Raw genomic sequence first — 55894 nt, forward strand, 5'->3', positions numbered from 1 at the left:
ACCTGACCCCATGCCGAACTCAGAAGTGAAACGCCGTAGCGCCGATGGTAGTGTGGGGTCTCCCCATGCGAGAGTAGGGAACTGCCAGGCATCAATTTTTATAATAAAGAACGTGTTCCTTTTCCCCTGACAAGGAAAATAACAGGAACAAACATGTATCAGACGCTTTCTGATGTATGTGAAAGAACCGGTGGAGCGGTAGTTCAGTTGGTTAGAATACCTGCCTGTCACGCAGGGGGTCGCGGGTTCGAGCCCCGTCCGTTCCGCCACTAATTGCATCGCCCCTGAATCGAAAGATTCAGGGGTTTTTTGCATGAATAAAACCCTAAAAAAGCCAAAATAGCTGTGATCATTATCCTTACGCGCTTTGTTTTATTTCCTCTCGATCATTTTATCCCTTCAAGTTCTCCCGAAAATAAATTCAATGTACTAAGTGATATAACACTTATTACCCGATCTTAAATATAATGATTATCACTTTTAATCCAACCATAAATAATGAATGCGTTATTTAAAAATATTCGTTATCAGGTTAATACTAAAATTCTTAGCTCAGTTCAATAAGTTGTCAGATTACAGATGCAACTTTTAAGAAAATATCATAAAGTCTTAATATGGATAAATCACAAAGATAATCACCATGAAATTCTCACTGGATATACATGACTGGCGGGCTTTAGCTCCGGGGATCCACAGTTGTGAGCACTGGATCCAGTGGGCTCAGCAGCCTGATAGCAATACGTTTTCAGGCGATATTGCCAAAAGCCAGCATATCCCTATGATGGCTGCCCGAAGAATGAGTATCGGAAGCCGTTTTGCGGTGGATACCGGGCTGGCATTACTCGAAAAGCATGATGTGGATGCCGCCATTTTTACCAGCCGGCATGGTGAACTGGAGAAAACGGGGCGTATTTTACATTCTCTTGCACAGCAAGAAGCCATTTCACCGACAGAGTTTTCGATGTCAGTCCACAACACTGCGGCGGGCTGGTTAACCATTATCAGTAAAAATCCATTAGCCGTGACTTCATTGGCCGCAGGAAACGACAGTTTTCAGCAGGGAATACTGGAAGCTCAGTCGATGCTGGTCACCGGCGCCACTCGTGTGATGTTGGTGGATTTCGAGGGTGAAATTCCCGATATATATCACGAATCGGTAAATTCTGAGTTTCTGCCTTACGCCGTAGCAATAATATTAACGGCTGGCGATACTTTGCATTGTCAGCGTATTTCATTGCCGGTTGAGGATATGAATTCGGCTCTTCCGCAGAGCCTGAAATTTTTACGCGGTTATCTCTCTTCTGCCCCTTTATTTAATGTCAGTGCTGACAACCGCCACGACTGGCAATGGGTTCGTGATTTGTGATGAGAGAAACAGCAGCACCCGAAGAAACGTCTTCCCTGACGAACCGTATCTGGCGGTGGCTGGCAACCGGATTCTTTTTCGCACTTTTCGGAATTGGCGGACTGTTGCTTTCGATTATCTGGTTTACTCTGTTGCGGCTCATCATCCGACAGCCGGAAAAACTGCACCGGATGACGCTGAACAGTATCCGCAACAGTTTTCGCTTCTTCCTGGCGGGATTACGTCTGGTGGGGGTAATGGATTACCGGTTTACAGGCGACGAAAAGTTTCAGCAGGATGCCGGATGCCTGATTGTGGCGAATCATCCCAGTCTTTTGGATTATGTGATCCTGGCGTCACGGATGCCGCGTTGTGATTGCATCGTCAAACAGGCTTTACTGCGTAACCCGTTCTTACGCGGTGTGATAAAAGCGGCGGGTTACCTGATTAATTCCGGATCTGACGCCCTGTTGCAGGCCTGCGATACCCGGCTGAAAGCAGGAGGGACGTTACTGGTTTTCCCTGAAGGAACGCGCACGTTGCCCGAAAAACCGATGACGCTGCAACGTGGCGCCGCTAACATTGCATTGAGAGCGGGTTGCGATATCAGGATTGTTCATATTTCATGTCAGCCACCGATGCTGACTAAAAAGGGGAAGTGGTACCAGATCCCCAAAGCAAAACCTCAGTTTGTGATAACCGTGGGCGAGAAGATAAAAGCGGATAACTTTTTAGCTGAAAGTGATCTTTCACCTGCTCTGGCCGCAAGACGACTGACACAGCATTTGCGTACTGAACTGATGCGCAGCAATACTCAAAATAACGAGAAATAAGTCATGGATTCATTAAGTAACGACATTAAAACACTGATCATCGCGACGCTTAATCTGGAAGGCATGACACCCGATGAGATTGATACGCAAGCCCCCCTTTTTGGTGACGGATTAGGGCTGGATTCTATCGACGCCCTGGAGTTAGGTCTGGCGTTGAAAAAGCAATACGGTGTGATCCTTTCGGCGGAAAGTCAGGAAATGCGTGAGCATTTTTATTCGGTTGAAAGTCTGGCCAGATTTATTTTAGTACAGCGTGGTTAAAGAGATTCCTATGCAGAAGCAAGAAATTTACCAGCAAATTAGCACCTTATTAATCAAGCTATTTGAAATTGATGAAGACGATATCAGCCCGGACGCCGAACTCTATGAGGATCTGGATTTAGACAGCATTGATGCTGTCGATCTGGTGGTCCATTTGCAGAAAATCACCGGCAGAAAGATCCGGCCAGACATGTTCAAATCCGTGCGTACCGTTCAGGACGTGGTTGATGCAATAGATGAATTGCTCAACACGCCTGCGGCCTGATTTCTGCGGATCCCGCTGTTGTGGATAAGCGCCGGAGCCTTTTACTTCTCAAGTTTAAGACAATTGTCCGCTGGGCAATGCCACTGGCGGTTATTGCTTACCCGATAGCCGTCTGGTGTGGCCTGAGAAACTGGGGAACCGGTATTCTGGCTCCCTTGTTAATCACTGTATTTCTTCTGCGTTTACTGACGTTTCGCGGGAAACTCTCCCGGTTAACATTCTTTGGAAAAGCCATTGCTGTTACGGGTATTGTGCTGGTCGCCGCCAGTGTTGTACTGCGTGAAACCTCGCTGCTGTTGTATTACCCGGTCGCGGTTAATGGGATATTACTGGGATTATTCTTCAGTTCCCTGTATGGCCGGCAATCGCTTGTTGAACGTCTTGCCCGGCTGAGTGAACCGGATTTACCTCCTGAAGGGGTGATTTATACCCGGCGGGTCACTCAGGTCTGGTGCGTTTTCTTTCTGTGTAATGGCGCGTTTGCTTTATACACCTGCCTGAAAGGTGATATGGCACTCTGGGCTTTATACAACGGTGGCATCAGTTATCTGCTGATTGGCTTATTAATGGGTATGGAATGGATAGTCAGAAAGCGCCTGCGACACTTATGACGCTGCCAATGAGTCAATGGCTCAGCGCGGAAAGAGCAGATGACCATCTGGTGGCCTGGAATGAAAGCCGGGAATGGCGACAACGCGAATTCCGCCAGGATGTTTTGTCTTTGCTGGCTGCCCTCCGTGCTGCCCCTCATTCACGCTGGGCGTTATGTCTTGAAGACCATTACTCTTTTGCTGTGGCGCTGCTGGCGGTACTTTATAGTGGCAAAACGCCGGTATTGCCTGGCCATTTCCGCCCGGCCGTACTGGCTGAGCAACGCGATGAGTTTGATGCGCTGATCACCGATCTTCCTTTGCTGGCAGCGTGCCCGGTAATCCGTTTTCCCATTGTTGCGGATGAATCGCTCTCCGTTTTACCGGAGTGGCCAGACAACGCGTCGCTGACCTTGTTTACCTCCGGTTCGACCGGCAGACCACAGAAAATCATCAAACCGGTATCTTGTCTGGAAAAAGAGAGTCAGTGGCTTTTGGCCCGCTGGGGCACTGAGTTTACCGCAGTACGCTTTGCCGCCACTGTGGCTCCGCATCATATGTATGGACTGAGTTTTGCCTTCATGCTGCCATTATCACTGGGTTTGCCTTTCGCGACGAAAAGCGTTGAATACCATGAGCAGCTTTCCCCCCTGACGAACGGACATAACGTCGTGTTCATCAGCAGCCCGGCCTTTCTTAAAAGGCTGGATCCGGGATTGAAAACCGCCACACTCCGGCAGGTGTTTTCTGCGGGCGGTCTGCTGGACAATGATACTGCGTCACTGGTGCAGCAAGTTTGTGGTTGCTCACCCACAGAAATTTACGGCACGACAGAAACCGGGGTGATTGCCTTTCGCCAGCCGTCACGGTCCAAAGACGCGTGGACACTTTTTGATGGCGTTGAACTCCGGTCTCATACTGACGGATCGGTTTCGCTGATGTCTCCGCTGATCCCGCAACTGGAAGGTATAACGCTCAGTGACGAGATCCGACTATTGCCGCCCGGGCAGCGCCATTTTACCCTGCTGGGACGCAAGGATCGGATCGTCAAAATCGCCGAGCAACGCATCTCGCTGACTGAAATCGAGCAGCGATTAGAGGCGCTGGATCTTTTAAGCGATGCCTGCGTTCTGACTCTCGAGAAAAACGGACGGATCTACATCGCTGCGGTGCTGGTGCTGAACCCGCAGGGCGAGCAGCAATTACACACGCAAGGTCAGAGAGTTTTCCTCGCCCAAATCCGCCATGCGCTGCGTGAGTGGTTATCGCCGGTGTCCGTACCGCGTTACTGGCGTTTCGCTCCCGCGATCCCGCTCAACCCGCAAGGCAAACGTGCAACGGCACAATTACAGGAAATGTTTTTATGATCTTGCCTGAAGTGCTCAGTCAGCAATTTACCGGCGATACGAGTGTGCAGCTCGGGCTCCGACTGTCGGCGGATCTCTTCTGGTTCAAAGGCCATTTCCCGACGTCTCCCATCCTGCCCGGTGTCACGCAGGTTAACTGGGTCATGATTTACGCGGACGAACTTCTCGGGCTGAATCAGGCTTTTTCGGGGATGGAAGTGGTGAAGTTTCAGCGCCCGCTGCTGCCGGATGAAGTCGTGAGTTTGCAGATCGACTGGCTGAAAGAGAAACACCGGTTAGTCTTCCGCTACAGTGTGGGTGGATCCGTCGCCAGCAGTGGAAAAATCACATTATGTCCATGACATCTTCTGCCCCTTTTTCTGCCTGCCTGATTATCCCGTGCTACAACCACGGCGCGATGATGGCGAACGTGCTGGAAAATCTCCGGCCATTCGGTCTGCCGTGCATTGTGGTGGATGATGGCAGTGATGCGCCGACGGCCGAGGCGTTGCAGCAGCTGGCCAGCGTCACGCCGTGGATGCACCTGACGCGTCTGCCCTCCAACCTGGGCAAAGGCGGCGCAGTGATGGCCGCGTTGCGTCTGGCGGCAGAGCAGGGCTTCACCCATGCTGTACAGGTGGATGCCGACGGCCAGCATCAGCTTTCTGACGTTCCCGCCATGCTGGCCGAGGCCAGGAAACACCCCGATTGCCTGATCTCCGGCCAGCCGGTATACGATGAAAGCGTTCCGAAATCGCGTCTTTATGGCCGCTACATCACGCATTTCTGGGTGTGGATCGAAACACTGTCCTTTTCGGTGAAAGACAGCATGTGTGGTTTTCGCGTATATCCTCTCAAACCCTGCCTGCAACTGATGGCGCAGAAGACACTGGGTTTGCGGATGGATTTTGATACGGAAATCATGGTGCGTCTTTACTGGCAGGGTACGCGCAGCCGATTCCTGCCTACACGGGTCATTTACCCCGACGATGGCCTCTCGCATTTTGATGCGGTAAAAGACAACCTGCAGATCTCATGGATGCATACCCGGCTGTTTTTTGGCATGTTGCCGCGTATTCCTTTTCTATTGCGCCAGAGGCAAAAAACGCAGGAGCAGGCGCACTGGTCAACGACGCAGGAGCGTAAAGGATTATGGGGGATCCGCCTGATGCTGGCGGTTTACCGCACGCTGGGCTACCAGGCTTTTCGTGTGCTGCTTTATCCGGTGATCGGCTGGTTCTGGCTGACCGGGGGCAAACAGCGTGCGGCTTCTGCTGACTGGCTTGAACGCGTCAGGGCCACCGCGGCCCGGCGCGGGATGTCTTTGCCGTATCCGCTGAGTACATTCCGGCATTTCATGCGCTTCGGTGAGTCGCTGCTCACTAAACTGGCGAGCTGGCAGGGCGATAAAACCCTGACCGACGCGGTGCTGGTCAATCCTGAGGTCTGCGAGGCGCATATTGCCTCCGGTCGCGGCACGCTGATCCTCGCCTCCCACTTAGGAGATATCGAATCCTGCCGTGCGATTGGCACACTTGACTATCGGATCACCGTCAATGCACTGGTTTTCACCGACAATGCCGAGCGATTTAATCAGGTGATGAAAGAGATTAATCCGCAGGCGGTGGTCAATCTGATCCAGGTCAGCCAGATGGGGTCTGACACCGCCATCTTATTGCAGGAAAAACTGGATGCCGGCGAATGGGTGGCGATCGTGGGTGATCGCACCTCTGCCAGCCAGCATCAGCGCGGTGAGCATTCCCGTGTGATTTACAGCGAATTTCTGGGCAAGCCAGCCGCATTTCCGCAAGGCCCGTTTATTCTGGCGGCGGCGTTACGTGCGCCGGTCATGTTGATGTTTGGCATCAAGCAACAGCACCGGCTGCATATTTATTGCGAATCTTTTGCCGATCCGCTGATCCTCCCGCGTGCGAATCGCCTGCCCGCCTTGCAGGCAGCCATCGATCGCTACGCCGCACGTCTTGAGCATTACAGCCTGCTGGCCCCTCACGACTGGTTTAATTTTTATGATTTCTGGCAGCGTCCGGCGGATGCTGCCTCTGACAGGAAACCTGACTGATATGACCTCCAAACGTGATCCGCGCTTTAACGACCCGCGATTTTCTACCCGGGTGAATATCACCATTCCTTTTCACGATGCTGATGCGATGGGTGTGGTCTGGCATGGCAATTATTTTCGATATCTGGAAATCGCCCGCGAACAGTTACTTAAGCAATTTGATTACGGCTATCGCCAGATGCAAGCCTCCGGTTATGTCTGGCCGATTGTGGATACCCGCCTGAAATACATCGCGCCGGTGCTGTTTGAACAGCGTATTGCCGTGCACGCGCAGCTGGAAGAAATCGAAAACCGCCTGCGCATCGGTTATCAGATTTACGACATCGATACCGGGAAACGCACCACGACCGGTTACACATTGCAGGTCGCGGTGGATGCCACCACGCAGGAAATGTGTTTTGTCTCGCCGCAGGTGCTTTTCGATAAAACAGGAGTCAGCCTGTGAAAGCTTTTCTGCTCATCGTCATGACGTTTTTCAGTGTGGCGGCACATGCGGTGACGCTGGAAGAACTTCAGCAGCGTTTCAGTCAGGTGCCGGTGCTGCGCGCTGAGTTTGCCCAGCAACGTACCATCAGCGGCATGGCTCAACCGCTTAATTCCACAGGCAATTTGCTGATCGCTCAACAGCAGGGATTATGGTGGCAGCAGGAAAAACCCTTCAGTCTGACGTTATTACTGACTGAAAACCGCATGGTGCAAACTATGGCCGGTCAGGAGCCTCAGGGAGTGACGGCAGAAACCAATCCGCAAATGTTCCAGTTCAACTCCCTGCTCAGCGCGCTGTTTCATGCTGACCGCAAAGTGCTGGAAGAGAACTTCAGCCTTGATTTTACCGATCTCGGTAAAGGGGCGTGGACGCTGATCCTGACGCCGAAAGTCTCGCCGCTGAACCGCCTGTTCCGCCGCATCACGCTCAATGGCGACACCTTTCTGAACAATATCGACATTGATGACATGCAGGGCGACGCCACGCATATTCGCTTCTTCAACCAGAAAACCACGCCCGCCACGCTGACCGATGCCGAGAAACGCCATTTTGCGTCCTGACCTTCACCGCAGACTGGCACAATGCTGGTTGCTGATGATTGCACTGCTGGTGGCGGCGTTATTCTGGCTGCTGCCGCGCAGTCAGGTTAACAGCAGCGTACTGGCGCTGTTGCCGCAGCAACAGGAAAGCGACATACCGCAGGCAATTTCGGACGGTTTTACGCAGCGGCTGGATCGTCAGCTGATGTGGCTGGTCAGCCCGCCGCCGGGAGCCGGTACGAAACCGGTGAATGACTGGCTGAAACAGTTACAGGCGATGCCGGAACTCAGTCAGGTTCAGGGGCCGATGGATGCGCAACGCCAGCAGGAATGGGGAACCTTTTTCTTCCTGCACCGTAACGCCTTACTCGATGAGGCGACCCGACAGCGGCTGACGTCCGGTGCAGATCAGCAAAGCCAGTGGATCCTCGGTCAGGTGTATTCGGCGTTTGCGGGCGTCAGCGGCAAAGAGCTGGCGAACGATCCGTTATTGCTGGTTCGTGCCTCACAAATGGCGCAGCAGCAAAACAGCGGTGGCATGACGCTGGATCAGGGCTGGCTGATGGCGCGTGATAAACAGGGGCGCACCTGGTATTTACTGCATGGCGAACTGAAAGCCTCGTCGTACGACATCACCTCGGCAAAACACACGGTCGCGGCGCTTGATGCGGCGAAAAACGCATTTAAGGCGCGCTGGCCGGGGGCGCAGGTGCTTGAGCGCGGCACGATTTTCTACAGCAATTACGCCAGTCAGCAGGCGGAACACGATCTTTCGACCATAGGTGCCGCATCGGTTATTGGCGTCTTCGTGCTGATCTTGCTAGTGTTCCGCTCGGTTCTGCCGATGTTACTCAGCTTACTGTCGATTGCCATCGGCGCGCTGTCCGGCACGGTATTTACCCTGTGGGTGTTTGGCGGGATCCACGTGATGACACTGGTACTGAGCACCAGCATTGTCGGGATCTCTGCCGATTATACGTTGTACTTCCTCACCGAACGGCGCGTACATGGCGGCACCAGTACCCCGCTGGAAAGCCTGAAAAAGCTGTTCCCCGCGTTATCCATGGCGCTGCTGACCACGGTGGCTGCCTATCTGATGCTGCTGATTGCGCCTTTCCCCGGCCTGCAACAACTGGCTGTGTTTGCCGCCGCCGGGCTGAGTGCAGCCTGTATCACCGTGATGTGCTGGTATCCGTATTTGTCCCGTCATTTGCCGGTTGGCCCGACGCCGGGGCTGACGCTGATCCTGCGCTGGTTACTGGCCTGGCGCAGCCGCAAAGCGCTGCGGTTAGGTTTACCGTTAGTGATACTCGCGCTGGCGACAGTCGGCATATCGCAGCTGACCATCAATGATGACATTGCCGATTTACAGGCGCTGCCCGCCGGATTACAGCAGCAGGAACAGCAAATTGCCGCGCTGACCGGGCAAACCAACGATCAGAAATGGCTGGTGGTGTATGGCGATAATCCCGAACAGACCTTACAACGGCTTGAAGCCCTGCGGCCCAAACTGGTTCAGGTGAAAGAGAACGGCGTGATTGACGGTTTCCGCGCGGTTGGGTTGCCTTCGCAGGCACAGCAGCAACGCGATCTGTCCCTGCTGCGCCAGCGCGCGCCGCAGATCATTGCGCAGCTGCAGCAGGCCGGTATTGCCGTGGCCGCTCCCGATCTCAGTGCCCGGCCGGTTGACGTCCCTGACTGGCTGAACAGCGTGGTCAGCGAAGGCTGGCGCTTGCTGTGGTTGTCCCTGCCGGACGGGCGCAGCGCCACGCTGATCCCGGTGAACGGTGTTCATGACAGCGCCGCGATGGCCGCACTGGCAGCTTCCACGCCCGGTAGCGGATGGATCGATCGCAAAACGGAATTCAGCAGTCTGTTCTCCCAGTACCGGGTATATCTGACAGCCTTGCTGGCGCTGGCCGTGGCGGTGATTGCCATGATTTATCTGTGGCGGTTTGGGCTGCCGCACGGGCTTATCTGTCTGCTACCGACCTTACTTTCCCTGAGCATGGGCCTCGCTGCGCTGGGATTCAGCGGGCATCATCTCAACCTGTTCTCCCTGCTGGCGCTGATTCTGGTACTGGGGATTGGCATTAATTACACCCTGTTCTTCACCAATCCGCGCGGCACGCCGGCCACCTCGATGTTTGCCATTTTTATGGCAGTGGTCACGACGCTGCTGACCTTCGGCATGCTGGTGTTCAGCTCAACACAAGCCATCAGCAGTTTTGGCATTGTCCTGAGCTTTGGCATAGTGACGGCTTTCCTGTTGTCGCCGCTGACCTTGCCCGCAAAAAAACGAGGACGCAAACCATGATCCGATGTATGCCGCCGGTGCTGGCGCTGCTTATTGTCATGCTTGGCGGATGTGCCGCACACAAACCATCCGGCACTGAACCGCAGGCATGGCTCAAACGCGGCGTGCAGGTGAATTTACCCGCGCCGTCGCTGGAAAAACCCTTCACTCAGCAACAGTTGCTGACCGCCACGGTGAACGGTAAACAGCAGTCGTTACTGGTATTACTGAATGCTGACGGCAAATCATTGCAGCTTGCCGGGCTTTCCCCTCTGGGGATCCGTCTGTTCAAAGTGGTCTACGATCAAACAGGGATCCACACCGAACAGGCGATCAGGATCGAAGGGTTGCCGCCAGCCAGTCAGGTTCTGGCCGATATCATGTTGAGCTACTGGCCTGCGCAGCGCTGGCAGCCGTTGTTGCCGCCGGGCTGGACGCTGGAAGATCAGCCGCTGCGCCGGACGTTACGGGATACAGAAGGCAATACCATCACCCGCATCGACTACCTGCCGCGGGGCAGTGCGCGTCAGCCGGTGTCGATCACACAGATGGCGTTTCACTACCAGATAACCATCCAGAATGTCGGTGACTGATATGATTTATTTTTCCGCCGTGGGCATGGTGAACGCGCTGGGAGACAACAATGCGCGCATCGCTGCCAGCCTGAAGGCTGGCGTCGCGCCCGGCATGTCGTTGCAGGAAGGCTGGCTGACGGAAAACCGGCCAGTCTGGCTCGGCAGCGTGACCGGCGATCTGCCTGCCATCCCGTCCCGGTTTGCACCGCACCGCAGCCGGAATAATCAGTTATTGCTGGCGGCGCTGGCGCAAATCCGCACGCAGGTCGATGCCGCCATTGGCCGGTACGGTAAAGATCGCGTCGCGGTGATCATGGGCACCAGCACCTCCGGCATTGCCGAAGGGGAACAGGCGGTGCGCAGTTTGCAACAGCACGGGACATTCCCGCCGGGCTACGACTATCAGCAGCAGGAACTGGGCGATCCTTCGCAGTTTATGGCGGAATGGCTGGATCTCAGCGGTCCCGCTTACACCTTATCCACCGCGTGTTCTTCCAGCGCCAAAGCGATCATCAGCGGAAAGCGGCTGATCGACGCCGGACTGGCCGATGCCGCGCTGGTGGGCGGTGCGGACAGTCTGTGCCGCATGCCGGTGAATGGCTTTAACAGTCTGGAATCATTCTCACGCGGACGTTGTACGCCGTTCGGACAGGATCGTGACGGCATCAATATCGGCGAAGCGTCGGCACTGATCCTGCTGACCCGTGAACCCGCAGACGTTGCGCTGCTGGGCACCGGAGAATCTTCCGACGCCTGGCATATGTCCGCGCCGCATCCTGAAGGTCTGGGCGCGGAACGGGCAATCGCGATGGCGCTGCAACAGGCCGGACTTCAGGCCAGTGACGTGGGATACATTAATGCTCACGGCACCGCCACGCCGCTCAACGATCAGGTTGAAGCCGCCGTGATCCACAGAATGTTTGGCGGCGGGACGTCATGCAGCTCCACCAAACACCTCACCGGCCACACGCTGGGCGCGGCAGGGGCGACGGAAGCCGCACTGAGCTGGCTGATCCTGACCAGCGAATTACCGTTGCCGCCACAGGATTTCAGTGTCACGCCAAGGGATCCCGGCCTGCCTGCGATCCGGCTGGTGGAAGGGCATGAGCCGCTGACCCGGCCCGTGATCCTGTCGAACTCTTTTGCCTTTGGGGGCAATAACGCCAGCATTCTGATCGGGAGGCCGTCATGAATACCCTGTCTGCAGAGGCATTCCTGCCACATGCCGCCCCGATGGTGTTGCTGGATAGCGTCATTGAAGTCGCAAACGACACGGCATTGTGCAGCGTGGTGGTGTCGCCGGACAGCGTGCTGGCACCGTTTCTGAATGCCCGGGGCGCGTTGCCCGCGTGGTACGCCATCGAACTGATTGCGCAAACCGTGGGGGTGTGGAGTGGCTGGCATGGCGCGCAGCAAGGGGAAGCGCCTCAGGTTGGCATGCTTCTCGGCGCAAGAGCGGTGAAATGCAGCGTCGCGGAATTTGCCGCAGGCAGTGAATTGCTGATTCAGGTTTCGCTGGTTTTGCGTGACGAGAAAATCGCGAGTTTTGAAGGTGTTATCAGCATTAAACAGGAAAAAGACAACCTGCAGGTTGCCACGGGAAGGCTGAATACCTATCAGCCAGACAAGGAAGAACTCATTACGCTCACACAGGGGAAACCACAATGACACGTTCGGTATTAGTGACCGGTGCCAGCAAAGGCATCGGCCAGGCCATTGCCCGCCAGCTTGCCGGCGATGGTTTTCAGGTAGTGATCCACTACCACAGCGATAAAACCGGGGCAGAAAACACGTTACAGCAGATCACGGCTCACGGCGGTGAAGGGCGACTGGTGCAGTTTGATATCAGCAACCGCCAGCAGTGCCGCGAGGTGATTGACGCCGATATCGCCACGCACGGCGCGTATTATGGCGTGGTCAATAACGCCGGGATCACCCGTGACGCAGCCTTTCCGGCACTGACTGACGAAGACTGGGACGGCGTGATCCACACCAATCTGGACAGCTTTTACAACGTCTTACAGCCCTGCGTGATGCCGATGATCGGCCTGCGTCAGGGCGGGCGCATTATCGCGCTTTCCTCGGTTTCCGGCATGACGGGCAACCGCGGCCAGGTCAATTACAGCGCCGCAAAAGCGGGGATCATCGGTGCCTGCAAAGCGCTGTCGCTGGAACTGGCAAAGCGCAAAATCACCGTAAACTGTATCGCACCGGGGCTGATTGATACCGGTATGCTGGAGATGGAAAAACCGGCGCTCGACGCCGCCATGAGCATGATCCCGCTTAAACGCATGGGGCAGGCGGAAGAAGTCGCGGGGCTGGCCAGCTATCTGATGTCTGATATTGCCGGTTATGTTACCCGGCAGGTGATCTCCATCAACGGAGGAATGGTATGACGCATCGCGTTGTGATTACCGGCATGAAAGGGATTACCGCGTTTGGCCATCACTGGGATGAGATTTCGGCACGCCTGCAACAGGGCAAAAATGCCGTCCGCCATATGGATGAATGGCTGATTTATCAGGGGCTGAATACGCATCTTGCCGCGCCCGTTGATGATTTTGTGTTGCCCGCGCATTACACCCGAAAACGCATCCGCTCGATGGGACGGGTTTCCCTGCTGTCTACCCGCGCGGTGGAACTGGCGCTGGAACAGGCGGGTTTACTCGACGATCCGATCCTGACCGACGGTGAAACCGGCATTGCGTTTGGTTCATCCACCGGCAGTACCGGGCCGGTCAGCGAATTCGCCACCATGCTGACGGAAAAACACACCAATAATATTACCGGCACGACCTATGTGCAGATGATGGCGCACACCACGGCGGTCAACACCGGGCTGTTTTTTGGCCTGAAAGGCCGGGTGATCCCGACGTCCAGCGCCTGCACCTCTGGCAGTCAGGCCATCGGTTATGCCTATGAAGCCATTAAACACGGTTACCAGACCCTGATGGTGGCAGGGGGCGCGGAAGAGCTGTGCCCGTCCGAAGCGGCAGTGTTCGACACCCTGTTTGCCACCAGCCAGCAAAATGATCACCCGGATTTATCGCCGCGCCCGTTTGATGCACAGCGCGACGGGCTGGTGATTGGTGAAGGCGCGGGGGCGCTGATCCTCGAGTCGCTGGAACATGCTCAGGCGCGTGGTGCGAAGATATACGCCGAAGTCATCGGGTTTGCGACCAACTGCGACGCCGCGCATATCACCCAGCCACAGCAATCGACCATGCAGATTTGTATCGAAAAATCGCTGAAAAATGCCGGCATTCCGGCCTCTGAAATTGGCTATATCAGTGCGCATGGTACGGCGACGGATCGCGGTGACATTGCCGAAAGTCATGCCACCGCTGCCGTGTTTGGCAATCAGACGCCGATTTCCTCGCTGAAAAGTTACCTCGGCCATACGCTCGGTGCCTGCGGGGCGCTGGAAGCCTGGATGTCGCTGGAAATGATGCGTGAAGACAGGTTTGTGCCGACCATTAATCTGACCCATCCCGACCCGCTGTGTGGCGACCTCGATTATGTGATGGGGGAGTCGCGGCATATTCAGACGGAGTTTATTCAGTCCAACAACTTTGCATTCGGTGGCATCAATACGTCACTGGTTTTCCGCCGCTGGCCGTAAACGATGAATTCCGCGTACCTTGTGACTGCGCTGCTGGATGATGCTTTTTCGCTGTCACGCCTGCCCGCAGAATTGCGCGGAAAAAGTGACAGTCTGTCTGCTGCCCGTCGCCTGCAATGGCTGGCGGGCAGGGCGTTGCTGGCGGAAGCACTGGCGGCTTTGTACGGCGGCGACATGCTGCCCGCAATGCAGCTTTCCGCGCAGGGAAAACCCTCTTTTACCGATCCTTCCCTGCCGCATTTTTCCCTTAGTCACAGTAAAAATCATCTGCAACTGGTGCTGTGTGCGGCGGCAGAAACCGGCGGCGATGTGGAGCAGATCCGCCCGCGACCCCGCTATCTTGCGGTGGCGAAGGAAGCATTCACTTCGGCGGAATGTCAGTGGCTGGCAAAACAGCCCGATCCGGTTACGGCCTTCTGGCAACTGTGGTGCCTGCGTGAAGCCTGGCTGAAACAGCAGGGCGGCAGCGTGTGGCAGATGGACAGGATCCGTCCCGATCCGGTGGCAGGAAAATATACCTCTGAACCTTTTACCGACAGCCTGTTATGGGTTGCCGGTGACGACGCCGTGATGCGGGCGCTGGCGCTGCCTGCCCGCGTCACGGAGGTAAAAGAATGGGTGTTTAACGCCGCGTCCGGCAGGCTACAGCCGCAGGCGCCGCGCCAGTGGTTGCGCTTTTCACCCCGCTGATTATTGCGCTGTCATCAAAAGTCTTGTGGCAAAGCAGTCGTTTTTATCCATGAAGCACCGGTTCATACTCTCTTCCAACATTGACCTGATTACTATTAAGAGAGAGCACAATGAGCATTCCTGCATTCGGTCTGGGTACCTTCCGCCTGAAAGATGACGTGGTAAAAGCGTCGGTCGCCACCGCCGTAGAACTGGGCTATCGCGCCATTGATACCGCACAGATTTATGATAACGAAGCCGCCGTCGGCGAGGCGCTGGCAGACAGTGGCGTCGCCCGTGAAGAACTCTACATCACCACCAAAATCTGGATCGAAAACCTCGCTGCGGACAAGCTGGCCGACAGCCTGAAAGAAAGCCTGCGTAAGCTGAAAACGGATTATGTCGATCTGACCTTGATCCACTGGCCGTCGCCAAATCAGGCGGTCAGCGTGACAGAAACGATGCACGCGCTGGTGGAAGCGAAGAAAATGGGGCTGACCCGTGAAATCGGTATTTCCAACTTCACCGTTGCCCTGATGCAGGAAGCTATCGACGCGGTCGGTGCGGATCAGATCGCGACCAATCAGATTGAACTGTCGCCGTTCCTGCAAAACCAGACCGTGGTGGATTTTGCCCGTCAGAACGGCATCGCCATCACGTCTTACATGACGCTGGCTTACGGCGATGCGCTGAAAGACGCGACCATTATTGAGATCGCCGCACGCCATAACGCGACGCCTGCGCAGGTGGTGCTGGCCTGGGCGTTGCAGCTGGATTACGCGGTGATCCCGTCATCGACCAAACGCGAAAACCTGCAAAGCAATTTGCTGGCGCAGCAACTGACCCTGACCGAAGCGGATATGCAACAGATCGCTGCGCTGGAACGCAATGGCCGTCTGGTCAGCCCGGAAGGTCTGGCTCCAGACTGGGATTGATCGTTAAACGCCTCCCCTTCGCCGGGGAGGAATCAACCTTCACACCCCACGGGTTCCCAGCTTCTCACTGAGAAAATCAATAAAGCACCGGATCCGCGTGCTGACCGTCTGATCGCTGTAATACACCGCGTGGAACGGCATGGCGATGCGCAGGGTATCCGGCACCAGCAGTTTCACCAGATCGCCGCGCGCGACATCTTCATCCGTCATGAAATCCGACAGACAGGCAATCCCGTTGCCCTGTAAACACAGCCTGCGCAGCGTTTCACCACTTCCGGAACTGATAAACGGCGTGACCGTCAGTTGCTGACCGTCAGCGCACAGCAGCGGCCATTTATTCAGCGCAACCACTTCGTTAAAACCCAGACAGCGGTGCTTCAGCAGGTCATCGGCATTTTCCGGCGTTCCCCATTTTTTAAGGTAATCCGGCGAGGCCAGCACGCTGCGGTAGCTCAGCATCAGCTTGCGCGCCCGCAGGCTGGAATCTTCCAGCTCACCCACTCGGATCGCCACATCCACTTTATGCTCAATCAGATTGATATTGCTCTCGGACGAAAATAGCGCGAGCGACATCTTCGGGAAACGTTCGGTAAATTCCGCCACCAGCGGCGATATGAGATGCAAAATGACCGGCGTCGCGGCATCAACCCGCAACAGCCCCTGCGGGTCGTCGCGGTTCTCCAGCAAGTCATCTTCGGCGGCCGCCATGTCATGCAGGATTTTCTGCACACGAACAAAATACCGCTCGCCTTCGTGCGTCAGGCTGATTTGACGCGTGGTGCGGTTGAGCAGGGTGATCCCCAGTTTTTTCTCCAGACGTTTCAGGGTCCGGCTGACCACGGAATTATCCTGCCCCAGCTGTTCTGCTGCGCGACTGAAACTGCCGCTTTCCACCACCGTGACAAAGGTAATCAATTCTTCAGAACTGGCTCGCATTGTTGTTACTCCAGCATAAATCAATTGATACTTTGGTTATTTCTGTCATTTAAGCACAAGCCGATAATAGCCGCTATCAAATCGATATTCATGTGGAGTAAAGGTTATGCCGCTTGCACTATTAGCACTGACCATCAGTGCGTTCGCTATAGGAACAACAGAGTTTGTTATCGTCGGCCTTGTGCCGACCATCGCGCAGCAACTGGGGGTTTCCGTCCCGTCGGCCGGTTTGCTGGTTTCCATTTACGCGCTTGGCGTGGCGATTGGCGCACCGGTGCTGACCGCGCTGACCGGCCGTGTACCGCGTAAAGCCCTGCTCATCGGCCTGATGGTACTGTTCACGCTGGGCAATCTGCTGGCGTGGCAGTCACCCAATTACAATACGCTGGTGATGGCGCGTCTGCTGACCGGGCTGGCGCACGGTGTGTTCTTCTCGATTGGCTCGACCATCGCCACCAGCCTGGTGCCGAAGGAAAAAGCGGCGTCGGCCATTGCCTTGATGTTCGGCGGCCTGACGGTTGCACTGGTCACCGGGGTGCCGCTGGGGACATTTATCGGGCAGCATTTCGGCTGGCGCGAAACTTTCCTCGCCGTCTCGCTGATTGGCGTGATAGCGATTATCGCCAGCGCCATTCTGGTGCCCAATAACATTAAAAATAAACCGGCGGCGCGCATTGCCGATCAGGTCAAAGTGCTGATGAACCCCCGTTTACTGCTGATTTACGCCATTACCGCGCTGGGTTACGGCGGCGTATTCACCACCTTTACCTTCCTCGCGCCGATGATGCAGGAGCAGGCCGGTTTCTCTGCCAGCATGGTCAGCTGGATCCTGCTGGCATACGGTGTGTCGGTGGCGGTGGGTAATATCTGGGGCGGCAAACTGGCTGACCGTCACGGCGCAGTCAAAGCGCTGACGATCATCTTTGCGGCACTGGCCTCGTTGTTACTGATTTTCCAGTTCACTTCAGGCTTTGGTATTCCGGCATTAATCACCCTGCTGGTGATGGGCATCTTTGCTTTCGGTAACGTGCCGGGATTACAGGTGTACGTGGTACAGAAAGCCGAAGAGGTGACGCCTGATGCGGTGGATGTCGCCTCCGGCCTGAATATCGCCGCCTTCAACGTCGGTATTGCCTTAGGTTCGGTGATTGGCGGGCAGGTGGTGTCTACGATTGGGCTGGCGCAAACGCCATGGATTGGTGCGGTGATCGTCGCGGGTGCGCTGTTACTTATCCGCCTGAGCGGGCATCTGGATCGCAAGCCCAAAGCGGCGCTGGCCTGATTATTCCTGAATTTTGTGTCTTCACGGCTCGCCTCTGGCGGGCCGTTTTTGTTTTTATGCTAGCCTGTAGATGTGACCAGGTTGTATACCAATGTAAACAGATTTGGCCTGAGCGCCTGCGGGCGTATACTGAACTTTCGCTGTGGGAATCTCTCTCATATAGCAACGATATAACGGGTAACAGGCGATTAGCGTGCGGAAAAAAACATATGCAATGAGGTATGTCGCAGGTCAGCCCGCAGAGCAAATCTTTCCGGGCGTCCTCGCACATTTGGGGCCGGATTTGCCGCCGGGTGCTGCGCTGCCGAATTCGAATATTTTGCGCGTCATGGTGTGGAATATCTTCAAACAACAGCGGGCTGACTGGTTGTCAGTCCTGCGCGATTACGGCAAAGATGCGCAACTGGTGCTGCTTCAGGAAGCGCAAACCACGCCCGAGCTGATCCGGTATGCCACGTCGAATTATCTGGCGGCGGATCAGGTACCCGCGTTTATGCTGCCTCAGCACCCCTCTGGCGTGATGACACTCTCTGCTGCGCATCCGGTCTATTGTTGTCCGCTGCGTGAGCGTGAGCCGCTTCTGAGGCTCTCTAAATCGGCACTCGTCACCGTGTATCCGCTTCTGGATGGGCGCTTGCTGATGGTGGTGAATATCCACGCGGTGAATTTCAGTATCGGTATCGACGTGTACAGTAAGCAGCTTGACCCGATTGGTGAGCAGATTGCTAACCATAAAGGCCCGGTGATCATGGCGGGGGATTTCAATGCCTGGAGCAGGCAACGCATCAATGCGCTGTTCGGCTTTGCGGGCAATATCCATCTGGAGGAAGTGCGCTTCCCGGCGGACTATCGCAAACGCGCCTTTGGCAGGCCGCTGGATTTCATTTTCTATCGCGACCTGAGCGTCACCAGCGCCTCAGTGATGGAAACGCGGGCGTCGGATCATAACCCGCTGCGGGTGGAATTTCTGGCAGATAAGCCGCTGACACAGTAACGCTTAATTCGTCCGTCAAAAAAACGCAGACATAAAAAAAGCACCCGGAGTGATCAGGGTGCTTTTTTATTGCCGGTACCTTCAGACTCAGGTATCAGGGCTCATTTTGTTGCTGACGAACAACGTTAACTTGTTGCCCGGCTGCAGGTTGTCGGCATTCGCATTCCAGCGCATCACATCTTTGATGTTAACGCCGTGACGCCTTGCAATGCTCGACAGTGAGTCACCTTTACGTACCTGGTACGTGATACTGCCGCCATTCACACTGGTGCTGCTGACGCTGTTATCCGCCACTTGCAGTGTTTGCCCAACTTTTAACGCGCCTGCTGAGCGCAAATTGTTCCAACGCTGTAAATCACGGGTCTTCACATTCAGTCGGGCTGCAATACCAGACAAGCTGTCGCCGGAGCGCACCTTATACTCTTTTGCACCAGACGGCATGTTGCTGGCCAGTTTGGTTTCCTGTACTGCGGCGATATCGCCATCAGCCAGTGAATCTTTTAACTGGTCGGCATGCGCCTTCGGCAGAACAATGTAATGCGGGCCATTCGGCGCGGTCACATTCTTCTTGTAGCCAGTGTTAAACGACTTGAGTTTGGTCAGGGACATACCCGCCATCTCAGCCGCCTGAGTCAGCTGCATCTGCTGCCCGACTTCAACACGCGCCAGAGCACGGTCTTCACTCGGTTTCGGCAGACTGATACCGTATTTCTTGCTGTGCTTGAGAATGTCGCTCAACGCTAACATTTTCGGCACATAAATCGATGTTTCACGTGGCAGCGCCAGCGCCCAGAAATCCGTTGAACGGCCCTTGGCTTTGTTCGCTTTCACCGCTTGCATGACACGGCCTTCACCGCTGTTATACGCAGCCACGGTCAGTAACCAGTCGCCACCAAACATCTTGTTCAGACGTTGCATCATATCAAGCGCAGCAGTCGTCGAAGCCACAACATCGCGGCGTCCGTCATACCACTGGTTTTGTTTCAAACCATAATTTCGACCCGTCTGCGGCACAATCTGCCACAACCCGGCAGCGTTCGCTGACGAGGTTGCTTTGGGGTCAAAAGCGCTCTCCACTATGGGTAGCAGTACCAGTTCCATCGGCATATTACGTTTCTTAATCTGCTCGGTGATCCAGTACATGTACGGCTCTGCCCGTAATGTTACATCGTGGAGATAGCTCTTATTTTTTAAATATTTAACTCTTTGCTCGCGGATCCGGGGATTATCCGGAACCTTCATCTTCAGCTCGTCGCCTATGAAGTTCCACAAATTTTGTTGGGAGACGGTGTCGTTTCCATCCAACCATCCCCCAGATGCCGCTCGGCCATCATCTGTGTACTGTCCTGCTTCACTTTGACTTGCTGAAGACAAACTCTGTGCATGTTGTTCCGGTACCTTCACGCCCTGCCTGGACGCCTGGCAACCTGTGAGCAACATGGAGGCGATTATTAGGATCGCGTTTGCCTTCATGTGTGTGTCATAGTTGCTTAAAAGACGAGCGATAATACTTTGCTTCGAAAAAAAACACAACCTTTGGGTCTAGAAGCTATCCTTGAGTGCCCTTAAACGGGCAAAAACCTGCCAGTGAGGCGTTAAGGGATCGCTAAGGTTTAATTTGTTTTGTAAATCAACATCATCACATCGTAAAAAGAGGTTAATTTTACGCTCAAGACCGAGGGTTGAAGGCAGGGAAGATTGTCCCTTTTCCCGCATTTGTTGCACTTTGTGCTCATGAGAATGAATATCATCATCAGCCGGTAAAATAGCACGCGCAAACTTAAGATTTGAGAGAGTGTACTCGTGCGCGGCGCAGATTAAAGTTTCATCAGGCAAGGCAGCTAACCGTTGAAACGACTGGTACATTTGCTCCGGCGTTCCTTCAAACAACCGACCACATCCGGCAGAAAACATCGTATCGCCGCAGAAAAGATAAGGCGCGCTATAGTATGAAATGTGACCAAGTGTGTGCCCGGGCGTAGCAAAGATCTGCCATTCCAGACCGCCGATTACCAGTTTATCGCCGTTTTTAAGACTAATCTGACTAAATTTGTTCTCAGTTTCGTGAGGTCCGTACACTTTCAGACCCGGAAAATGGCTGCAAATCTCGTTTACGCCCCCCACATGGTCATGATGATGATGGGTCAGAAGGATCGCAGTCGGGGTTAAATTGGCCTTTTTCAGCGCCGCTAAAACGGGAGCCGCCTCACCGGGATCGACAATCAGGCAATGCCCCTGCTGGTCATCCAGCATCCAAATGTAATTGTCCTGCAACGCAGGAATACTGATAAGATTCATGGCAACCTCTCTTTGGCAACTGCTTGAAAGAAGATAACAAACTATGCGACCAGCCCGCGCCCGTAAGACCATTGTTGCACCGGCTTCATGGGAAGATATCCCGTGCGGAGACCATTACCGTGCCGCGCTTGAGCAACAACTGCAACCCTGGTGGGGCAAACTCTACGGTTTTCACCTGCTGAAAATCGGCGCATTAAGTGCCGAAATCGACGCGCAGGCGTGTCCTATCTCGCATCAGGTGAACTTTGCGCCCGAAGGCGAGGGGCTGCATGTGCGGGGCGATCCGTACTATTTACCCTTTGCGGCCAAGTCGGTAGATGCCTGCCTGCTCAGTCATACGCTGGCCTACGCGGACGATCCGCACCGTATTCTGCGGGAAGTGGATCGCGTGCTGATTGATGATGGCTGGATGGTGCTCAGCAGCTTTAACCCGCTCAGTCTGCTGGGGATCGGAAAACTGATGCCGGTGTTTCGAAAACGCCAGCCATACAGCAGCCGCCTGTTTACCCAGATGCGCCTGCTCGACTGGCTGTCATTGCTCAATTATGAAGTGATGGTGCACCGGCGTTTTCACGTGCTGCCGTGGAAAAAGAATGGCGGCAAATTACTGAGTACGCATCTTCCCGCGCTGGGCTGTATGACGCTGATCATCGCCCGCAAACGCACCTTCCCGCTGACGCCGACGGCGAAGAAAGTGCCCGCGCAGAAACAAAAAATACCGCAGGCGGTGGGCGCAACCAAGAGCTACAGAAAAGAGCATCGCGACTGAAGCTTTGCTCCTTCCCCTGTTACGATGGGTTCTGCGACGTTAATTCTCTGCCTGATAGCCGACATCATCCAGCGTCGGATTGCCCGCCGCGTCTTTTGCCAGTATGTCACACCGTTCATTTTCAGGATGTCCGGCGTGACCTTTAACCCACATCCAGTTCAGCTGATGCGTCTGGATCGCCGCATCCAGGCGCTTCCACAAATCGACGTTTTTCACCGGTTTTTTGTCTGCGGTTTTCCAGCCCCGTTTCTTCCAGTTGTGGATCCACGACGTGATCCCCTGACGGACGTACTGACTGTCGGTGCTCAGTGTCACTTCGCACGGTGACGTCAGGGCTTCCAGTGCCACAATCGCCGCCATCATTTCCATGCGGTTATTGGTGGTCAGACGGAAACCCGCGCTGAACTCTTTTTCGTGCTGTTTATAGCGTAAAATCGCACCGAAACCGCCGGGGCCGGGGTTACCCAGGCAGGAGCCATCGGTGAAAATCTCTACCTGTTTGGTCATTTCTGGCAGGCTCTGTGATCAAAAGTAAACGCCAAGTCTGACATAAACCGGCGTGCCCGGCACAGTAATATCTTGGGGTGTAACTGTCTGAAAGAGGGGCGTGTCAGCCGTTACCCGGCCGTTCATCACTCTTTTGGCTGGAGAGCGCGGTCTTTTGCAATATAATAGGAAAATGCAGAGTGCCAGTTCAAAACTCTGAGTGAGTTGAGTCTTTCATGGTTTTTTCACTGCCAATTTTTTCAATGCTTTAAGGATGTCTAATGAGAAATGTAACGGTTTCTGCAACACAAATGAGCTGCAGCTGGGATCTGGAAAAGAATATTGTTAACGCCGAAAAGCTGGTTCGCGAAGCGCAGGCGAAAGGCGCGCAAATCATTCTTATTCAGGAACTTTTCGCTGCACCGTATTTCTGTATTGATCAGAGCCCTGAGCATTACAGTCTGGCGCAAGAGCTGGATAACAGCCCGCTCATTCGTCATTTCTCTGCGCTGGCGAAAGAACTGGAAGTGGTGCTGCCTCTGAGCTTCTTTGAGAAGTGCAACAACGCCTATTACAACTCGCTGGTCATGATTGATGCTGACGGCAGTGTGCTGGACGTTTATCGCAAAACTCACATTCCGAACGGCCCGGCCTATCAGGAAAAGCAATTCTTCATTCCCGGCGACACCGGTTTCAAAGTGTGGAACACCCGTTACGCGAAAATTGGCGTGGGCATTTGCTGGGATCAATGGTTCCCGGAAACCGCACGTTGTCTGGCATTGCAGGGCGCGGAAATCATCTTCTATCCGACGGCCATCGGTTCCGAACCTGCCTATCCGGACATTGACAGCCAGCCACACTGGACCCGCGTTCAGCAGGGGCACGCGGCGGCAAACCTGGTGCCGGTGATCGCTTCAAACCGCATCGGCACTGAAAAAAGCAAATTCATTCCTGATTACGAAATGACGTTCTACGGTTCCTCCTTTATTGCGGATCAGACCGGTGCGCTGGTCGAACAGGCCAACAAGACGGATGAAGCGGTGCTGGTTCACACCTTTGATCTCGATGCCATCGCTGCCCAGCGCGCATCCTGGGGTCTGTTCCGTGACCGTCGCCCTGAAATGTACGGCGCTATCGCCACATCTGACGGTTCAACAAGGAAATAACGGATGTCTTCTATTGATATCACCCCTCAGGCTGAAGGTTTTGTGATGCCCGCTGAATGGGCATCACAGCAAGCGGTCTGGATGATCTGGCCTTACCGTACTGACAACTGGCGCTCCAACGGCCGTCCGGCGCAGCTGGCTTTTGCGAATGTCGCGGCAGCGATTGCCACCACCACGCCGGTCTTTATGGCGGTGCCGGCAGCGGAAATGGCGAACGCGCGTGAAGTGATGCCTGCACAGATTACGCTGGTGGAAATGGAAAGTGATGACGCGTGGATGCGTGACACCGGCCCGACCATTGTGGTGAATCCGCAGGGTGATCGTCTGGCGATCGACTGGACGTTTAACGCGTGGGGCGGTTTCCACGGCGGCCTTTACTCCAGCTGGGAACGCGATCAGTTGGTTGCCCGTCAGGTTGCCAATTATCACCACATTCCGTACCTGTCGACCGATCTGGTGCTGGAAGGCGGCTCAATTCATGTCGATGGTGAAGGGACCTTGCTGACCACCGCTGAATGCCTGCTGAATCCGAACCGCAATCCTGATTGGTCGAAAGCAGAGATTGAGGCGAAGCTGCGGGAAACGCTCGGTGTTGAGCAATTTATCTGGCTGGAAGAGGGCGTGTTCAACGACGAGACCGATGGTCACGTGGACAACATGTGCTGCTTTGTCCGTCCGGGTGAGGTCGCGTTGCACTGGACTGACGACCAGCAGGATCCGCAGTACGCGCGCTCTCTGGCGGCGTTAAAGGTGCTGGAAGCGGCGAAAGATGCTCAGGGCCGCAGCCTGAAAATCTGGAAAATGCCGTCGCCTCCTGTGATGCACGCCACCGCAGAAGAGACGATTGGGGTATTGCCGGGCACGGCGATTGAACGTGTGGAAGGCAACCGTCTGGCAGCGTCTTACGTCAATTACCTGATCAGCAATAACCACATCATCTTCCCGCTGCTGGATGCGAAAACCGATCCGCTGGCTGAAGCGATGTTTGCTCAGATGTACCCGGATTATAAAATCACCGGCATTCCGGCCCGTGAAATTCTTCTGGGTGGTGGTAACATCCACTGCATTACGCAGCAAATCCCCGCGTAAGATAAAGTGCCCGGCACGCGTCTCTGTTTCGTGGCCGGGCAGATCGTTTCTGCAATTGACCGTCACCGTTGGATAATGAGCCATGGATTTACAAAACACCTCTAACAGGATCGTCGTTCTCGATACCGAAACCACCGGTATGAATAAGCTGGGCGTCCATTATGAAGGACACCGGATTATCGAAATCGGTGCCGTTGAAGTGATTAACCGCCGCCTGACCGGCCGCAACTTCCATGTCTATCTCAAACCCGATCGTCTGGTGGATCCTGAAGCTTTTGGCGTTCACGGTATCAGTGACGAGTTTCTGGCCGATAAACCGACCTTTGCTGAGATTGCTGACGACTTTATCGAGTACATTCGCGGCGGCGAGTTAGTCATTCATAACGCCACGTTCGACATCGGCTTTATGGATTACGAGTTCGACATGCTCGGACGCGATCTGCCGAAAACGGAAACGTTCTGTAAAATCACCGACAGCCTGGCGATGGCGCGTAAGCTGTTCCCCGGCAAGCGTAACAACCTCGATGCCCTGAGCGATCGCTACCTGATCGACAACAGCAAGCGAACGCTGCACGGCGCGTTGCTTGACTCCGAAATTCTTGCCGAAGTTTATCTGATGATGACCGGCGGCCAGACCAGCATTAAGTTCACCCACGAAGGCGAGCAAAATACCGGTGCGGACGGTCTGGGGATCCAGCGCGTGGCGCGTCCGGCATCCGGTTTAAAAGTGATTACGGCGACGGAGCAGGAACTGGCGTGGCACGAAGAAAGATTGGATCTGGTGGTGAAAAAGGGCGGCAGCTGTTTGTGGCGTTCGTAAGCGGCTTTTACTGAGTTTTGCACTGAAATTATCCAGCCTGCGGAAAAACTGTGCGGTTGATTGAAAATATCAGGAAAAGCATTGACGTAAAGGCGGGCATTCCTTAATATCCGCTCCGTTCTTAACCAGAACAAAACGCGGAGCGGTAGTTCAGTTGGTTAGAATACCTGCCTGTCACGCAGGGGGTCGCGGGTTCGAGCCCCGTCCGTTCCGCCACTATTCAGAAGCCCTGAGTGAGAAATCACTCAGGGCTTCGTCGTTTCAGCCGTCCTGGCTTCATCCCTCCCTGCAAAACGACCTGTTTATTCCACTTCGGTTTTCATAAAGCCCATTGCGCCGCTGGTTACGCGGTCATGACGGGCGATATAACGATAAAAACCTCCGGCCAGAAACGCACCGATAAACCAGCTGAAGTTCGCCACCTGATGCAGGCTCGGGGTAAAGCTGATGATCAGACCAATCGCCACCGCAGGCACCAGCGCGGCAATCGCTTTCGGGTTAAACCCGTTGCGGTACCAGTAACGGCCGGAAGGTGTGGCGTTAAACAGCGCATCCACATCCATATGACCGCGTTTAATCAGGTAATAATCCGCCAGCAGAATCCCGAACAATGGCCCGATGAATGACCCCAGAACGTCCAGGGTATAGTGGATAATTTCCGGTGACTGGAACAGGTTCCACGGCGTCAGCAGAACGGAACCGACGGCGGCGATCATCCCGCCGGTACGGAAACTGATTTTCTGCGGTGAACAGTTGGAGAAGTCGAACGCCGGTGACACAAAGTTCGCCACGATATTGATACCGATGGTCGCGATGATCATGGTCAGCAGACCGAGCGCCACCGCCACGCTGTTACCCACCCGGCTGACGGTTTCGATAGGATCGGTGATCATCTGGCCGAACAGAGATTGCGTCCCGGAAACGATCACCACGGTGACAATCGAGAACAGCAGGAAGTTAAACGGCAGCCCCCAGCGGTTTCCGCGACGAATTTCGCCCATGCTTTTGCCGTAACGGGAGAAGTCGCCGAAATTGAGCAACGGACCGGAGAAGTAGGACACCACCAGCGCCGTCGCGGTCAGCATTTCCCAGCCCTGCTGGCCGACGGTCAGCGTTTTGGTGGACAATGTGAAAGAGATATTGCTCAGACCGGTTTTATACAAAATCCAGCCCGCCAGCATCAGCATAACAACATACACTGCCGGACCCGCCACATCGATAAAGCGCTTAATCGCGCTCATTCCGTGCCAGAACACCATCGCCTGCAATACCCACATAATGCCGAAACAAATCCAGCCGAGGGCAGAAAGGCCCAGCCAGTGCGGCACGGTCAGCGGCGTCAGCGACGGGAAAAACTTCAGCAGCACCAGCATTAATGCGTTAGCCGCCAGATAGGTCTGAATGCCGTACCAGGCGAAAGCGATCAGCCCGCGGATCACCGCCGGAATGTTCGCGCCAAACACGCCGAATGCCTGACGGCAAATGACGGCGTAAGGTACACCGGCCTGCTGGCTGGGTTTCGCCACCAGATTGGCACAAATCTGCACGATACAAATCCCGCACAGCAAACACAGCAACACCTGCCAGCTGGTCAGGCCAAGGGTGAAGAAACTCGCGGCGACCACATAACCGCCCATGCTGTGCACATCGGACATCCAGAAAGAAAAGATGTTGTACCAGCTCCAGTTCTGATGACGGGTGGGAGCAAGATCATCGTTACACAGCCGCGGGCTGTAATAAGGTTTGATGATCCCGGCGCTCTGTTCAGATGACGCCGTGGCGGAGGTGATTTCCTGATTTGGCATAAATCGTGCTCCTGTCATAAACAACATGTGAAAGTCGGAAGCCGTGTCCCGGCTGCCTAAAGTGAAAAAGCAGTCACAGGAGCACTGCATGAATCAGGCCAAATTTCATTTTTTGTATACAAAAAATCACTTTCATGTATACGATTAAATTCTCGAACGGTATACGGAGTAACGGCAATGACCAGTTGGAACGGGCTAAATACAGCCTATTTTACCGAGGATAAGGACGACCATATTTATAACGCGCTGGTGAGATCTATCGTGGAACACCAGCTTTTGCCTGGCAGCAAATTGCCGGAAGAAGCGCTGGCTGAGGTGTTTTCAGTCAGCCGCACGGGGATCCGCCGCGTCCTGCAACGCCTTGCCGCAGTGCAACTGGTCACGTTATTGCCCAAGCGTGGTGCGCATGTCACCACGCCGGATGCTCAGGAATCCCGCGATGTGTTCGCCACCCGTAAAATTCTGGAGTGCGCCAACCTGCCGCAGGTGATCGCGCATTGCCAGTCGCCGCATCTGGTGGCGATGAAAAAACTGGTGCAGGAAGAAAAGCGCGCTCACGATGAACGCAACGGCGCTGCGGCGATCCGTCTTTCCGCCGCCTTCCACGTTCAGCTACAGGCCATTTCCGGCAATAAAGTGCTGACCGAATCCGTCTCGCAACTGACCCTGCGTTCCTCGCTGGCGATTGCCGCCTGGGGCGCGCCGTGGCAACAGGGCTGCCGTTGTCATGACCATGATGACCTTATCGATTTGCTGAAAAAGCGCGATGTCACCGGGCTGACGGAGAGCATGGCGCTTCACTTCGACAGCATCGTCGCCAGCCTGCGTTTTGAGCAGAACAACGGACACACGCCGGATTTTGCGCAGATTTTTGGCACGCAGCAGCCGGTCACCGGTAAGGACGCTGACTGATGGCCAACCCGCTTTGTATACAACTGATCAACCCGAACACCAGTCTGGCGATGACTGAGGTCATGGCGCACACCGCCCGCTCGGTGGCGTCGCCGGAGACACACATTGTGGCGGTTTGCCCTGAAGAGGGGGCACCGTCCATTGAAGGGCATTTCGATGAAGCGATTGCGACGCTCGGCGTATTGCAGCAGATAAAAGCCGGGCGTGACGCGGGCGTGGACGGGCACATTATTGCCTGCTTCGGCGATCCGGGATTACTCGCTGCCCGCGAGCTGGCACGTGCGCCGGTGATCGGCATTGCTGAAGCGGCGATGCATCTTGCCACCTTGCTGGCGACGCGTTTCTCGATTGTCACCACCTTACCGCGCACCCTGACCATCGCCCGCCATTTGCTGCATCAGTACGGCTTTGAACGCCATTGCGCCGCCTTACATGCCATCGATTTGCCGGTGCTGTCGCTGGAAGACGGCAGCGGACTGGCGCAGGAAAAAGTGCGTGAGCAATGTATCGCGGTCAAAAAATCCGACGGCAGCGGGGCGATTGTCCTGGGTTGCGGCGGAATGGCCGATCTGGCGCAGGCACTGACGCTGGAGCTGAATATCCCGGTGATCGACGGTGTCAGCGCGGCGGTGAAAATGGTTGAGTCACTGGCGGCGCTGCGCCTGACAACCAGTAAACATGGCGATCTGGATTATCCGCTGGAAAAACCTTTGTCTGGCCGTTTTGCCGGGCTGAATCTGAGAGAACACTATGTCTGATATGGAATACGGTTTTAGCGAAACTTATCCGCGTGACTTAATCGGTTACGCCGGACGTCCGCCGCACGCCAACTGGCCGGGCAACGCCCGCATCGCCGTGCAGTTTGTGCTGAATTACGAAGAGGGCGCAGAGAATAACGTTCTGCACGGTGATGCCGGTTCTGAGCAATTCCTGTCTGACATCATCGGTGCTGCCAGTTTCCCTGACCGCCATATGTCGATGGATTCGCTGTACGAATACGGATCCCGTGCAGGGTTCTGGCGCATCCACAATGAGTTTCAGAAACGCGGTCTGCCGCTGACTGTTTTCGGTGTGGCGATGGCACTGGCACGCAATCCGGAAATCGTCAGCGCCATCAAAGCGGCCGATTACGATATCGTCAGCCACGGCTGGCGCTGGATCCATTATCAGAACATGAGCAAAGCCGAAGAGGCGGAGCACATGCAAAAAGCGGTCACCGTGCTGAGCGACCTGTTCGGTAAAGCGCCATCGGGCTGGTACACCGGCCGCGACAGCCCGAACACCCGTCAGCTGGTCGCGGAATCGGGCGGATTCCAGTATGACAGCGATTATTACGGCGACGACCTGCCATTCTGGATGCCGGTGAAACTGGAAAGTGGCGAAACGAAACAGCATCTGGTGATCCCTTACACGCTGGAAACCAACGATATGCGTTTCGCCTCCCCGCAGGGTTTCAACACCGGCGAGCAGTTTTATACCTATCTGAAAGACACGTTTGATGTGTTGTACGCTGAAGGGGAAACTTCGCCGAAAATGATGTCGGTCGGTATGCACTGCCGGATCCTCGGCCGTCCGGGGAGATTTCGCGCTTTACAGCGGTTTCTCGATTACATCGGGTCACATGAGAAGGTGTGGGTTTGTAAGCGGCAGGACATTGCCGACCATTGGGTTAAACATTTCGGTGTTTAATCTCGAAATTCAAATTCAAAACCTTGGGCTCGCCGCCCAAACTGGCCCAGAGGACGCGTAAGCGCGCGCCCTCTGGACTCCCGCGCTTTTTCACTGCGCGCTATCGCTAGATAATATGTTTCAGGTATCACCGTGACCGGCTGGAAATCTTGCCGCTGCGCGGTTCCCTCTCTCGGTCCTGAAGCCTCAGGTCTTCAGGCCGCTCCGTTCGGCAAGATTTCTGAATCGCCCGCGCGATTTTAAATTCAAAGGCAGACTGCTTTCATCTTTTAGAAAAGTGCATTGGCGTGATCAAAAATTTTGCTGAACGGAGCGGCTTCGAGACCACAGGCTCGAAGACCGAGAGAAGGAACCGCGAAGCGGCAATATTTTGCGCCACTCTCTGCTCTACCGGAACATGTCCGTCATGCCTGCGATAGCGCGCAGTTAAAAGACGTGGGAGATCCAAGAGGGGCCCGTCCTGGCCCCTTTTGGGCGGTTTCGGCGCAGCGCGATAAGTGATCGCTGTTATTGAGAAACCGAAATTATCACCGTTCAGATTTCCCCTCGGTGGGAACCGAAATTGTCACCGTCCATTCCTGGAAAAGAACAGTTTCCTCAGCTTTCCAAAGCTGAACCGCCCAATGGTTCGGTCAAACCATCAGACTCACATGGGCCGCCACAATCTTCCAGCCACTCGCCATTTTCACCCACGTCTGCTGCTGACGCCCAATCTTGTCGGTGCCTTCCCGGCGGAATTCCGTGCTGGCGACGGCCATGTCATCGCCGAAGGTGGTGATGGTGGTGTTGACCAGATCCCGGTCTAACCCCTGTGACGATCGCGCAGATCGGAATGCGCGGATGGCATCAATGCCGTAAAGATTTTCCCCCGCGCCATAACGCACAGTACGCGGGTCATGCCAGAACAGTTCGTCAAGTACGGCGGTGTCGTTACTGATCAGCGCCTGTTCATAGCGATAAAACGCCGCGTTCATTTCGGCAAGGATCGCCGGGCGGTCGATATGTTCAGTTTTCATGATGACTCTCTTTACTCTTTTTACTTCACCCTGGAAAACGGGGATGCGGGACGTTACGCAGGCATCACCGGAGAACTGCTGACGTTCACAATGCCTTGTTGCTCAAGCGCACGGGCGGCACGCAGGCACAGGTCTTCGCGCCACGGTGGCGCAATCAGTTGTAATCCTATCGGCAGGCCGCCGGACGTGGTGACGGGCACCGTGACCACCGGCAGACCGAGGAACGAGATCGGCTGAGTCAGCATGCCCATATTGGCACGCGTCGGCAGATCCTGCCCGTTGATACGTATAGTGTCCTGACCGATTAACGTGGCCGGACACGGCGTGGCTGGCGCGATCAGAATGTCCCAATGTTCGAACAAGGGCAAGATTTGCTGCTGAAATTGCTGACGAAAACGCTGCGCCTGTACGTACCACGCCGCCGGGATCATCGCCCCGGCAAGTAAACGTTCGCGCGATAACGGCTCAAACTGTTCCGCAATAGTGCGCAGTTTTGGCAAATACTGATTACCCCCTTCAGAGGCGCTGATGATAAACGCGGCGGAGCGTGCCAGTTCAGCCTGTGGCATCTCGGTTTCTTCCTGTGCGTCCAGCGCCTGCGCTATCTGGCGCACCGCCGCTTTGGCATGGTCGTCGCACCAGGTGGAAAAATAACCGCCAAGTACTGCGGTGCGCAAACCCTGCTGACCGCGCCCGAGCTGAGAAAATGTTTCGGTAACCGGTTTATCTGCCTGGAAGTGATCCTGCGGATCTGTGCCCTGCATGGCGTCATACACCTGCGCCAGATCCTCGCTGCACCGCGCCATCGGGCCGATATGATCGAGGCTGGCGACGAACGGCTGACTGCCGCGACGTGAAATGCGTCCGAAGGTGGGTTTCAGCCCCAGTATGCCGCTTAATGAAGAGGGGACGCGGATCGATCCGTTGGTATCGCTGCCGAGCGTGAAATGCACCAGACCGGCGGCGACGGCGGCGGCTGAACCGCCGGAAGATCCTCCGGCCACGCGCGCCAGATCCCGCGGGTTACGGGTGGCACCATAATGGCTGTTTTCCGTGGTGAAACCGTAGGCGTAAGCATCCATATTCAGCATGCCGGAAAGCATCGCGCCCTGTGCCGCGAGGCGGGAAACCGTCCAGGCATCATGGCGCGCGGCGGCGTTGCTGCTGTTGAGGCTCGCGCCTGCCAGCGTCACTTCACCGGCCACGTCCAGCAGGTTTTTTACCGCATAAGGGATGCCTGCCAGCGGCGGTAAACTCGCGCCGCTGGCACGGGTTTTATCGACTTTTGCGGCTTCGCTCAGCATGCGTTCGCGGGTGATATGCGTCCAGGCGTTGATCACCGGATTGGCCTGTTCAACCGCATCAAGCGTCGACGTTGCAATCTCCGTTGCTGAAATGTCACCCTGAACAATGGCCTGATGTAACTGACTGATAGTAAAACGATCAAAGGATGTCATGCGCGGTACACCCCGGCAATTTCCAGACGCGGGTCGAGCGGTAAATCCATCAGCGGCTGCGCCATTTGCGCGATGCGACTGAACTGTACCAGTAATTCCTGACGACGGGCGTCGTCGAGTTCCAGCGCCAGAACGGATTCCATCTGGCGGATATACGCGGCCCAGTCGGTCGCTGCGGGGGTATTTTTCATGCTGCTTCCTTATCAATTCTCATGAGCGAACTCTGATCAAAATCCGGCGGCGCTGCCGTTACTGCGCGGGTCGGAGGCGCCTTCAAACATGCCATTGGTATGGCGGACAATGGCGCCAGCGTGGCCGACGGCTTCGCTGAAATCCGGCAACAGTTCGACGTCGTGACCGCGCTGTCTCAGTCCCGCCAGCGTCGGATAGGCGAAACGGCCCTCCAGTTTCAGTGAGTCCGAACTTTCGCCCCAGGTACGGCCCAGCAACCAGCGCGGACCGCTGATTGCCTGCTGCAAAGACTGACCCTGCACCACATGGCGGATAAACACCGCGGCCTGGGTTTGCGGCTGACCGTCACCGCCCATCGAGCCGTACACCATGGTGCGCCCGTCGTATAAGCGTGCGGCGGCGGGATTGAGGGTGTGGAACGGTTGTTTGCCCGGCGCGAGTGCCAGCAAATGTCCGGCGTCGAGGCTGAAAGACGCGCCACGGTTTTGCCACAACACGCCGCTGCCCGGCAGCACGACACCACTGCCGAACTCGTGATAAATGCTCTGGATAAAGGACACCGCCAGCCCGCTGCTGTCCATCACGCCCATCCAGACGGTATCGCCCGGCCCTTTACCTTTGCCCCAGTCTGCGGCGCTGTGCGGTTTGATGCGGGTGGCGAGAGCGTCGAGATACTGCGGATCCAGCAGATCCTGCGCGTCCTGCGTCATCATGCGTGGATCAGTGATAAAACGGTCGCGCAGGCCGAACGCCAGTTTGGTGGCTTCCACCACGCTGTGAATGGTGGCGCTTTCATCCATGGTTTCCAGCGGCAGGCGATCGGTCAGCCCGAGAATGGCCAGCGAAACCAGTCCCTGCGTCGGCGGTGTCAGGTTGTAGATTTCGCCTTTACTGTGTTTAAGGCGCAGCGGCACACGGCGCTGCGGTTTATATGCGGCGAGATCGGCGCGGGTCACCGGCATGCCGAGTTTCTCCATGTCGGCGGCCATGTTGTCGGCCAGTTCGCCGCGATAGAAACTGTTCAGTCCGTCCTCACACAGCATCGACAGGGTTTGTGCCAGCTGCGGTTGGGTGAAACGGTTACCGGCGCGCGGCACATCGCCGTTAGGCAAAAAGATGTCGGCAAAGGCGCGGAAATCCTTCAGCTCATGTTGTTTGGCGCGGGTGGCGGCTTCCTGCGAGGCGGTGACCGGAATACCGTCAGCCGCATAGCGGATGGCATCGCGCAGCAGGCGGGAGAGGGGTTTCTGTTCGCCACCCAACTCAGCCGACACATTCAGTGCTTCCTGCCAGCCGCCGACGGTGCCCGCAACCGTCAGCGCGGATTTCGGGCCACGATGGGGAATGTGCGTTTCACCGGCGTAGAAATCGAGAGAGGCGAGGGCGCCCGCCGCGCCGCTGGCATCGATAGCCACCGGATTGCCCTGCGGCGGCACAATCAGCCAGAAGCCGTCGCCGCCCAGCCCGTTCATGTGCGGATACACCACGGCAATTGTTGCGGCTGCCGCCACCATGGCTTCGATGGCGTTGCCGCCTTCGCGCAATACCGCAAGCGCACTCTGGCTCGCCAGATGATGAGGTGTGACCGCCATGCCCAGCGGTGCGCTGTTACTGTTAATCATGCGATGTCCTTTTTTGAGACGCTTTTTTTATGCTGCCCGTGCTTGCAGGGTTGAGGGCGCGTAGGGATAAAGTTAAGCAAGAGGTGTTCCACATCGGCAAAAGCCGCCGGCTTTCGCACATAATTTTGCTTGCATTGGCAAGCATAGTGCATGGTATGTTCCGCTGAATGGCTGAAACATTGGTTACAAAAGGGACGGAGATGAAACAGATAGATGAACGTCTGCGTGACCATTACGCAGAACTGACGCCGCAGGAACAGCGGGTGGCAGACTTTATTTTTGCCAGCATCGACGACCTGATGAGTTACAACAGCGCCGAACTGGCGCGGCTCAGCGGCGTATCGAAAGCCACGGTCAGCCGCCTGTTTAAGCGCCTCGGTTATCCGAGTTATCGCGATATGCGTGATGAGATGCGCACCCTGCGCCAGAGCGGGATGCCGCTGACCGACAGCCGCGATGCGGTACAGGGCAACACCTTGTTATCCCGGCACTACAAGCAGGAAATGGCGAACCTCACGCAGTGGATTAACCAGATTGATGGCGTACAGTTTGGCGCGCTGATCACCGCGCTCAGTCAGGCGCGACAGGTGCGGTTGCTGGGTTTTCGTAACAGTTATCCGGTGGCGCTGCACCTTCGTCAGCAGCTGATTCAGGTGCGCGCAGGCGTGATGATGATGCCGCAACCGGGGCAAACGCTGGCGGAAGAACTGGTGGATCTCACTGCGCAGGATGTGGTGATTTTTGTCGCCTTCCGCCGCAGGCCGCGCATGGCGAAGGCCATTCTGACGCAGTTACACACGCTGTGTGTGCCGGTCCTACTGGTGTGCGAGCCACAGGCACAGACGCTTATCCCGCTGGCGACCTGGCATCTGGCCGCGCCGCTCGACAGTGTCTCGGCGTTCGACAGTTATTCTTCTGCCATGAGCCTGGCGAATTTACTCAGTAATGCATTGCTGCACGATATGCTCGCTCAGGGCCGTCAGCGTATTCATCAGATCAGCGATCTTTACGCCGATCTCGACGAACTGGAGCAACGCTGATCCCCGTCTGAGGGGCAAACGGGGCGCTTTTCTGGTGCTCCTGCACAATGACAGTGCGTTACAACATCCCTTTCCTTCCTGCTTTTGCCCTGGTTCAGGGCAAAAAAACCCGCCTGCCGGTTCCGCCACTTTTTATAATTCCTTGTCTCACCGTGACTTTGCGCACATTTTTCCTGCTGCGTGGCTTTTGGCACATTCGTTGCAAAGTTTTAAATATAAGAATCTATCGTTCCAAAAACCTTTCACCGGAGATAATCTATGAACATGAACAAACGGCTGTTGGCATGGGCAGGCGCGGCAATGCTGGTGCTTCAGGCATCCGGCGCGATGGCCGATCAGTTGCAGGATATTCAGAAGCGCGGCGTGCTGCGCGTGGCGGTGCCGCAGGACTTCCCGCCGTTTGGTTCGGTGAGCAAGGATTTGCAGCCGGAAGGTTATGACATCGACATGGCGCAGTATCTGGCCGACAAGATGAAACTTAAGTTGCAACTGGTGCCGGTGACCAGCGCCAACCGCGTGCCTTACCTGCAAACGGATAAAGTCGATCTGGTGATTTCCAGCCTCGGCAAAAACGCCGAGCGCGAAAAAGTGATCGATTTCAGTAACGCCTATGCGCCGTTCTTCCTCGGCGTGTTTGGCGCGCAGGGTGACAAACTGGCCGATCTGAAAGCACTGTCCGGCAAAACCATCGGCGTGACCCGTGGCGCGGTAGAAGATCTGGCGCTGACCGATGTGGCGCCGAAAGATGCCAAAATTCAGCGTTATGAAGACAACAACACCACGTTGTCAGCGTACCTGTCCGGTCAGGTGGAATACATCGCCACCGGTAACCTGGTGGTGGCGGCCATTGCCCGCATGAATCCGGCTAAAGCGCCGGTGTCGAAAGTGATGCTGAAAGACTCGCCGTGCTACGTCGGCCTGCGTAAAGACGAACCGGCGCTGAAAGATAAAGTGAATGCCCTGATCGCCGAAGGTATCAAAGATAAAACGCTGAACACGCTGTCCGAAAAATGGATGAAGGCTCCGCTGCCGGCTTCCATCGGCGCGTAATTAACGTTTTCACGGAGATCTTTCATGACCTATCAGCTTAACTTTAGCGCGCTGTGGCCATATATGCCGGAACTGCTGGCCGGTTTATGGACCACCATTGAGCTGACGGTACTGGCAACGGTTGGCGGTGTCGCAATAGGGATTTGCGGCGCAGCCATCCGCTGCGGCAACCATAAAACCCTGCGTGCGGTCTGGGGCGTGTATGTCGAAGCCATCCGTAATACGCCGTTTGTGGTGCAGTTGTTTTTCATTGTGTTTGGCCTGCCGGCCATCGGTCTGAAAATGACCGCCGGTGAGGCGGCGCTGCTGGCGATGCTGATTAACCTCGGCGCGTACAGCACGGAAATTATCCGCGCCGGTATTCAGGTGACGCCGAAAGGCCAGTGGGAAGCCGGGCGCGTGCTGGGATTAACCCGCAGCCAGACGTTTCTGCGCGTCGTATTGCCGCCGTCGCTGAAACGCATTTATCCGTCGCTGGTCAGCCAGTGCATTATCGTGATGCTCGGATCTTCCGTGGTGTCGCAGGTGTCTTTTGAGGAACTGACGTTTGCTGCGAACTTAATTCAGTCGCGTACTTTCCTCAGTTTTGAAGTGTATCTGGTCACCACCTTGTTCTATCTGTTGCTGTCGGTGGCGATGCGTCAGCTGTTGCTGCTGGCCGGACGCCGTGTCTTTGGGAGTGAAAACTGATGATGACCTTCACCGACTGGGACATTGTGCGCAATCTCCTGCTGGCGGCGCGCTGGACCTTGCTGCTGTCGCTGACCGCGTTTATCGGCGGCACGCTGGTGACCTTGCCGCTGCTGTTATTGCGGCTGACCAAACGCCGCTGGCCGACACGGTTTGTTCGTTTATATTCCGAACTGTTTCAGGGCACGCCGCTGCTGATGCAGTTGTTCCTGGCCTTCTTCGGACTAGGCCTGTTTGGCATCAACGTCAGCCCGTGGACCGCCGCCGCGCTGGCCCTGACGCTGTATACCAGCGCGTATCTGGTGGATATCTGGAGCGGCAGCATTGCCGCGCTGCCGAAAGGCCAGTGGGAAGCGTCACGCTGTCTCGGCCTGAATTTCGGTCAGACCTTATGGCGGGTGATCACCCCGCAGGCGCTGCGGATTGCCATTGCGCCGACGGTCGGATTTTCCGTACAGGTGGTGAAAGGCACCGCGCTGGCCTCGATTATCGGTTTTGTCGAACTGACCAAAGCCGGAACGATGCTCAATAATGTGACGTATCAGCCCTTCAAAGTGTTTGGATTAGTGGCGCTGGGCTACTTCCTGATGTGCTATCCGCTGTCGCGATACAGCCAGCATTTAGAAAAATCATTGCGTGGAGAGAAACAGTAATGCCGCTGATCACCATCAATCAGGTTCAGAAATTTTACGGCCAGAACCACGTGCTGAAAGGCGTGGATCTGGATATCGACAGCGGCGAAGTGATTTCGATCATCGGCCGCAGCGGTTCAGGCAAAAGCACGCTGTTGCGCTGCATGAACGGGCTGGAAGGCTATCAGGAAGGCAGCATCAAACTGGGTGGCATGACCATCACTGACCGCGATTCTCAGGCGCGTGACATCAGCCGTTCTGTCGGCATGGTGTTCCAGAGTTTCAATCTTTTTCCGCACATGACCGCGCTGGAAAACGTCATGCTGGCACCGCGCCGCGTGCTGAAAAAGTCCGCCGCCGAATGCCGTGAACTGGCCGCGCAGATGCTGGCGAAAGTCGGGCTGGCGGATCGCATGGATTATTACCCGTCGAATCTTTCCGGCGGCCAGCAACAACGTGTGGCGATTGCCCGTGCGCTGGCGATGAACCCGAAAGTGCTGCTGTGTGATGAAATCACCTCGGCACTGGACCCGGAATTAGTCGGCGAAGTATTGAAAGTGCTCGAGCAACTGGCGAAAGAAGGCATGACGCTGGTGCTGGTGACGCACGAAATGAATTTTGCCCGCGAAGTGGGCGACCGCGTGGTGTTTATGCATCAGGGCACCGTGTGGGAACAGGGCGAAAGCCGGGCGCTGTTTGCCAATCCGCAAACCCCCGAGTTAAGACAGTTTATCGCCTCCGTGCGCGGCCTGAATGAGGCTGCTGCAAGCTAACATTGTAAAGGATTAACTATGTCAGATTTCATCTCTCCCGGACAAATCAACCCGCCAACCCGTCTGCTGATGGGGCCGGGGCCAATCAATGCTGACCCGCGCGTGCTGCGGGCGATGGCGAGCCAGCTGGTCGGGCAATACGACCCGGTAATGACCGGCTACATGAACGAAGTGATGGCGCTGTACCGTGCGCTGTATAAAACCGAAAACCAGTGGACGTTACTGATCGACGGCACCTCGCGCGCCGGTATCGAAGCCGTGCTGCTTTCCGGCATCCGTCCCGGCGACAAAGTGCTGGTGCCGGTGTTTGGCCGTTTCGGCCATCTGCTGTGTGAAATTGCCCGCCGCTGCCGCGCCGAAGTGCACACCATCGAAGCGCCATGGGGCGAAGTGTTTGATCCGCAGCAAATCGAAGATGCGATTAAATCGGTAAAACCGCGCTGGCTGCTGACCGTGCAGGGCGATACGTCCACCACCATGTTGCAGCCGCTGGAGCAACTGGGTGAAATCTGCCGCCGTCACGGCGTGCTGTTCTACTCCGATGCGACCGCGTCCTTTGGCGGTAACCCGCTGGAAACCGATGCCTGGGGCTTAGACGCGGTGTCTGCCGGTTTGCAGAAATGCCTCGGCGGCCCGTCCGGTAGCTCGCCGGTGACCATCAGCCCGCGCTTTGAAGAGCAAATCCGCCGCCGTAAATGCGTGGAAGAAGGCATCCGTACTGCTGATCACGCCGACGGCGACGACGAGATGATCTACTCCAACTATTTCGATCTGGGCATGATCATGGATTACTGGGGGCCGGAGCGTCTGAACCATCACACCGAAGCCACCAGCATGCTGTTTGCGGCGCGTGAGTGCGCGCGCATCATTCTGGAAGAAGGGCTGGATACCGGCATCGCCCGCCACAAATTGCACGGCGGCGCGCTGCTGGCCGGTATTCAGGGCATGGGGCTGGAAGTGTTCGGCGACCTGAACAACCGGATGAACAACGTGCTCGGCGTGGTCATTCCGCAGGGCGTTCACGGCGAACAGGTGCGTCAGATGATGCTTAACGATTTCAGCATCGAAATCGGCACGTCATTTGGCCCGCTGGCCGGGAAAATCTGGCGTATCGGCACCATGGGTTACAACGCACGTAAAGACTGCGTGTTGCAAACGCTGGTGGCGCTGGAAGCGGTGCTCAACCGTCTGGGCTTCGCGTCGAAATACGGCGCAGGGGCGCAGGCCGCCTGGGATCACTACGCAGGAGGTCAGTAATGGCAGAAGCCTTTACGCTGGCTGCGGTTTCCGACAGCGCAAAATGTGCCGCTGAACGGGTGATGGCGCGCTGCGATGCACTCGCCGCCATCAGTGAAACGCCGGGTCAGCTGACCCGCGTGTATCTCTCGGCCGAACATTTGCAGGCCAATCAGGTTGTGGGCGAATGGATGGAAGCGGCCGGTATGCGCGTCTGGCAGGACAGCGTCGGTAATATCTGCGGGCGCTATGAAGGGCTGGATCCTTCGGCTCCCGCCATTCTGCTCGGTTCGCATCTCGACAGCGTGCGTAATGCGGGGCGTTACGACGGTCCGCTGGGCGTGCTGACCGCGCTGGAAGTGGTGGCGCATCTGCATCAGAACGCCATCCGTTTGCCGATGGCGGTGGAAATCGTCGGCTTCTGTGATGAGGAAGGCACACGTTTTGGCATCACGCTGCTGGGCAGCCGCGGGCTGACCGGCACCTGGCCAGCCGGCTGGCTGGAACGTCAGGACGCGCAGGGGATTTCTGTCGCACAGGCGATGCAGAATGTCGGGCTGGATCCGCTGAAGATCGGCGCGTCACAGCGCGCGGTCAGCGATTTCTGCGCGTACCTCGAATTGCATATCGAGCAGGGGCCGTGCCTGCAAACGGCAGATGTGCCGCTCGGTGTGGTCACGGCGATTAATGGCGCACGTCGTCTCAATTGCGAATTCACCGGTCACGCCGGACATGCCGGAACCGTGCCGATGGGGCAGCGTCAGGATGCGCTGACCGCCGCCGCCGAATGGACGCTGGCGATTGAAAGTATCACCACCGCCACCGGCCGCAATCTGGTGGCAACGGTCGGCACACTGGAATGTCTGCCGGGCGCGGTGAATGTTATTCCGGGGCAGGTCAAACTGTCGCTGGATGTACGCGGACCGCGTGATGATGCTCTCTCAGCGCTGCTGGAAACGCTGCTGGCAAAAGGCCGCGATATCGCGGCACGGCGCGGCCTGATTTTCGCCGCTGAGCAGTTTTACGCTATCAGCGCGACGGAATGTCACGCCGGTCTGCAACACCGCCTCAGCCAGAGCGTTTTACAATTACAGGGACAGGCGATGTCGCTGCCAAGCGGAGCAGGGCACGACGCGATTGCCATCGCAGAATGCTGGCCGGTCGGCATGTTGTTTGTGCGCTGTAAAGACGGCATCAGCCATCATCCCGATGAATCTGTCACCACCGGCGACGTGGCTTACGCGGTGCAGGCGTATATCAATACTGTGCTGAGTTTTGCTGAGGGGCATTTATGACCTTTGAAGAATTCAATGCGCTGTCCGAATTTGAAGCCGTTGCCCTGTTGCGCCCGCTGGTGAATATTCCTTCGTGGGCGAAAATCGTCAGTGACGGACGGCCTTATGCTTCTGTGGAAGACGTGCTGCGTCGTGCTGAAGCGGCCTGCGAAAACTGGCAGCCGGAAGAGATTACGCAGGCGCTGTCAGCACATCCGCGCATTGGCGAGCGCGCCAGCGGGGCCAGCAAAGAAGCGCAGCTTTCCCGTGGCGAACAGGCAACGCTGAATATCAGCCAGCAGGCAGTGATTGATGCGCTGCATGACGGTAATCTGCGTTATGAACAGCGTTTCGGCCGGGTGTTTCTGATCCGTGCGAAAGGCCGCAGTTCAGAGGAGATTCTGGATAACCTGCAACGGCGGCTGAAAAATAAACCGGACGCGGAAGATCAGGAAACAGCACAACAGCTGAAAGAAATTACCCTGCTGCGTTTAAAGGAGATATTCCCGTTATGACACGCATCACTACCCATATTTTGGATACGTCTTTAGGGCAGCCTGCGGCCAATGTGCGCGTCTGGCTGGAACACCTTGAAGGGCGAAGCATCACGCTCGTCAGCGAAACCCAAACCGACGCCGATGGCCGCGCCGCGAAATTAACGCCGGAGCCGGTGGCTTCCGGGCATTACCGGTTGTGTGCGGATATCGGCGCGTATTTCACGGCGACCGGCCGCGAAACGCTGTATCACTCGGCGATCATTGATGTGGTGATCGATGGCAGTCAGGATCATTACCATCTGCCGCTGCTGATCAGTCCATATTCTTATTCAACGTATCGCGGCAGTTAGCTTTCGCTTCCGTCAGCCCATCAGCAGGTGCGGATGTTTAAGCCGCACGCTTTTGGTCAGGGCGGCGTGGCTGATATCCCGGTCGCGGTTGCTCTGACGGACCTGTTGCAGGAACGCCATCAGCAGCGGGTTCGGGCGTTCACGGCGCGACATCAGTTCCGGTTGTCCCTGCACGCCGAGAAAGAACGGATGATTGTTCAGTTCAACCGCCTGCGCCTGTTCACCACTTTCGTCATACCCTGACACGCGCAATCCGGTGCTTTCCAGTTCGGCCAGTAATTGCGGATTGAGATAACGGCGCTGGTTGTAACGCAGGGTAAATGCCTCCCCCGTTTTATTCGCCAGCAGGCTGCCACTGCGGGTCATGACCGGATGATTTCCCAGACGCGGCTGTACCTGTTCCGCGAGCGGCAAACCGGTTTGCAGGCTGCCGAGTGTTGACGGCCCGTGCATGACGACGCGATCCTGCCCGAGCACTTTTTGCCCCAGCGCGGTGACCATCTGATGCATCCCCTGATTAATGCCAAATACCGGCGTCTGGTTTTCCAGTGCCCAGGCGGCGGTCGCCAGTTGCCCGGTCTGCATCTCGCTGCGGGTGAGCGTCGCGCCCGGCAACATAATGCCGTCGACGTCAGACAGCGTGGCATCAAGCTGACTGCCCGCCAGTGACGGCGTGATATAAATAACGTCAATGTTCATTGCCAGTGCATCGGCTGCATCTCCCAGTGCAGCGAGCATCGCCGGATAGCTGTCACGCTGCTCGGCAAAATCACCCACCAGCGCCACACGCAGGGTTTTTCCTGCCCGCATCACCGGTTGTGAAACCGAACCTAACGCCCAGCGGCCAAAGGCATCGCGTCCCCAGCCGTTACTGCGAATTTTGCCTGTGGCGCAATCTTCCAGCTGGAATTTATCCTGATGGCGCACCACGGTTAATGATTCGATTTCAATGCCCTGTTCACCGAGTTGCGCCGCCAGCCCTGCGGAGAGCGGTTCACGCAATGGCACGACGATATCTTCTTTAAGTGCCCGATAAATCAGGGATTCAACCCCGGACGCTTCACCCGCGCCGCGCCCGGTCAGGCGTTCAAGCCATACCAGTCCGCTGGTCAGTGCATGACCCTGCGCAGTGACATGCTGACGTGCGTTCGGATAATGTTGCGCATCATGACTGACGGGAAAGTGACACAGCGGCAAAGCGCGCAATTCAGCAAGTATCGCTGCCATCGCGCCGTACAACGCGGGTTCGGGCGTGGAGTGTGCAATAAAGGTGATGGTCATCAGGTGTCCTCTGTCAGATGTTTTTGCGGGGGTATTGAATGCAAGAATTGATCCACACAGGGATGTCTTTACATGCTCTGACAAAAAGAGGGAGGTATGTCGCAAACACGCATTTGGTCACACTTCACTGCTATAAAACGACACGCTGTTCAGACCATAACGCGCTAAGGTAGCGCCGGTAGTTCTAACACTTCATTCACTAAGGAAGCATCATGTCAGCATCGCTTTATGGCAGTACGGCGGCACAGTTTGTTCGTGGTTTACAGAATCTTTCAGCCTTGCTGGAAAAGGGCGCGGCATGGGCAAAGGAAAACGGTAAATCAGAAGAGGACGTTCTGAATACCCGTCTGGCCGGGGATATGTATCCGCTGGCGCGTCAGGTGCAAATCACCAGTGATATGTCGAAAGGTGCCATCGCCCGTCTGTCCGGCGTTGCCGCACCGGCGATGGAAGACAATGAAGTGACCTTTGCCCAGTTGCAGGAACGTATCGCCAAAACCCTGCGCTTTATCGAAAGCGTGGATGTCGCGAAGCTGGAAGGCGATGAATCCCGTGAGATTGTGGTGAAAGGCAGAAACCATGAACTGAAATTCACCGCGCACAGTTACGTCACCGTATTTGCCGTACCGAACTTTTATTTTCACATCACCACGGCCTACAACATTCTGCGCCATCTGGGTGTGAATATTGGTAAGGCGGATTTTATAGGCGGAAATTAACAGCGGCGGGAAGTGGCAGAACGGTATGAATTAAAAATGCCCCGGCTGAGAAGTCCGGGGCATTTTTTTAATCATGAAGCAAAAAGGTATCGGCATCGCGCCACGCGGGGAAGGTTTCGCGGTAATCCTGTAGTGCTTCCAGTGACAGTTCGGCATCGATAATCATTGCCGAACCCGGCTCAGCCCGCGCCAGTTCTTCACCCTGCGGATTAATGATCAGGCTGTCGCCGCTGTAGTAGTGACCGTTATCGTCATGACCAACGCGGTTGCACCCGGCAACATATGCCTGATTTTCAATCGCACGGGCGGCGAGCAACGTCTGCCAGTGGCGGCTGCGCGGGGCAGGCCAGTTGGCGACGTAAAGCGCCAGATCGTAATCCTGACGGTTGCGGGAATACACCGGGAAACGCAGGTCGTAACAGACTTGCGGCAAAATACGCCAGCCGCGCCATTCGACGATTTCACGGCGTTTGCCCGGCACATAATAGTTGTGCTCACCGGCCATGCGGAACAGGTGACGTTTGTCGTAAAAATGCACTTTGCCCTGCGGTTCCACCAGCAGAAAACGGTTCACCGCGCCTTCCGTGGTGCTTAACGCCACACTGCCGCCAACCATCGCGCCGAGCTGTTTTGCCCACTGTTGCAGCCATTGCACCACACGCGACTCCGGCAGCGCGCTGCCCGGTGCCTGCATGGCGAAACCGGTGGTAAACATTTCCGGCAACACGATCAGGTCGCGGCCGGTCAGCGCACCGAGCAGGCCGTCGAAATGGGCGAGGTTAGCCTCACCGTCCAGCCACACCAGCGGCTGTTGCAGTACAGACAGTTTTAAAGTTGACACAGGCGCTCCGCAGCAGCGTCCAGCGTGGCTTCCTGTTTGGCGAAGCACAGCCGGATCAGTTTATGGGGGAAAGGCGCGGCGCAGAAGACCGACATCGGAATGGCCGCCACGCCAACATGTTCAGTCAGCCAGTGGCAGAATGCAACATCGTCCAGATCGGATACGTCACTGTAATCGACCAGCAGGAAATAGGTGCCCTGGCTGGGTAACACCTTCAGGCGACTGTTGGCCAGCCCCTGCGCCAGACGGTCGCGTTTGGCCTGATAAAAGGCCGGTAATTCCTGCCAGTGTTCCGGCGCTTCGCGCAGCATATCCGCCAGTGCCAGCTGAACCGGCGTGGTGATGGAGAAGGTCAGATACTGATGAACCTTGCGCAGTTCGGCGCTGATCACCGCCGGTGCCACGCAGTACCCCACGCGCCAGCCGGTCATGTGATAGGTTTTGCCGAACGATGACACCGCAATGGCGCGCTGACGCAGTTCGGGATGACGCAGCACGCTGGCGTGGCCTTCGGGTGCAAAACAGATGTGCTCATACACTTCATCGCTCAGCACGAAAATGTGCTTATCCGCAATGGTCTGCCAGAGCTGTTCAACGTCGCTGTGGCTCCAGACTGTGGCCGACGGATTGTGCGGGGTGTTGATGATCACCAGCTTCGTGCGGTCGGTTATCTGATCGGCGAATTCCGCCCAGTTCACCCTGAACTCCGGTGGCTGTAACTGAATACGCTTCATCACGCCGCCCGCCAGTTCTACCGCCGGGGCGTAACAGTCATAGCTCGGATCGAAAGCAATCACTTCATCGCCTTTCGACACCAGCGCGGTGATGGCGATATACAGCGACTCGGTCGCCCCCGCCGTGATGGTGATGTCGGTGTTGGCGTCCGGTGCATAGCCGTAAATCTGTTCGGTTTTCGCGGCAATGGCTTCACGAAGCTGCGCGGTGCCGGTCATCGGCGCGTACTGGTTCGCGCCCTGACTGACGTGATACGCCAGACGGTCACGCAGATAATGCGGGCCGTCGAAATCAGGAAAACCCTGCGACAGGTTAATCGCATTGTGTTTCTGCGCCAGCGCACTCATCTGGGTGAAAATCGTGGTGCCTAATGCAGGGAGCTTACTTTCGGGGATCAATGCTGCTGTGCTCATGGCGGGTCAATACTCCTGGACCGTTGACCTGACAGGCGTCAGGTGTGCAAATAGCGATGTTGCTCACAATATAACACGATGTTAATATTTGGCAATCGAGACGCTTAGATGGCTAAATGCCAATTCGGTCTAAGGCACTTAACTTTTTATATATCGCTATTTTCACCCCAAACTCAGTCCCTCAACGCACCGTTTTTTCAGGATAAAAATGACAGAGAATTTGCAACTGGGCGCGCTGCTGGCGGCCTGTCACTGGATTGGTCAGAAGGGCTGGAGCCCGGCAACGGGCGGCAACATGTCCGTGCGTGAAGGTGATGCCCATTGCCTGATCACCGAATCAGGGAAAGACAAAGGATCACTGACCGCAGGCGATTTCCTGCGGGTTGAACTGGAAAGCGGCCTTGCGCCCGACGGCCGACGTCCTTCAGCGGAAACCGGCCTGCACACCATGCTGTATTCCCGCTATCCTGAAACAGGCGCGGTGCTGCATACCCATTCGGTCAACTCGACGGTGTTATCGCGGGTAGAACGCAGCGGTGCGCTGGTGCTGGAAGGCTATGAGATGCAGAAATCGCTCAGCGGCCAGACCTCGCACCTTGATCAGGTGGTGATCCCGATTTTCGACAACAGCCAGGATATTTCCGCGCTGGCGCAGAAGATTATGGCGTCAGCGGAGCACACGCCGTTGCAGTATGGTTTTCTGCTGCGCGGCCACGGGCTGACCTGCTGGGGACGGGATGTGGCGGAAGCGCGCCGCCATCTGGAAGGGCTGGAATTCCTGTTCCAGTGTGAACTGCAACGTCGCCTGCTGGAGGCTAAATGATCCGCGCCATTATCACTGATATTGAAGGCACCACCACGGATATCCGTTTTGTACATCAGGTGTTATTCCCCTATGCCCGTCAGCGTCTCGCTGATTTCCTGCGCCATGAGCATGAGCAGCCTGACGTCGCGGCGGCGCTGGCGGCCCTGCGCACTGAAATCGACCGGCCACAGGCCAGCGTCGAGGCACTCATCGAACAGCTCTTTACCTACATGGACAATGACGTGAAATCGACGTCGCTGAAAGTGTTGCAGGGCATCATCTGGCGTACCGGCTATGAGAACGGCGATTTTCGCGGGCATCTGTATCCCGACGTCGCGCCGCAACTGGAAGCGTGGAAAGCGGAAGGTCTGCAACTGTGCGTCTATTCCTCGGGGTCGGTGGATGCGCAAAAACTGCTGTTCGGCTACAGCGATGCGGGCGATGTAACGCCGTTGTTCAGCGGCTATTTCGATACCCGCGTCGGGGCCAAGCGTGAAACGGAGTCGTATCAGAACATCGCTGAACAACTGATATTGCCGCCGCAGGATTTACTGTTTTTATCGGACATCCGTCAGGAGCTGGACGCCGCGCGCTTAGCGGGCTGGCATACCTGTCAGCTGATCCGCGATGACGCTGACGAGCTCAGCGATCACCTGCAAGTTAATCGTTTTGATCAGATAGCCTTAGAAACATTCTTATAAGAGGGTTGACCATGAGTGCATTAACGATTTTTAGTGACCAGGATCCTTCCGCACCGGTGTGGGAAAGCCGCGACGGCGACGCGATCGCCGCCGAACTGAGCAAAATTGATGTGCGTTTCGAACGCTGGCAGGCCGACCGCGATTTAGGCGCGAACCCGCAGCCGCAGGACGTCATTGCCGCCTATCAGCATGAAATCGACAAACTGGTCGAAGAGAAGGGCTACCAGAGCTGGGATGTGATCAGCATGCGTCCGGACAACGAACAGCGCGAGGTGCTGCGCACTAAATTCCTCTCCGAACATACGCACGGTGAAGACGAAGTGCGTTTCTTCGTCGAAGGCGCAGGGCTGTTTTGTCTGCACCTGAACGGCAAGATTTTCCAGATCCTGTGCGAGAAAAACGATCTGATTTCCGTACCGGCCAACACCCGCCACTGGTTTGATATGGGCGGCTCTCCGTCATTTACCGCGATCCGCGTTTTCGATAATCCGGAAGGGTGGGTGGCGCATTTCACCGGCGACAAGATTGCCGATGCGTACCCGAGGATGGGTGAGTAAGGTTTGCATACTGCAGAAACAAAAAAACCACCAGAAGGTGGTTTTTTTGTGCTGGTCAGGTTAGCGGCCTTTCCAGCGGGCTTCGTTACTGATGTAACGCAAGCGCAGACTAGCGGGAGGGATAGTCTACTTTTTGAACTTATTTGTCAAGGACCCAGGCAATGCGTGTATGATGACGCCGGGCCTTTACGCCGTCTTAGCAAACGGGCACCGGTTTCAGGAAAGGATGTCCAACGACCGTCAACGCAGGCGCAGACTAGCGCTTGTTTTCACGGAGATATCACCGGTGGTGTTGACGTGAAGCGGTCTTTGCAAGGACCGCACAATGAAACGGTACATCTGTATCTTTATCGTTGTCACCGGAGCGGCAATGTTTCAGGGAAAAGGAAGTTGGAGTATCTCCAATAATTCTCTCTCTGTAACAATTGACGCATCGGGCAAGTAAGCCAGAAAGCCGTCCCGCAAGGGACGGCTTTCTTTAGGCCTTTAACGCATTGCCTGCTTACCATAATTCGGTGAGCGTGGGCCGTACAGCAGGCCGTCGGTCTGAGATGCGCTCAGCAGACGGTAGCTGGTGAGCCCGGCGATATCATGACCTTTGTCGGAAATCGTGCTGGAGATTTGCTTCACCGCAGCCTGAACCAGCATGCCGATGATCCCGCCGTTGTTGTTGTCATTTTCGCTGTCAGAGGCAGTGGCGTTACCTGTCCACAGCACTTTGCCATTGCGTAAATCCACCAGTTTGGCATTAGCGGTCACACGGGTTTCACTGGAAACCACCATATAAGTGCTGCCGTAGCTGGTGATATCAATGTAAAGCGCGGCATCCGCACCGAAAATTTCACGCAGTTTGGCGGCGCTGACTGCACGGATATCTTCCGCACCGGTTATGCCGTTCTGCTTGAAAGTTTCCTCAACCACAGCCACAGGGAAAACATAGAAGCCGTCTTCAGCCAGCGGTGCCGTCACGGTGGAAAGCATGCTGTGGCTGGCGTTCACATCCGGTGAATGGTTCACCGGCGGCAGCACCAGAATCGACCGCGGCTTGCTCTCTTTAAACGCCGTGTAATCGTAAGACGCTTTTTTCGCACAGCCTGTCAGCAGCAACGTCAGCACCATACCGGTCAGCAGGAATAAACGTTTCATTTAACTCTCCCTTTATTTTTCAGCAGGAAATCCATGTAGGTTGCTGACTCCGGAAATAAACTTTTCTCCGTATTGAATTCCTGGAATGCCAGATCGGTATGACCGGTATTGGCATAAAGTAATCCGAGTTGCGCGTGCAGGCCAGGGGGAACGGCTTTACCGGTGGCGCGGGATTTTTCAATCGACTCTTTCAATGACGCGATTTGCTCTTCCGGTCCGACTTTGTCGCCCTGATAATACTGGTAAACGGTCTTCTGATAGTTATCCCAGTTATATAATGATTTATCAGCCTGTTTTGCGCAGCCCGCTAATAATAACGCTAAGGTAACAAGTCCGACTTTTATCACGGCACTTCGGTTTTTACATAATGTCATTTCAGAATATCCGTATGATTAATTAGCCGGACGCCATGCGCCGCTTTCGATTCCATTCACCAGATTATTCACCGCTTCGCGGATCGCTAAATCCAGCACTTTACCGTTTAACGTGGAGTCGTAACTGGCGGTGCCGCCGAAACCAATAATTTCGCGGTTGGACAGGGAGTATTCGCCTGCGCCCTGAGAGGAATACACCACTTCAGAGGTCTGGACATTGACCACATTCAGGCTGACTTTGGCATACGCAATTTGCTGCTTACCGCGGCCAAGGATGCCCCACAGCTGGTTGTCACCGACTTCTTTACGGCCAAATTCAGTCACATCACCGGTGATGACGTAGTTAGCCCCTTTCAGCGTTTGTGCCTGCCCTTTAATTCCGGCTTCTTCTTTAATTTCCGCCATATTCGTGCGGTCTAATACATTAAAGCGGCCAGTTTGTTGCAGGTCGGTAACCAGAATGGTTTTAGACTGATTGCCCAGACGATCAACGCCGTCGGAGAAAATACCACTCATATAGCTGGAGCGGTTATCGAATTTGCCGACAGAAATCGGACTGCGGGGGCCGTTATATTGCGTGTTATAAGAAGCGACTTTCTGAACTTCTACCGTACGGGATGATTCTGTAGCGCACCCTGATAATGTGCCTGCCGCAATCATGGCCGACAAAATGAAAACTGATTTCCTCATGTTACTATTCCTTGTCCATTTAATGTCTTATTAACGGGCAAAAGCAGCCCGCGCCAAATTTAATTAATTTGGTTTAATATCGTTCCAATAGGTTGAAGCGGATATTTCACTTAAAAACGATGAATTATCTCAATAGCCATTTTTATTCTTTTCAGTCACGGAATACCGGCTCTGAAAGAGAATAAAATTTAAAATTGGCTAAGAATAATCCTAACAGATATTGCTTTTCGATTTCCTTACATTTTTGGGATTTTCTTATCATCAGCTCAAAAAAACAGCGCCCGCAGGCGCCGCATTATTGACCGGAGGGATCACTGTAAGGCTTGCCGGAAAATACCCCCGCGTACCTGATCCGGTGTCACTACCCCCACATCCAGCACCCATCCGCTGATCAGTTCTGCCGGGGTGACGTCAAATGCCGGGTTGTAAACCTGTGCATCAGCCGGTGCCCATTGTACGGATCCGAAACTGCCGGAAACGCCGGTAACTTCAGCCGCCGCGCGCTGTTCGATGGGGATCGCCGCGCCGTCAGGGCAGTGCGGATCGTGCGTGGTATGCGGCGCGGCCACGTAGAACGGGATGCCGTGATATTTCGCCAGCACGGCCAGACTGTAGGTGCCGATTTTGTTGGCCACATCACCGTTGGCGGCAATGCGGTCGGCACCGACCCAGATGGCATCGACCTGTTTTTGCGCCATCAGGCTGGCGGCCATCGAATCACAAATCAGCTGATAAGGAATGCCCAGCTCGCCGAGTTCCCAGGCGGTGAGACGCCCGCCCTGTAACAGCGGACGGGTTTCATCTACCCACACCTGCGCGACATGGCCCTGTTCATGCGCAAGGCGGATCACACCGATTGCCGTACCAACACCGGCTGTCGCCAGCCCGCCGGTATTGCAATGGGTAAGCAAACGGCTGCCGGGCGAAACCAGTGTCGCGCCGTGCGCGGCAATGCTGTCACATAAGGCGCGGTCTTCCTCGACCAGTCGCAAGGCTTCTTCTGCCGCCGCTTTCACGTAATCAGTGTGCTGCAACGCGGCTTTCATACGGTCGAGATTGTTCATCAGGTTGACTGCTGTCGGGCGCGAAGCGCGCAGTGTTTCCAGCGCGTGATGCAGTTGATCCGGGGTCATACCCTGTCCGGCCAGCAGGGCCAGCAGCAGGCTGGCGGACAAACCAATCAGCGGCGCACCACGCACGCGCAGGGTGCGGATGTGATCCACCAGTTCGCTGACGTCGCGGCATTCACGCCAGTCAGCGCGTTGCGGCAGGGCTTGCTGGTCGAGGATCCACAGCTGATTTTGACGAATACGTAAACTGGTGGTTGTGAGGTTTTGCATTGTTGGTTAAATCCTTGTTGCCCGGTTGCATCTGGTCACTTATTCTGCCAACATGCGTAACGGATGTATAGACGTCTAAACGCTTTTAAGGCTAAAAAAGAATTCGAGAGGTCAGGATGTCGCGCTACTACACGTTTACCGCTGAAGATGCCGTTGAATATGCCCGCCAGTTTGGCGGTGTGGCGGATCCGCAATCCCTGGTGACGGCCGATGAAATCGGTGACGGAAACCTGAATCTGGTGTTTAAGATCCGTGATACCACGGGCAAAAGCCGGGTGATTGTGAAACAGGCGCTGCCTTACGTGCGTTGCGTGGGTGAATCCTGGCCGCTGACGTTAGACCGGGCGCGCATCGAAGCCGAAACCCTGATTATTCACGGCCAGCATTGCCCGCAGCATACGGTGACGGTGTTGCATCATGATGCGGAACTGGCGGTGATGGTGCAGGAAGATCTGTCGGATCATCACATCTGGCGCAGTGAACTGGTGCAGGGAAAATATTACCCGCAGGCGTGCGCGCAGCTGGGTGAATATCTGGCGCAGACGCTGTTCCATACTTCTGATTTCTGCCAGAACGCGCAGGTCAAAAAAGCCGAAGTCGCGCGTTTCACCAACCCGGAATTGTGTCAGATCACCGAAGATCTGTTCTTCACCGATCCGTATGTCGATCACGAGCGCAATAATTTTGACGCCATTTTGCAGCCGGAAGTGAACGCGCTGCGCGAAGATAAACCGCTGCGTCTGGCGGTCGCCGCGCTGAAACATCGTTTCCTGAGCAAGGCCGAAGCGTTACTGCACGGCGATATTCACAGCGGGTCGATTTTTGTGGCCGAAGGCAAACTGAAAGCCATCGACGCAGAATTCGGGTATTACGGCCCGATGGGCTTTGATCCCGGTTCTGCCCTCGGCAATCTTCTGCTGAACTACTGCGGTCTGCCGGGGCTGGTCGGCGTGCGTGAGGCGGCGGACGGACGTGAACAGCGTCTGAAGGATGTCCGTGATCTGTGGCTGAGTTTCTCAGAGCGTTTCCTGCAACTGGCGCGGGATAAATCACAGGATCCGACGCTGGCGGAGCCGGGCTATGCGGAAGTCTTTCTGCAGGACGTCTGGCACGATGCCGTCGGCTACTGCGGCGCGGAGCTGATCCGCCGCACCATCGGGCTGGCGCACGTGGCCGATCTCGATACCATTAAAGATGCGGCGATGCGCGCAGACTGCCAGCGTCATGCGCTGAGTCTCGGCCAAAAACTGATCCTCACTGCACAACAAATCGGCGATGTGGAGTCACTTATTGCGCGGATCCGTCAGTTCAGCTAATCCTGTAAGTTTCTTGTATAATGCCCGCCTTCGAGGTGCGTAGGGGTAAACCCGGTGGCATTTCCTCGGTTTACTTTTAACAGGAATACAGAATTATGATGCATAACCATGTCTTACGCAGCGTGCGCTACATGTTGGATTTAAGCGAAGGCCAGCTGATCGAGATCCTTAAAACCACAGGTACGCCTGTCAGCCCTGAAGTGATGTCCCGCTATCTGAAAAAAGAAGATGAAGAAGGGTATATGGAAGTGCCGGACGAAGTGATGGCGAACTTCCTGAATGGTCTGATCACCTTTAAACGCGGTAAAGACGATCGCTTCCCGGCACCGGAAGTAGAAAAGCGCCTGACCAACAACATCATGCTGAAAAAACTGCGCGTGGCGTTTGAACTGAAAACCGAAGACATGATTTCTGTCCTGACTGCCGCTGATTTCAAAGTGTCCGAAGGCGAACTGAGCGCATTTTTCCGCAAAGAAGGCCACAAAAACTACCGTCCGTGCGGCGATCAGGTGATGCGTTATTTCCTGAAAGGGCTGACGGCGAAAGTCCGTCCGAAAAAAGGCTAAGCTATTAAATATTCGCCAGCTTAATATATCTGATGGTGTGTATTAGAAATAATAATAAGCGGGGTGCTTTTATGAAAAAAGCGCCCCGTTTTACGTTTATTGGTTTTCCAGTGATGTAATTTCGTTATTACAGTTTTACTTCACGTTTCCCCGATTTTATTTTTGACAGATTATTCCTCCGGAAACTATCTTCTGTTCTCATTATGAAACCTCTGGGCAGTACTTTAATAAAAATGAAATAACACCGTTTATTTTAAAACGGCGAATTTAATTTGTATTGAAAGGACATCTTAATTATGACAAAGATTAAAACGTTGGCTTTATTAGTCGGGCTGGCTGTGTCTGCTCCGGCACTGGCAGCGGGTTCATCAGCCAGTCTGGAAGCCCGCATGGCGCAGCTTGAACAGCGTCTTCAGCAGGCAGAAGCGCGCGCGGAAACGGCGGAGAAACAAATCCAGCAACTGACGAAGCAGGATGTTAAACGCGAACAGGAAATTGCCAGCGTGAAAGAAGCCACGCCGGTAGAAGTTAAACAAGATGGAATATCGAAAGACAAACTGTTAACACTTAATGGTTTTGATAATTTAAAACTTTACGGCGATGTTGAATTTAATGTCGACGGCGCAAGCCGCAGTGGACAATTAACCTCCATCAGAACCGAGGATAATAAAAATTTCCGCGACGGAAATAATGAACGCTGGGATGTGAATGGTCGTTTATTAATCGGTCTTGACGGTTATCGCCGTAATGATAATGGCCAGTTCTCTGGTTTCTCCGTCCAGCCGACCGCCAATTTAAACGGCTCGATGGGTGTGGATGATGCTGCCTTCTTCTTCGGTGAAGAAAAAGACTGGATGGCAAAAATCGGCCGCTTCGAAGCCTACGACATGTTCCCGCTTAATCAGGATACCTTCATTGAGTATTCCGGTAACACCGCCAATGACCTGTATGCCGACGGCTACGGTTATGTCTACATGATGAAAGAAGGGCGCGGACGCAGTGACAGCGGCGGTAACATCCTGCTGAACAAAAATCTCGGCAACTGGTATTTCGAGCTGAATACGCTGATGGAAGACGGCACGTCGCTGTATGCCGATCGCAACTATCATGGCAATCAGCTTGATAATGATAAAAACACCGTTTACCTGCGCCCGATTATCGCCTGGAAAGGGGATGTCTTCTCGGTGGCAGCCGCGATGGAAACCAACGTCGTCAACAATGCGTATGGCTATAAAGATGGCGACGAGTTTGTCGATCAGTCCAAACGTAATGGTTACGGCATGACGATGACCTGGGACGGCCAGAAAGCTGATCCTGAAAACGGCATCGTGGCGAACCTGAGTACCGCGTATATGGATGCGTCGGATGAAAAAGACTTCACCGTCGGGGCCAATGCCTTGTGGAAACGCTTCGAGCTGGGTTACATCTACGCGCATAACAAAATCGAAGACTTTAATATTAATGGCGTCCGCGCATCTGACTACGACGATGACTGGTTTGATGAACCGGGCGACTACGATATTCATACCATTCACGCCAGTTACCTGATCCCGAACGTGATGGATATGCAGAACTTCAACGTCTATCTCGGTGCCTACGTCTCCATGCTCGAAGCGGATAAAACGTACAGCAGCGATGACGACAGCGATCAGAGGTATGGGGCGCGGGTCCGCTTCAAATACTTCTTCTGATTACCCGTCATATTTCGCGTCACAGATGCGTTGGCTGCGCGTGTTCGCCCGAATCACTTACTTGAGTAAGCTCATCGGGACTCACTTGCTTTGCCGCCTTTCTGTGGCACGAACTATCTAGGGTAATCCGATAAACTGAATCGCTGAATCGGATGCAAAAAAAAGCCTGAGTGCGTAAACACTCAGGCTTTTTTATCGGCTAATTATGGGTTCAGGCAGCTTCGGTGTGGCGGGGTTTCGCCTCATCCTTTTTTGCGCTGTCTTTCTCCGCTTCCGGCTTTTTCGCGGCCAGTTCATCCGGTTCAAACTCATCGACGTTGATTGAACGCAGACGGCTTTCTTCCGCACGGCTGAGAATACGGGCATCGTCGGCGCTCAGATGACCGGCATCCAGACCTTTTTGCGCCAGAATATCCAGACGGGTGAAGGGCAGTTTTTTACCCATCGCGTCACACAGACGTTTATGCACCGGTTCAGCGGCCAGAATATCCTGCAAGGCTTCTTCCAGCAGCCCGACCGGGTTGTGCTCGCTTGGCGTCAGATACTGACCACGGCCGATACGGCTGCGGGTGGCAGAAGGCACCTGAAGAATACGCGCCAGTTCGTGATCCAGACGGTCAGACGGTGCGGAATGCGCACGGCCCAGCGGGAAAATCACCAGACGCATCACACCGGCCACAAAACGGTTCGGGAAGTTACGCAGCAAATCGTCGATAGCCACTTCGGCCTGATGCAGACAATCCTGCACGCCCCAGTGCACCAGCGGTAAATCCGCTTCGTTACAGCCTTCTTCGTCATAAC

General features: G+C 55.4%; 60 protein-coding genes, 2 tRNA genes and 1 rRNA gene (1 of these 63 cut by a window edge). 46 read left to right on the forward strand and 17 right to left on the reverse strand.

Annotated features, from left to right (window positions below; genetic code table 11):
• The 20 genes from rrf to dkgB form a co-directional block, all read left to right on the forward strand.
• Positions 1–90: ribosomal RNA gene (gene rrf, locus EDF78_RS06820) — 5S ribosomal RNA — on the forward strand; the annotation flags it as partial.
• A 102-nt stretch (positions 91–192) separates the two neighbouring features.
• Positions 193–269, forward strand: a tRNA-Asp gene (locus EDF78_RS06825).
• 371 nt (positions 270–640) lie between these two features.
• Positions 641–1366, forward strand: coding sequence for a beta-ketoacyl synthase chain length factor (locus EDF78_RS06830; RefSeq protein ID WP_133822784.1), 726 nt, complete (start codon positions 641–643; stop codon positions 1364–1366).
• A complete protein-coding gene (locus tag EDF78_RS06835) occupies positions 1366–2178 on the forward strand; it encodes a lysophospholipid acyltransferase family protein (RefSeq protein WP_095923188.1) in 813 nt (270 codons plus the stop codon). The genes EDF78_RS06830 and EDF78_RS06835 overlap by 1 nt, the downstream gene beginning before the upstream one ends.
• 3 nt (positions 2179–2181) lie before the next feature.
• Complete coding sequence (locus EDF78_RS06840) at positions 2182–2439, forward strand: phosphopantetheine-binding protein (protein WP_133822785.1); 258 nt, start codon at positions 2182–2184, stop codon at positions 2437–2439.
• Positions 2440–2449: 10 nt separating this feature from the next.
• A complete protein-coding gene (locus EDF78_RS06845; RefSeq protein ID WP_095923186.1) occupies positions 2450–2704 on the forward strand; it encodes an acyl carrier protein in 255 nt (84 codons plus the stop codon).
• A 77-nt stretch (positions 2705–2781) separates the two neighbouring features.
• Positions 2782–3315: a hypothetical protein gene (locus EDF78_RS06850; protein WP_133822990.1), complete on the forward strand. Its 534-nt coding sequence runs from the start codon at positions 2782–2784 to the stop codon at positions 3313–3315.
• A complete protein-coding gene (locus EDF78_RS06855) occupies positions 3282–4661 on the forward strand; it encodes an AMP-binding protein (protein ID WP_243839426.1) in 1380 nt (459 codons plus the stop codon). Before EDF78_RS06850 ends, EDF78_RS06855 begins: the two co-directional genes overlap by 34 nt.
• A complete protein-coding gene (locus EDF78_RS06860) occupies positions 4658–5002 on the forward strand; it encodes a hydroxymyristoyl-ACP dehydratase (RefSeq protein ID WP_095923184.1) in 345 nt (114 codons plus the stop codon). The genes EDF78_RS06855 and EDF78_RS06860 overlap by 4 nt, the downstream gene beginning before the upstream one ends.
• Positions 4999–6720 (forward strand): glycosyltransferase family 2 protein, encoded by a 1722-nt coding sequence (locus EDF78_RS06865; protein ID WP_133822991.1) that lies wholly within the window; start codon positions 4999–5001, stop codon positions 6718–6720. The genes EDF78_RS06860 and EDF78_RS06865 overlap by 4 nt, the downstream gene beginning before the upstream one ends.
• A 1-nt stretch (position 6721) precedes the next feature.
• Positions 6722–7165, forward strand: coding sequence for a thioesterase family protein (locus tag EDF78_RS06870; protein WP_133822786.1), 444 nt, complete (start codon positions 6722–6724; stop codon positions 7163–7165).
• On the forward strand, positions 7162–7767 hold the full coding sequence (locus EDF78_RS06875; protein ID WP_131692825.1) for an outer membrane lipoprotein carrier protein LolA: 606 nt from the start codon (positions 7162–7164) through the stop codon (positions 7765–7767). The genes EDF78_RS06870 and EDF78_RS06875 overlap by 4 nt, the downstream gene beginning before the upstream one ends.
• Positions 7757–10063, forward strand: coding sequence for an MMPL family transporter (locus EDF78_RS06880; RefSeq protein WP_133822787.1), 2307 nt, complete (start codon positions 7757–7759; stop codon positions 10061–10063). The genes EDF78_RS06875 and EDF78_RS06880 overlap by 11 nt, the downstream gene beginning before the upstream one ends.
• On the forward strand, positions 10060–10635 hold the full coding sequence (locus EDF78_RS06885; RefSeq protein WP_095923180.1) for a DUF3261 domain-containing protein: 576 nt from the start codon (positions 10060–10062) through the stop codon (positions 10633–10635). The genes EDF78_RS06880 and EDF78_RS06885 overlap by 4 nt, the downstream gene beginning before the upstream one ends.
• A gap of 1 nt (position 10636) precedes the next feature.
• Positions 10637–11809: a beta-ketoacyl-[acyl-carrier-protein] synthase family protein gene (locus EDF78_RS06890; RefSeq protein ID WP_133822788.1), complete on the forward strand. Its 1173-nt coding sequence runs from the start codon at positions 10637–10639 to the stop codon at positions 11807–11809.
• A complete protein-coding gene (locus EDF78_RS06895; protein WP_131692829.1) occupies positions 11806–12285 on the forward strand; it encodes a hotdog family protein in 480 nt (159 codons plus the stop codon). Before EDF78_RS06890 ends, EDF78_RS06895 begins: the two co-directional genes overlap by 4 nt.
• Positions 12282–13013: a 3-ketoacyl-ACP reductase FabG2 gene (locus tag EDF78_RS06900; RefSeq protein WP_133822789.1), complete on the forward strand. Its 732-nt coding sequence runs from the start codon at positions 12282–12284 to the stop codon at positions 13011–13013. Before EDF78_RS06895 ends, EDF78_RS06900 begins: the two co-directional genes overlap by 4 nt.
• Positions 13010–14239, forward strand: coding sequence for a beta-ketoacyl-ACP synthase (locus EDF78_RS06905; protein ID WP_095923177.1), 1230 nt, complete (start codon positions 13010–13012; stop codon positions 14237–14239). The genes EDF78_RS06900 and EDF78_RS06905 overlap by 4 nt, the downstream gene beginning before the upstream one ends.
• 3 nt (positions 14240–14242) lie before the next feature.
• A complete protein-coding gene (locus EDF78_RS06910; protein WP_133822790.1) occupies positions 14243–14929 on the forward strand; it encodes a 4'-phosphopantetheinyl transferase superfamily protein in 687 nt (228 codons plus the stop codon).
• Between the two features lie 110 nt (positions 14930–15039).
• Positions 15040–15843, forward strand: a complete 804-nt coding sequence (dkgB, locus tag EDF78_RS06915; RefSeq protein WP_133822791.1) for a 2,5-didehydrogluconate reductase DkgB — start codon at positions 15040–15042, stop codon at positions 15841–15843.
• A gap of 39 nt (positions 15844–15882) precedes the next feature.
• Here dkgB and yafC read toward each other — a convergent pair whose 3' ends face one another.
• Positions 15883–16779 carry a DNA-binding transcriptional regulator YafC gene (yafC, locus tag EDF78_RS06920; RefSeq protein ID WP_095923174.1) on the reverse strand — a complete coding sequence of 299 codons (897 nt, stop codon included), beginning with the start codon at positions 16777–16779 and terminating at the stop codon, positions 15883–15885.
• A 106-nt stretch (positions 16780–16885) separates the two neighbouring features.
• Between yafC and EDF78_RS06925 the strand changes: the two genes are divergently transcribed.
• Positions 16886–18061, forward strand: coding sequence for an MFS transporter (locus EDF78_RS06925; protein WP_133822792.1), 1176 nt, complete (start codon positions 16886–16888; stop codon positions 18059–18061).
• A 193-nt stretch (positions 18062–18254) separates the two neighbouring features.
• Positions 18255–19055, forward strand: coding sequence for an endonuclease/exonuclease/phosphatase family protein (locus EDF78_RS06930; protein ID WP_119822751.1), 801 nt, complete (start codon positions 18255–18257; stop codon positions 19053–19055).
• Between the two features lie 87 nt (positions 19056–19142).
• Here EDF78_RS06930 and mltD read toward each other — a convergent pair whose 3' ends face one another.
• Entirely contained in the window at positions 19143–20528 is a 1386-nt protein-coding gene (gene mltD / locus EDF78_RS06935) for a murein transglycosylase D (RefSeq protein ID WP_095923171.1), read from the reverse strand.
• Between the two features lie 69 nt (positions 20529–20597).
• The gene (gene gloB, locus EDF78_RS06940; RefSeq protein ID WP_119822750.1) at positions 20598–21353 is read right to left on the reverse strand and encodes a hydroxyacylglutathione hydrolase; all 756 of its coding nucleotides are present in this window, start codon (positions 21351–21353) and stop codon (positions 20598–20600) included.
• A 43-nt stretch (positions 21354–21396) separates the two neighbouring features.
• Between gloB and EDF78_RS06945 the strand changes: the two genes are divergently transcribed.
• Positions 21397–22122, forward strand: coding sequence for a methyltransferase domain-containing protein (locus tag EDF78_RS06945; RefSeq protein WP_095923169.1), 726 nt, complete (start codon positions 21397–21399; stop codon positions 22120–22122).
• A gap of 39 nt (positions 22123–22161) precedes the next feature.
• Here the strand turns inward: EDF78_RS06945 and rnhA are convergent, their stop codons facing one another.
• Positions 22162–22629, reverse strand: coding sequence for a ribonuclease HI (gene rnhA, locus EDF78_RS06950; protein WP_095923168.1), 468 nt, complete (start codon positions 22627–22629; stop codon positions 22162–22164).
• 260 nt (positions 22630–22889) lie between these two features.
• Here rnhA and aguB point away from each other — a divergent pair, with 260 nt between their 5' ends.
• From aguB to EDF78_RS06970, 4 genes are all read left to right on the forward strand, one after another.
• On the forward strand, positions 22890–23774 hold the full coding sequence (aguB, locus tag EDF78_RS06955; RefSeq protein ID WP_095923167.1) for an N-carbamoylputrescine amidase: 885 nt from the start codon (positions 22890–22892) through the stop codon (positions 23772–23774).
• Positions 23775–23777: 3 nt separating this feature from the next.
• Positions 23778–24863, forward strand: coding sequence for an agmatine deiminase (aguA, locus tag EDF78_RS06960; RefSeq protein WP_133822793.1), 1086 nt, complete (start codon positions 23778–23780; stop codon positions 24861–24863).
• 82 nt (positions 24864–24945) lie between these two features.
• Positions 24946–25683 (forward strand): DNA polymerase III subunit epsilon, encoded by a 738-nt coding sequence (dnaQ, locus tag EDF78_RS06965; RefSeq protein ID WP_095923165.1) that lies wholly within the window; start codon positions 24946–24948, stop codon positions 25681–25683.
• Positions 25684–25822: 139 nt separating this feature from the next.
• A tRNA-Asp gene (locus EDF78_RS06970) sits at positions 25823–25899 on the forward strand.
• 86 nt (positions 25900–25985) lie between these two features.
• Here EDF78_RS06970 and EDF78_RS06975 read toward each other — a convergent pair.
• Positions 25986–27488, reverse strand: a complete 1503-nt coding sequence (locus tag EDF78_RS06975; protein ID WP_133822794.1) for an NCS1 family nucleobase:cation symporter-1 — start codon at positions 27486–27488, stop codon at positions 25986–25988.
• Between the two features lie 177 nt (positions 27489–27665).
• Here EDF78_RS06975 and EDF78_RS06980 point away from each other — a divergent pair, with 177 nt between their 5' ends.
• From EDF78_RS06980 to puuE, 3 genes are read left to right on the forward strand one after another with little or no spacing between them, the layout of a single operon-like run.
• On the forward strand, positions 27666–28400 hold the full coding sequence (locus EDF78_RS06980; RefSeq protein WP_095923163.1) for a GntR family transcriptional regulator: 735 nt from the start codon (positions 27666–27668) through the stop codon (positions 28398–28400).
• Positions 28400–29158: an aspartate/glutamate racemase family protein gene (locus EDF78_RS06985; protein ID WP_133822795.1), complete on the forward strand. Its 759-nt coding sequence runs from the start codon at positions 28400–28402 to the stop codon at positions 29156–29158. The genes EDF78_RS06980 and EDF78_RS06985 overlap by 1 nt, the downstream gene beginning before the upstream one ends.
• Complete coding sequence (puuE, locus tag EDF78_RS06990; RefSeq protein WP_119822746.1) at positions 29151–30089, forward strand: allantoinase PuuE; 939 nt, start codon at positions 29151–29153, stop codon at positions 30087–30089. Before EDF78_RS06985 ends, puuE begins: the two co-directional genes overlap by 8 nt.
• Before the next feature lie 632 nt (positions 30090–30721).
• On the opposite strand, the gene hpxZ is transcribed toward puuE, so the two are convergent.
• From hpxZ to EDF78_RS07010, 4 genes are read right to left on the reverse strand one after another with little or no spacing between them, the layout of a single operon-like run.
• Positions 30722–31105, reverse strand: coding sequence for an oxalurate catabolism protein HpxZ (gene hpxZ, locus EDF78_RS06995; RefSeq protein ID WP_095923160.1), 384 nt, complete (start codon positions 31103–31105; stop codon positions 30722–30724).
• Positions 31106–31158: 53 nt separating this feature from the next.
• Positions 31159–32562, reverse strand: coding sequence for an AtzE family amidohydrolase (locus EDF78_RS07000; protein WP_133822796.1), 1404 nt, complete (start codon positions 32560–32562; stop codon positions 31159–31161).
• Positions 32559–32753: an oxalurate catabolism protein HpxX gene (hpxX, locus tag EDF78_RS07005; RefSeq protein ID WP_095923158.1), complete on the reverse strand. Its 195-nt coding sequence runs from the start codon at positions 32751–32753 to the stop codon at positions 32559–32561. Before hpxX ends, EDF78_RS07000 begins: the two co-directional genes overlap by 4 nt.
• Positions 32754–32789: 36 nt before the next feature.
• A complete protein-coding gene (locus EDF78_RS07010; protein WP_095923157.1) occupies positions 32790–34376 on the reverse strand; it encodes a gamma-glutamyltransferase family protein in 1587 nt (528 codons plus the stop codon).
• Between the two features lie 200 nt (positions 34377–34576).
• Here EDF78_RS07010 and EDF78_RS07015 point away from each other — a divergent pair, with 200 nt between their 5' ends.
• The 9 genes from EDF78_RS07015 to uraH all read left to right on the forward strand — a co-directional run bounded on the left by EDF78_RS07015 (position 34577) and on the right by uraH (position 41918).
• Positions 34577–35416, forward strand: coding sequence for a MurR/RpiR family transcriptional regulator (locus EDF78_RS07015; protein ID WP_133822797.1), 840 nt, complete (start codon positions 34577–34579; stop codon positions 35414–35416).
• A gap of 264 nt (positions 35417–35680) precedes the next feature.
• Entirely contained in the window at positions 35681–36466 is a 786-nt protein-coding gene (locus EDF78_RS07020; protein ID WP_195817552.1) for a transporter substrate-binding domain-containing protein, read from the forward strand.
• Between the two features lie 24 nt (positions 36467–36490).
• Positions 36491–37156, forward strand: a complete 666-nt coding sequence (locus EDF78_RS07025; protein WP_095923154.1) for an amino acid ABC transporter permease — start codon at positions 36491–36493, stop codon at positions 37154–37156.
• A gap of 2 nt (positions 37157–37158) precedes the next feature.
• Positions 37159–37809: an amino acid ABC transporter permease gene (locus EDF78_RS07030; RefSeq protein WP_095923153.1), complete on the forward strand. Its 651-nt coding sequence runs from the start codon at positions 37159–37161 to the stop codon at positions 37807–37809.
• Complete coding sequence (locus EDF78_RS07035; RefSeq protein WP_095923152.1) at positions 37809–38561, forward strand: amino acid ABC transporter ATP-binding protein; 753 nt, start codon at positions 37809–37811, stop codon at positions 38559–38561. Before EDF78_RS07030 ends, EDF78_RS07035 begins: the two co-directional genes overlap by 1 nt.
• Before the next feature lie 18 nt (positions 38562–38579).
• Positions 38580–39818, forward strand: coding sequence for an alanine--glyoxylate aminotransferase family protein (locus EDF78_RS07040; protein WP_131692844.1), 1239 nt, complete (start codon positions 38580–38582; stop codon positions 39816–39818).
• Entirely contained in the window at positions 39818–41092 is a 1275-nt protein-coding gene (gene hpxK / locus EDF78_RS07045) for an allantoate amidohydrolase (RefSeq protein WP_133822798.1), read from the forward strand. The genes EDF78_RS07040 and hpxK overlap by 1 nt, the downstream gene beginning before the upstream one ends.
• Positions 41089–41586, forward strand: coding sequence for a 2-oxo-4-hydroxy-4-carboxy-5-ureidoimidazoline decarboxylase (gene uraD, locus EDF78_RS07050; protein ID WP_131692846.1), 498 nt, complete (start codon positions 41089–41091; stop codon positions 41584–41586). Before hpxK ends, uraD begins: the two co-directional genes overlap by 4 nt.
• Positions 41583–41918 carry a hydroxyisourate hydrolase gene (gene uraH / locus EDF78_RS07055; RefSeq protein WP_119822740.1) on the forward strand — a complete coding sequence of 112 codons (336 nt, stop codon included), beginning with the start codon at positions 41583–41585 and terminating at the stop codon, positions 41916–41918. Before uraD ends, uraH begins: the two co-directional genes overlap by 4 nt.
• A 12-nt stretch (positions 41919–41930) precedes the next feature.
• On the opposite strand, the gene EDF78_RS07060 is transcribed toward uraH, so the two are convergent.
• Positions 41931–43199 carry a gamma-glutamyl-gamma-aminobutyrate hydrolase family protein gene (locus tag EDF78_RS07060; protein ID WP_133822799.1) on the reverse strand — a complete coding sequence of 423 codons (1269 nt, stop codon included), beginning with the start codon at positions 43197–43199 and terminating at the stop codon, positions 41931–41933.
• Between the two features lie 212 nt (positions 43200–43411).
• Between EDF78_RS07060 and EDF78_RS07065 the strand changes: the two genes are divergently transcribed.
• Positions 43412–43918: a DUF1993 domain-containing protein gene (locus tag EDF78_RS07065; protein WP_095923146.1), complete on the forward strand. Its 507-nt coding sequence runs from the start codon at positions 43412–43414 to the stop codon at positions 43916–43918.
• Positions 43919–43985: 67 nt separating this feature from the next.
• On the opposite strand, the gene EDF78_RS07070 is transcribed toward EDF78_RS07065, so the two are convergent.
• Both EDF78_RS07070 and EDF78_RS07075 read right to left on the reverse strand, forming a co-directional pair.
• Positions 43986–44759: an amidohydrolase gene (locus tag EDF78_RS07070; protein ID WP_095923145.1), complete on the reverse strand. Its 774-nt coding sequence runs from the start codon at positions 44757–44759 to the stop codon at positions 43986–43988.
• Positions 44747–45907: a pyridoxal phosphate-dependent aminotransferase gene (locus EDF78_RS07075; protein ID WP_133822800.1), complete on the reverse strand. Its 1161-nt coding sequence runs from the start codon at positions 45905–45907 to the stop codon at positions 44747–44749. Before EDF78_RS07075 ends, EDF78_RS07070 begins: the two co-directional genes overlap by 13 nt.
• 208 nt (positions 45908–46115) lie before the next feature.
• On the opposite strand from EDF78_RS07075, the gene EDF78_RS07080 reads away from it, so the two are divergent.
• Genes EDF78_RS07080 through EDF78_RS07090 form a run of 3 tightly spaced genes read left to right on the forward strand, consistent with a single transcriptional unit; the run spans position 46116 to position 47970 of the window.
• Positions 46116–46730 carry a methylthioribulose 1-phosphate dehydratase gene (locus EDF78_RS07080; RefSeq protein ID WP_095923143.1) on the forward strand — a complete coding sequence of 205 codons (615 nt, stop codon included), beginning with the start codon at positions 46116–46118 and terminating at the stop codon, positions 46728–46730.
• The gene (gene mtnC / locus EDF78_RS07085; RefSeq protein WP_133822801.1) at positions 46727–47413 is read left to right on the forward strand and encodes an acireductone synthase; all 687 of its coding nucleotides are present in this window, start codon (positions 46727–46729) and stop codon (positions 47411–47413) included. The genes EDF78_RS07080 and mtnC overlap by 4 nt, the downstream gene beginning before the upstream one ends.
• An 11-nt stretch (positions 47414–47424) precedes the next feature.
• Positions 47425–47970, forward strand: coding sequence for an acireductone dioxygenase (locus EDF78_RS07090; RefSeq protein WP_112290562.1), 546 nt, complete (start codon positions 47425–47427; stop codon positions 47968–47970).
• Positions 47971–48456: 486 nt separating this feature from the next.
• Here EDF78_RS07090 and EDF78_RS07095 read toward each other — a convergent pair whose 3' ends face one another.
• The 4 genes from EDF78_RS07095 to mtnA form a co-directional block, all read right to left on the reverse strand.
• Positions 48457–49116, reverse strand: coding sequence for a DUF799 domain-containing protein (locus tag EDF78_RS07095; RefSeq protein WP_133822802.1), 660 nt, complete (start codon positions 49114–49116; stop codon positions 48457–48459).
• A complete protein-coding gene (locus EDF78_RS07100; protein WP_133822803.1) occupies positions 49113–49490 on the reverse strand; it encodes a DUF4810 domain-containing protein in 378 nt (125 codons plus the stop codon). The genes EDF78_RS07095 and EDF78_RS07100 overlap by 4 nt, the downstream gene beginning before the upstream one ends.
• A gap of 18 nt (positions 49491–49508) precedes the next feature.
• Entirely contained in the window at positions 49509–50180 is a 672-nt protein-coding gene (locus EDF78_RS07105; protein WP_095923137.1) for a CsgG/HfaB family protein, read from the reverse strand.
• Between the two features lie 311 nt (positions 50181–50491).
• Positions 50492–51520, reverse strand: coding sequence for an S-methyl-5-thioribose-1-phosphate isomerase (mtnA, locus tag EDF78_RS07110; RefSeq protein ID WP_133822804.1), 1029 nt, complete (start codon positions 51518–51520; stop codon positions 50492–50494).
• Between the two features lie 116 nt (positions 51521–51636).
• Here mtnA and mtnK point away from each other — a divergent pair, with 116 nt between their 5' ends.
• The 3 genes from mtnK (at position 51637) to EDF78_RS07125 (ending at position 55093) form a co-directional block, all read left to right on the forward strand.
• Positions 51637–52836 (forward strand): S-methyl-5-thioribose kinase, encoded by a 1200-nt coding sequence (mtnK, locus tag EDF78_RS07115; protein WP_119822732.1) that lies wholly within the window; start codon positions 51637–51639, stop codon positions 52834–52836.
• A gap of 95 nt (positions 52837–52931) precedes the next feature.
• Positions 52932–53402, forward strand: a complete 471-nt coding sequence (locus EDF78_RS07120; RefSeq protein ID WP_095923134.1) for a DUF1456 family protein — start codon at positions 52932–52934, stop codon at positions 53400–53402.
• Between the two features lie 296 nt (positions 53403–53698).
• Positions 53699–55093 carry a carbohydrate porin gene (locus EDF78_RS07125; RefSeq protein ID WP_095923133.1) on the forward strand — a complete coding sequence of 465 codons (1395 nt, stop codon included), beginning with the start codon at positions 53699–53701 and terminating at the stop codon, positions 55091–55093.
• A gap of 211 nt (positions 55094–55304) precedes the next feature.
• Here the strand turns inward: EDF78_RS07125 and fadE are convergent, their stop codons facing one another.
• A protein-coding gene (gene fadE, locus EDF78_RS07130; RefSeq protein WP_133822805.1) for an acyl-CoA dehydrogenase FadE crosses the window boundary here: on the reverse strand, positions 55305–55894 show its 3' end. Its footprint extends 1879 nt past the window's final position; only the last 590 of its 2469 coding nucleotides appear in the window; its start codon lies beyond the right edge, outside the window — the gene reads right to left on this strand; its stop codon occupies positions 55305–55307.

It is taken from the genome of Rahnella sp. BIGb0236, assembly GCF_004364755.1.
Classification (GTDB): domain Bacteria; phylum Pseudomonadota; class Gammaproteobacteria; order Enterobacterales; family Enterobacteriaceae; genus Rahnella; species Rahnella victoriana.

Coding starts and splice junctions, on each gene's coding strand:
- hpxX (WP_095923158.1), bottom strand. CDS start 32,753: ATGAAAAATACCCCCGCAGCGACCGACTGGGCCGCGTATATCCGCCAG.
- EDF78_RS07040 (WP_131692844.1), top strand. CDS start 38,580: ATGTCAGATTTCATCTCTCCCGGACAAATCAACCCGCCAACCCGTCTG.
- EDF78_RS07125 (WP_095923133.1), top strand. CDS start 53,699: ATGACAAAGATTAAAACGTTGGCTTTATTAGTCGGGCTGGCTGTGTCT.
- EDF78_RS07065 (WP_095923146.1), top strand. CDS start 43,412: ATGTCAGCATCGCTTTATGGCAGTACGGCGGCACAGTTTGTTCGTGGT.
- EDF78_RS06985 (WP_133822795.1), top strand. CDS start 28,400: ATGGCCAACCCGCTTTGTATACAACTGATCAACCCGAACACCAGTCTG.
- EDF78_RS06845 (WP_095923186.1), top strand. CDS start 2,450: ATGCAGAAGCAAGAAATTTACCAGCAAATTAGCACCTTATTAATCAAG.
- EDF78_RS06905 (WP_095923177.1), top strand. CDS start 13,010: ATGACGCATCGCGTTGTGATTACCGGCATGAAAGGGATTACCGCGTTT.
- EDF78_RS06830 (WP_133822784.1), top strand. CDS start 641: ATGAAATTCTCACTGGATATACATGACTGGCGGGCTTTAGCTCCGGGG.
- EDF78_RS06870 (WP_133822786.1), top strand. CDS start 6,722: ATGACCTCCAAACGTGATCCGCGCTTTAACGACCCGCGATTTTCTACC.
- mltD (WP_095923171.1), bottom strand. CDS start 20,528: ATGAAGGCAAACGCGATCCTAATAATCGCCTCCATGTTGCTCACAGGT.
- puuE (WP_119822746.1), top strand. CDS start 29,151: ATGTCTGATATGGAATACGGTTTTAGCGAAACTTATCCGCGTGACTTA.
- EDF78_RS06885 (WP_095923180.1), top strand. CDS start 10,060: ATGATCCGATGTATGCCGCCGGTGCTGGCGCTGCTTATTGTCATGCTT.
- EDF78_RS06890 (WP_133822788.1), top strand. CDS start 10,637: ATGATTTATTTTTCCGCCGTGGGCATGGTGAACGCGCTGGGAGACAAC.
- hpxK (WP_133822798.1), top strand. CDS start 39,818: ATGGCAGAAGCCTTTACGCTGGCTGCGGTTTCCGACAGCGCAAAATGT.
- uraD (WP_131692846.1), top strand. CDS start 41,089: ATGACCTTTGAAGAATTCAATGCGCTGTCCGAATTTGAAGCCGTTGCC.
- EDF78_RS07080 (WP_095923143.1), top strand. CDS start 46,116: ATGACAGAGAATTTGCAACTGGGCGCGCTGCTGGCGGCCTGTCACTGG.
- aguA (WP_133822793.1), top strand. CDS start 23,778: ATGTCTTCTATTGATATCACCCCTCAGGCTGAAGGTTTTGTGATGCCC.
- EDF78_RS06975 (WP_133822794.1), bottom strand. CDS start 27,488: ATGCCAAATCAGGAAATCACCTCCGCCACGGCGTCATCTGAACAGAGC.
- EDF78_RS07105 (WP_095923137.1), bottom strand. CDS start 50,180: ATGAGGAAATCAGTTTTCATTTTGTCGGCCATGATTGCGGCAGGCACA.
- mtnK (WP_119822732.1), top strand. CDS start 51,637: ATGTCGCGCTACTACACGTTTACCGCTGAAGATGCCGTTGAATATGCC.
- EDF78_RS07095 (WP_133822802.1), bottom strand. CDS start 49,116: ATGAAACGTTTATTCCTGCTGACCGGTATGGTGCTGACGTTGCTGCTG.
- uraH (WP_119822740.1), top strand. CDS start 41,583: ATGACACGCATCACTACCCATATTTTGGATACGTCTTTAGGGCAGCCT.
- EDF78_RS07035 (WP_095923152.1), top strand. CDS start 37,809: ATGCCGCTGATCACCATCAATCAGGTTCAGAAATTTTACGGCCAGAAC.
- dnaQ (WP_095923165.1), top strand. CDS start 24,946: ATGGATTTACAAAACACCTCTAACAGGATCGTCGTTCTCGATACCGAA.
- dkgB (WP_133822791.1), top strand. CDS start 15,040: ATGAGCATTCCTGCATTCGGTCTGGGTACCTTCCGCCTGAAAGATGAC.
- EDF78_RS06840 (WP_133822785.1), top strand. CDS start 2,182: ATGGATTCATTAAGTAACGACATTAAAACACTGATCATCGCGACGCTT.
- EDF78_RS07015 (WP_133822797.1), top strand. CDS start 34,577: ATGAAACAGATAGATGAACGTCTGCGTGACCATTACGCAGAACTGACG.
- EDF78_RS07060 (WP_133822799.1), bottom strand. CDS start 43,199: ATGACCATCACCTTTATTGCACACTCCACGCCCGAACCCGCGTTGTAC.
- EDF78_RS06900 (WP_133822789.1), top strand. CDS start 12,282: ATGACACGTTCGGTATTAGTGACCGGTGCCAGCAAAGGCATCGGCCAG.
- EDF78_RS06860 (WP_095923184.1), top strand. CDS start 4,658: ATGATCTTGCCTGAAGTGCTCAGTCAGCAATTTACCGGCGATACGAGT.
- EDF78_RS07075 (WP_133822800.1), bottom strand. CDS start 45,907: ATGAGCACAGCAGCATTGATCCCCGAAAGTAAGCTCCCTGCATTAGGC.
- EDF78_RS06850 (WP_133822990.1), top strand. CDS start 2,782: ATGCCACTGGCGGTTATTGCTTACCCGATAGCCGTCTGGTGTGGCCTG.
- EDF78_RS07100 (WP_133822803.1), bottom strand. CDS start 49,490: ATGACATTATGTAAAAACCGAAGTGCCGTGATAAAAGTCGGACTTGTT.
- EDF78_RS06895 (WP_131692829.1), top strand. CDS start 11,806: ATGAATACCCTGTCTGCAGAGGCATTCCTGCCACATGCCGCCCCGATG.
- EDF78_RS07030 (WP_095923153.1), top strand. CDS start 37,159: ATGACCTTCACCGACTGGGACATTGTGCGCAATCTCCTGCTGGCGGCG.
- EDF78_RS06910 (WP_133822790.1), top strand. CDS start 14,243: ATGAATTCCGCGTACCTTGTGACTGCGCTGCTGGATGATGCTTTTTCG.
- hpxZ (WP_095923160.1), bottom strand. CDS start 31,105: ATGAAAACTGAACATATCGACCGCCCGGCGATCCTTGCCGAAATGAAC.
- gloB (WP_119822750.1), bottom strand. CDS start 21,353: ATGAATCTTATCAGTATTCCTGCGTTGCAGGACAATTACATTTGGATG.
- EDF78_RS06925 (WP_133822792.1), top strand. CDS start 16,886: ATGCCGCTTGCACTATTAGCACTGACCATCAGTGCGTTCGCTATAGGA.
- aguB (WP_095923167.1), top strand. CDS start 22,890: ATGAGAAATGTAACGGTTTCTGCAACACAAATGAGCTGCAGCTGGGAT.
- EDF78_RS07025 (WP_095923154.1), top strand. CDS start 36,491: ATGACCTATCAGCTTAACTTTAGCGCGCTGTGGCCATATATGCCGGAA.
- EDF78_RS07000 (WP_133822796.1), bottom strand. CDS start 32,562: ATGACATCCTTTGATCGTTTTACTATCAGTCAGTTACATCAGGCCATT.
- rnhA (WP_095923168.1), bottom strand. CDS start 22,629: ATGACCAAACAGGTAGAGATTTTCACCGATGGCTCCTGCCTGGGTAAC.
- mtnC (WP_133822801.1), top strand. CDS start 46,727: ATGATCCGCGCCATTATCACTGATATTGAAGGCACCACCACGGATATC.
- EDF78_RS07090 (WP_112290562.1), top strand. CDS start 47,425: ATGAGTGCATTAACGATTTTTAGTGACCAGGATCCTTCCGCACCGGTG.
- EDF78_RS06835 (WP_095923188.1), top strand. CDS start 1,366: ATGAGAGAAACAGCAGCACCCGAAGAAACGTCTTCCCTGACGAACCGT.
- mtnA (WP_133822804.1), bottom strand. CDS start 51,520: ATGCAAAACCTCACAACCACCAGTTTACGTATTCGTCAAAATCAGCTG.
- yafC (WP_095923174.1), bottom strand. CDS start 16,779: ATGCGAGCCAGTTCTGAAGAATTGATTACCTTTGTCACGGTGGTGGAA.
- EDF78_RS07010 (WP_095923157.1), bottom strand. CDS start 34,376: ATGATTAACAGTAACAGCGCACCGCTGGGCATGGCGGTCACACCTCAT.
- EDF78_RS06855 (WP_243839426.1), top strand. CDS start 3,282: ATGGATAGTCAGAAAGCGCCTGCGACACTTATGACGCTGCCAATGAGT.
- EDF78_RS06865 (WP_133822991.1), top strand. CDS start 4,999: ATGACATCTTCTGCCCCTTTTTCTGCCTGCCTGATTATCCCGTGCTAC.
- EDF78_RS06980 (WP_095923163.1), top strand. CDS start 27,666: ATGACCAGTTGGAACGGGCTAAATACAGCCTATTTTACCGAGGATAAG.
- EDF78_RS07020 (WP_195817552.1), top strand. CDS start 35,681: ATGAACAAACGGCTGTTGGCATGGGCAGGCGCGGCAATGCTGGTGCTT.
- EDF78_RS07120 (WP_095923134.1), top strand. CDS start 52,932: ATGATGCATAACCATGTCTTACGCAGCGTGCGCTACATGTTGGATTTA.
- EDF78_RS06945 (WP_095923169.1), top strand. CDS start 21,397: ATGCGACCAGCCCGCGCCCGTAAGACCATTGTTGCACCGGCTTCATGG.